General features: G+C 61.1%; 42 protein-coding genes and 1 pseudogene. 20 read left to right on the top strand and 23 right to left on the bottom strand.

The genetic code is table 11. The features are described from left to right. Together VGG64_18195 and VGG64_18200 are read left to right on the top strand one after the other, a co-directional pair. A partial coding sequence (locus VGG64_18195; protein HEY1601538.1) for a hypothetical protein occupies positions 1 to 235 on the top strand: 235 nt, incomplete at its 5' end. Between the two features lie 157 nt (positions 236 to 392). Continuing rightward, on the top strand, positions 393 to 821 hold the full coding sequence (locus tag VGG64_18200; protein HEY1601539.1) for a hypothetical protein: 429 nt from the start codon (positions 393 to 395) through the stop codon (positions 819 to 821). A gap of 22 nt (positions 822 to 843) precedes the next feature. Here the strand turns inward: VGG64_18200 and VGG64_18205 are convergent, their stop codons facing one another. From VGG64_18205 to VGG64_18220, 4 genes are all read right to left on the bottom strand, one after another. After that, positions 844 to 1521 (bottom strand): hypothetical protein, encoded by a 678-nt coding sequence (locus tag VGG64_18205; GenBank protein HEY1601540.1) that lies wholly within the window; start codon positions 1519 to 1521, stop codon positions 844 to 846. 43 nt (positions 1522 to 1564) lie between these two features. Further along, on the bottom strand, positions 1565 to 2680 hold the full coding sequence (locus tag VGG64_18210) for a TPM domain-containing protein (protein HEY1601541.1): 1116 nt from the start codon (positions 2678 to 2680) through the stop codon (positions 1565 to 1567). A gap of 382 nt (positions 2681 to 3062) precedes the next feature. Further along, positions 3063 to 4124: a glycine cleavage T C-terminal barrel domain-containing protein gene (locus VGG64_18215; GenBank protein HEY1601542.1), complete on the bottom strand. Its 1062-nt coding sequence runs from the start codon at positions 4122 to 4124 to the stop codon at positions 3063 to 3065. Between the two features lie 28 nt (positions 4125 to 4152). Then, entirely contained in the window at positions 4153 to 5373 is a 1221-nt protein-coding gene (locus tag VGG64_18220) for a lactate racemase domain-containing protein (protein ID HEY1601543.1), read from the bottom strand. Between the two features lie 325 nt (positions 5374 to 5698). Here VGG64_18220 and VGG64_18225 point away from each other — a divergent pair, with 325 nt between their 5' ends. Both VGG64_18225 and VGG64_18230 read left to right on the top strand, forming a co-directional pair. After that, positions 5699 to 8092: a redoxin domain-containing protein gene (locus tag VGG64_18225; GenBank protein HEY1601544.1), complete on the top strand. Its 2394-nt coding sequence runs from the start codon at positions 5699 to 5701 to the stop codon at positions 8090 to 8092. Between the two features lie 509 nt (positions 8093 to 8601). Next, a complete protein-coding gene (locus VGG64_18230; protein ID HEY1601545.1) occupies positions 8602 to 10125 on the top strand; it encodes a choice-of-anchor tandem repeat NxxGxxAF-containing protein in 1524 nt (507 codons plus the stop codon). A 53-nt stretch (positions 10126 to 10178) separates the two neighbouring features. On the opposite strand, the gene VGG64_18235 is transcribed toward VGG64_18230, so the two are convergent. Next, a complete protein-coding gene (locus VGG64_18235) occupies positions 10179 to 10394 on the bottom strand; it encodes a hypothetical protein (protein ID HEY1601546.1) in 216 nt (71 codons plus the stop codon). A 223-nt stretch (positions 10395 to 10617) separates the two neighbouring features. On the opposite strand from VGG64_18235, the gene pgk reads away from it, so the two are divergent. Next, a complete protein-coding gene (gene pgk, locus VGG64_18240; protein HEY1601547.1) occupies positions 10618 to 12021 on the top strand; it encodes a phosphoglycerate kinase in 1404 nt (467 codons plus the stop codon). Positions 12022 to 12043: 22 nt separating this feature from the next. On the opposite strand, the gene VGG64_18245 is transcribed toward pgk, so the two are convergent. Further along, entirely contained in the window at positions 12044 to 12391 is a 348-nt protein-coding gene (locus VGG64_18245) for an Hpt domain-containing protein (protein HEY1601548.1), read from the bottom strand. 608 nt (positions 12392 to 12999) lie between these two features. On the opposite strand from VGG64_18245, the gene VGG64_18250 reads away from it, so the two are divergent. Continuing rightward, complete coding sequence (locus VGG64_18250) at positions 13000 to 13212, top strand: hypothetical protein (protein ID HEY1601549.1); 213 nt, start codon at positions 13000 to 13002, stop codon at positions 13210 to 13212. 477 nt (positions 13213 to 13689) lie between these two features. Beyond that, complete coding sequence (locus VGG64_18255; protein HEY1601550.1) at positions 13690 to 15387, top strand: DUF1598 domain-containing protein; 1698 nt, start codon at positions 13690 to 13692, stop codon at positions 15385 to 15387. Between the two features lie 256 nt (positions 15388 to 15643). Here VGG64_18255 and VGG64_18260 read toward each other — a convergent pair whose 3' ends face one another. Next, entirely contained in the window at positions 15644 to 16669 is a 1026-nt protein-coding gene (locus VGG64_18260) for a DUF1207 domain-containing protein (GenBank protein ID HEY1601551.1), read from the bottom strand. 277 nt (positions 16670 to 16946) lie between these two features. Here VGG64_18260 and VGG64_18265 point away from each other — a divergent pair, with 277 nt between their 5' ends. The 3 genes from VGG64_18265 to VGG64_18275 all read left to right on the top strand — a co-directional run bounded on the left by VGG64_18265 (position 16947) and on the right by VGG64_18275 (position 21094). Beyond that, complete coding sequence (locus VGG64_18265) at positions 16947 to 18386, top strand: FAD-linked oxidase C-terminal domain-containing protein (GenBank protein HEY1601552.1); 1440 nt, start codon at positions 16947 to 16949, stop codon at positions 18384 to 18386. Between the two features lie 63 nt (positions 18387 to 18449). Next, positions 18450 to 19700 (top strand): FAD-binding oxidoreductase, encoded by a 1251-nt coding sequence (locus VGG64_18270; GenBank protein ID HEY1601553.1) that lies wholly within the window; start codon positions 18450 to 18452, stop codon positions 19698 to 19700. After that, on the top strand, positions 19694 to 21094 hold the full coding sequence (locus VGG64_18275) for a (Fe-S)-binding protein (GenBank protein HEY1601554.1): 1401 nt from the start codon (positions 19694 to 19696) through the stop codon (positions 21092 to 21094). The genes VGG64_18270 and VGG64_18275 overlap by 7 nt, the downstream gene beginning before the upstream one ends. Before the next feature lie 270 nt (positions 21095 to 21364). Here VGG64_18275 and VGG64_18280 read toward each other — a convergent pair whose 3' ends face one another. The 10 genes and pseudogenes from VGG64_18280 to VGG64_18325 form a co-directional block, all read right to left on the bottom strand. Further along, the gene (locus VGG64_18280) at positions 21365 to 22306 is read right to left on the bottom strand and encodes a serine/threonine-protein kinase (GenBank protein HEY1601555.1); all 942 of its coding nucleotides are present in this window, start codon (positions 22304 to 22306) and stop codon (positions 21365 to 21367) included. Between the two features lie 271 nt (positions 22307 to 22577). Then, entirely contained in the window at positions 22578 to 23531 is a 954-nt protein-coding gene (locus tag VGG64_18285; GenBank protein ID HEY1601556.1) for an ABC transporter permease, read from the bottom strand. Next, the gene (locus tag VGG64_18290; protein ID HEY1601557.1) at positions 23528 to 25102 is read right to left on the bottom strand and encodes a sugar ABC transporter ATP-binding protein; all 1575 of its coding nucleotides are present in this window, start codon (positions 25100 to 25102) and stop codon (positions 23528 to 23530) included. Before VGG64_18290 ends, VGG64_18285 begins: the two co-directional genes overlap by 4 nt. 76 nt (positions 25103 to 25178) lie before the next feature. Further along, positions 25179 to 25949: a hypothetical protein gene (locus tag VGG64_18295; GenBank protein HEY1601558.1), complete on the bottom strand. Its 771-nt coding sequence runs from the start codon at positions 25947 to 25949 to the stop codon at positions 25179 to 25181. A gap of 81 nt (positions 25950 to 26030) precedes the next feature. Next, positions 26031 to 26789: a hypothetical protein gene (locus VGG64_18300; protein ID HEY1601559.1), complete on the bottom strand. Its 759-nt coding sequence runs from the start codon at positions 26787 to 26789 to the stop codon at positions 26031 to 26033. 59 nt (positions 26790 to 26848) lie between these two features. After that, a complete protein-coding gene (locus VGG64_18305) occupies positions 26849 to 27217 on the bottom strand; it encodes a substrate-binding domain-containing protein (protein ID HEY1601560.1) in 369 nt (122 codons plus the stop codon). Positions 27218 to 27267: 50 nt separating this feature from the next. Further along, positions 27268 to 28002: pseudogene (locus VGG64_18310) on the bottom strand (substrate-binding domain-containing protein). Between the two features lie 133 nt (positions 28003 to 28135). Beyond that, a complete protein-coding gene (locus VGG64_18315) occupies positions 28136 to 29182 on the bottom strand; it encodes a ThiF family adenylyltransferase (protein HEY1601561.1) in 1047 nt (348 codons plus the stop codon). A gap of 123 nt (positions 29183 to 29305) precedes the next feature. Then, a complete protein-coding gene (locus tag VGG64_18320; protein HEY1601562.1) occupies positions 29306 to 30043 on the bottom strand; it encodes a creatininase family protein in 738 nt (245 codons plus the stop codon). 134 nt (positions 30044 to 30177) lie between these two features. Then, on the bottom strand, positions 30178 to 30561 hold the full coding sequence (locus tag VGG64_18325; protein ID HEY1601563.1) for an STAS domain-containing protein: 384 nt from the start codon (positions 30559 to 30561) through the stop codon (positions 30178 to 30180). Positions 30562 to 31331: 770 nt separating this feature from the next. On the opposite strand from VGG64_18325, the gene VGG64_18330 reads away from it, so the two are divergent. Beyond that, positions 31332 to 31835, top strand: coding sequence for a hypothetical protein (locus VGG64_18330; GenBank protein ID HEY1601564.1), 504 nt, complete (start codon positions 31332 to 31334; stop codon positions 31833 to 31835). On the opposite strand, the gene VGG64_18335 is transcribed toward VGG64_18330, so the two are convergent. Further along, a complete protein-coding gene (locus VGG64_18335) occupies positions 31808 to 32749 on the bottom strand; it encodes an SDR family oxidoreductase (GenBank protein ID HEY1601565.1) in 942 nt (313 codons plus the stop codon). The genes VGG64_18330 and VGG64_18335 overlap by 28 nt on opposite strands. A 250-nt stretch (positions 32750 to 32999) precedes the next feature. On the opposite strand from VGG64_18335, the gene VGG64_18340 reads away from it, so the two are divergent. The 8 genes from VGG64_18340 to VGG64_18375 all read left to right on the top strand — a co-directional run bounded on the left by VGG64_18340 (position 33000) and on the right by VGG64_18375 (position 44909). Next, positions 33000 to 33827, top strand: a complete 828-nt coding sequence (locus VGG64_18340) for a hypothetical protein (GenBank protein HEY1601566.1) — start codon at positions 33000 to 33002, stop codon at positions 33825 to 33827. Between the two features lie 308 nt (positions 33828 to 34135). Next, a complete protein-coding gene (locus VGG64_18345; protein ID HEY1601567.1) occupies positions 34136 to 35104 on the top strand; it encodes a PmoA family protein in 969 nt (322 codons plus the stop codon). A gap of 492 nt (positions 35105 to 35596) precedes the next feature. Continuing rightward, the gene (locus VGG64_18350; protein HEY1601568.1) at positions 35597 to 35842 is read left to right on the top strand and encodes a hypothetical protein; all 246 of its coding nucleotides are present in this window, start codon (positions 35597 to 35599) and stop codon (positions 35840 to 35842) included. Between the two features lie 185 nt (positions 35843 to 36027). Then, the gene (locus VGG64_18355) at positions 36028 to 36252 is read left to right on the top strand and encodes a carbon storage regulator (protein HEY1601569.1); all 225 of its coding nucleotides are present in this window, start codon (positions 36028 to 36030) and stop codon (positions 36250 to 36252) included. 464 nt (positions 36253 to 36716) lie between these two features. Beyond that, a complete protein-coding gene (locus tag VGG64_18360) occupies positions 36717 to 38015 on the top strand; it encodes a DUF1501 domain-containing protein (protein HEY1601570.1) in 1299 nt (432 codons plus the stop codon). A gap of 43 nt (positions 38016 to 38058) precedes the next feature. Next, on the top strand, positions 38059 to 40599 hold the full coding sequence (locus VGG64_18365) for a serine protease (GenBank protein HEY1601571.1): 2541 nt from the start codon (positions 38059 to 38061) through the stop codon (positions 40597 to 40599). 76 nt (positions 40600 to 40675) lie between these two features. Beyond that, complete coding sequence (locus tag VGG64_18370) at positions 40676 to 43120, top strand: DUF1549 and DUF1553 domain-containing protein (GenBank protein HEY1601572.1); 2445 nt, start codon at positions 40676 to 40678, stop codon at positions 43118 to 43120. Between the two features lie 40 nt (positions 43121 to 43160). After that, positions 43161 to 44909: a c-type cytochrome domain-containing protein gene (locus VGG64_18375; GenBank protein ID HEY1601573.1), complete on the top strand. Its 1749-nt coding sequence runs from the start codon at positions 43161 to 43163 to the stop codon at positions 44907 to 44909. A gap of 173 nt (positions 44910 to 45082) precedes the next feature. Here the strand turns inward: VGG64_18375 and VGG64_18380 are convergent, their stop codons facing one another. Together VGG64_18380 and VGG64_18385 are read right to left on the bottom strand one after the other, a co-directional pair. After that, on the bottom strand, positions 45083 to 45298 hold the full coding sequence (locus VGG64_18380) for a hypothetical protein (GenBank protein ID HEY1601574.1): 216 nt from the start codon (positions 45296 to 45298) through the stop codon (positions 45083 to 45085). A 389-nt stretch (positions 45299 to 45687) separates the two neighbouring features. After that, a complete protein-coding gene (locus VGG64_18385) occupies positions 45688 to 45897 on the bottom strand; it encodes a hypothetical protein (protein ID HEY1601575.1) in 210 nt (69 codons plus the stop codon). 305 nt (positions 45898 to 46202) lie between these two features. Between VGG64_18385 and VGG64_18390 the strand changes: the two genes are divergently transcribed. After that, complete coding sequence (locus VGG64_18390; GenBank protein ID HEY1601576.1) at positions 46203 to 46634, top strand: secondary thiamine-phosphate synthase enzyme YjbQ; 432 nt, start codon at positions 46203 to 46205, stop codon at positions 46632 to 46634. A 14-nt stretch (positions 46635 to 46648) separates the two neighbouring features. Here the strand turns inward: VGG64_18390 and VGG64_18395 are convergent, their stop codons facing one another. The 3 genes from VGG64_18395 to VGG64_18405 form a co-directional block, all read right to left on the bottom strand. Next, complete coding sequence (locus VGG64_18395; GenBank protein HEY1601577.1) at positions 46649 to 47716, bottom strand: DNA polymerase III subunit delta'; 1068 nt, start codon at positions 47714 to 47716, stop codon at positions 46649 to 46651. 197 nt (positions 47717 to 47913) lie between these two features. Continuing rightward, complete coding sequence (locus VGG64_18400) at positions 47914 to 48933, bottom strand: MBL fold metallo-hydrolase (protein ID HEY1601578.1); 1020 nt, start codon at positions 48931 to 48933, stop codon at positions 47914 to 47916. Positions 48934 to 49298: 365 nt separating this feature from the next. Further along, positions 49299 to 50010 (bottom strand): DUF1501 domain-containing protein (locus VGG64_18405; GenBank protein HEY1601579.1); only part of this gene is annotated, 712 nt, incomplete at its 5' end.

Here is a 50010-nt window from a genome sequence, read left to right on the forward strand (position 1 = left end):
AAATGGAGAGCAAGTCCAGCTACTTAGCCGCGAACTCGATGCCGCGGAGACCGGCGAAATCCTCGACGGCTTGCAACAGCGGTTGAACACGCTTGCACAACAACTGGACGTCGGCGTCTATCAGGTCCTAGGGCAAGTTCCGGCTGAGGCCGACGTGATCGGCCGCGGGCGAACTCTGCTCTCGGTATTGGTGTACGATCCGCGAATTGCACAATCGCCGAATGTGGGCTACTAATGGTTCTCTACAGCGCGAATATGCGGTAATCAGCTGCTCGACGCCCGTTCGCGCTAAAGCAGTTTTCCTTCGGTCCGCGGCGGTCGTCATTCTGAATCGGTGAGATTCGGGCTGCGAATACAAAGCTGCGGGGAGACTTTTTTATTGCGTTTTGATTATGAAATACGACGACGCATCCTGGCACTACGGAGGTAAGTTTCCCAAAGATCTGCCCGACGAAGCGGCGGCGACGCATACTGGGATGTTTGTCGTGTGGGCGTTTCTGTCGGGCCTGGCAGGTGATGTGCACCTTGATTTCCCAGACCTAATATCAAGTTTACAGTCGCGTCAACTGACGCCCGGTGCATTCTTCCTGCAAACTTGCGACGGCAAATTCACCGATGAGGACTTGAACGCCGAGGGCAATTCCTTCGCGCAGTCATACTTCGACTTCGAGACGGGGCAATATCTCACCGACTACGAAGCAACTCTAGGCGTCGGACTTTCGGAACTCTACTACGTGAAGGATTCCTGGGAAAACTTCGACATCCTGAAACCTGTACTCGATCGTCGGTATCAGGAATGGAAAACCGATCGCCATTCGTAACGTCGCAATTAGCGACGAGAGCTCAATCAAGCAACACCAGTGCGTCGCTAAGTTCGTTCGCACGTGGTACGGTGGGCGGGAAGTGCGCGGCCAGGCAGGCGCCGGCTGCGTCTATGGTTGCCGAGAGTGCCGCGGTGGGATGGTCTTGTTTCATTCGCTCGACGAGCCGCCGGCAAAGGTCATCGAGCGCAGGCTGGCCGACCTTTTGCAACACGGCTTCGTCGGCAACGATCGCCGCGGTGCGCTCGAACAGCGACACGTAAATCAGGATGCCGGATCGTGTCGCGGTACGGCTGATTCGCCGGTCGTGAAACACTTGTACGGCGCGGGTCCAAGTTTCGTCGCGGCGTTGCACGCCGGAAACAAACAGCCGCCGCAATCCGTCCAGGCGAGTCGCCGCGGCGGCGCCGGCAAAAAAGCCAATGACTACAGCTGCCGCTAGCGCAACGGTCTGCCCAATGCGCGAGGGCTCGTCCCAGCCGTCGGGCTCGGGGAATTCGACGTTCCAGACGGTCGCCACGCAGACGAGCGCGACAATGGCCGTCCACAGGCCTACCAGATCCTCGGCCCGATCGTAACGGCCGCTAGCGGCGGCAATCACGGGCACAATCTCGGCCGACGTTTTCGATTCGGCAGCCGCCACGGCCTCGGCCACTTGGCGACGATCGACCGCGCTGAATCGCTGGCTGGGGCGCTGCATCGGCGTGCTTTCGGATCCGGGGTACGAGACGAGAAGAGCTGTTTTACCAGGAACCGGTGGCGCCACCGCCGCCCGAGGATCCACCGCTGAAACTGCTTGGGGATGACGAGGAGGACGTGTCGACCGACCCGCCCGACGAGAATCCGCCACCGTGCGACATGCCGCCGTCGGAAAAATGGGAAGTCGTGTGCGAGAACATGCTGTTGTCTTGCTGCCAATTGTGGCGCGACATCTCGTACAGTCCCCAATTTTGCCAGCCGAAGGGGCCACCCCACCAGGAATTGTTCGTGACGTGCCGGGCACCCAGGCCACGTCGCCGCATGCCTGGTGCTCCCGACGCCACCGATACGGCCTTGCCGATGATGACCACAATGAAGACCACCGCGCCGACGAGGATCAGCATTGCGGTTGCCAAACCGTTCGAGGCACGCGGCGGCTGTACCATGTGTTGAGGCCACGGCTGGGGGAATTGTTGCTGGAAGTGTGGCAATGGCCTATTGACGTGCGGTGCCACGGTGTGTGGGGCGTTATGTGGTGGCACGATGGCGGGCGGTGTGGCGGGGGGCAATCCGCTGGCGGCAGCGGCCGGGCGAGCGCCTGACTGCTCGCGTGCCAAAGCGTCGAGTGCCTTGACCCCGGCCAGGATCCCGCCCGAGTAGTCGTTTCGTTTGAAATGCGGCACGATCTGATTCTGCATGATGCTTTGGCACTGTCGATCCTGATCGCGCCGCCAGCTGGCGCCTAATTCGATACGCGCCTTGCGATCTCCCTTGGAGACCAACAACAGGATGCCACGATTCCATTCCTGCCCGTTGACTTCGGCGGGACCAATCTGCCATTGATCAAATAGCAGATTCGCGAACGTTTCGATCCGCAGCTTGAACGGGCTGTGGTCCTTCATCGATTCGATCGTCACGACCACGATCGGTATGGATTTGTCAGCGACCAGGCGCGCCGTGATTTGCTGGATTTCTTGCTCGTCGGACTCTTTGAGCAGGTGGGCCAGATCCTGCACCAAGTCGTGCTCGGCAGGCCGCGAAATGTTAATCGCCGTATCGTCGGCCGAGGGCAACTCTTCGGCACATAGCAGATGTCGCGATGGAAAAGCAGTTACCGCGAGCAGCGCCAAGAAGGTTCCCAAGCTGAATCGCAGAGCCATGCCCAGTGCTCCTTGGACTTTGTTGCGACGCTTACGATGTGAAGTTCGAGGTGGTCACCACCTCCTGATGACGGGCGCGCACGCATTATACCATTGCGACCCTTGCCACGCCGCTTTGTCGTAAAGCAGGCCTACGGAGCGACTTGTCCGTGGCAACACAAATCTCTACGCCGGTGGACGTTCGGCCGCTCGGGGAATTCAGGAATTCTTTGCAACCACGAATCACACGAATAAAGAACGAAGCAATGAGGAAGGGAGTATTACAAAACTCTTGCTGTTTTCTTAATCGTGCTATTGGTGTGATTTGTAGATCGCGTTCCGAATTCAGTGGATTGAACGAGGATCGATCTGGCGAATGCGATCGCATGGCTTTCCGCGTTTACTAGATGGGAAGCGCGACCACTTCGGCCGATCCGACTGATGAACCGAGTTTCGCGCCCGGAGTGTTTGTCTCGCGGCGGACATAGGCGAATGCCAGTGGCGCCGTCAGTCGTGGAGAGAATGTGGCCGAGGTTACGCGACCCACCACTTTGCCACTGTCGTCGGTTAGGTCTGTACCGGCGGCAGGTAATTCTGCTCCCGCGAAACGGACGCCGACCAGCGTACGGTTGACATGCCCGAGCGCGTCGAGGCGGGCCACGGTCTCTTGACCGATGTAGCACCCCTTCACGAAGCTGATCGCGCGGGCGTCGCGGGCGATCTCTTGCGGAAGATTGGCATCGGTAATATCGGGCCCGAAATAAGGCGTGCCGGCCTCGATGCGCGCCGTCTCGACCGCTGCGGATCCACAGGGGCGTGCGCCGGCTTGCAATAACGCTTGCCATAGCTTCGGTAATTCACATCGCTCTGCGGAGAGCAAATACCCGTGTGGTTGTGTGATTTCGACGCGGCGAAGCGAGACGTCGACGCCGGCGCATTGCGTCAGCACATTGCCCAGAGGCTGCTGGGGCAAATCGCCCGCGAGAGGTTGAAGAATTGCGTCGCTGCCTGGTCCGGCCAGCAGCAGTTCAGCCCACGACTCACTGCGATCAGCCAGCTCCACTTTTTCGCGGATCAGGTAACGATCGAGATGCGCGAGCAGCTTGGCCCCGACGCCGGGCACGGTCTCGATGACCAGGTTCGCGGCGCCGCAAAATACATTCACCAGCGCCAGGACATGCCCTTGCGCGTTGCACAAAAAGGCTTCACACCCTGTGCCCGCGGTCAGCCGGCGGATTTCGTTCGTACAGAGGTTGTGCAAAAACGTTTGCCGATCGGCACCCGTCAATTCGATCTGTGTGCGATGGCTGAAATCCGCTAATCCCACGCCGCCCGTCAAGGCAGCGTATTCTTCGCGCGCGTTGCCAAAGTGTAGTGCCTCGCCCGTGGAATCGCCGGGGGCGAAAACCGCGCCGGCAGTCGACAGAGATTCTTTCCAGTTCGTTTCGTGGCAGGTGGCGTCCATCATAATTGCCTTGTGGAGAGCGGCCGTTTTATTGGCCATCGACCGTCGCGACGGCGTATTGAGCATTACTGAGCATGATGCACGACGCATGTTGATCGGCCAACCGCGCCAGTTGCGCGGCATTCGCGAGCGGCGTCATGCCCAGCTCCTCGACTACCGATTCCTCCAGCTCGCTCAGCAGATAGATGCGCGTCTGGGCCAGCGCCTCGGCCAGTGCCACCGCCGGCAGTGAATCAGCCGCACGATGGCGACGCAACGATTTGAGCGCCCCGCGGCGGTCGCTCATTTCGTTGACTTGTTTCATGGTCGGGCCGGGTGGGTGCGCGATCGAAGTACACAAGGCGATCGCGCCGTCGGCCGCCACCAAGCGTATGGCGCTGGTCAGGGCGCGGGCCATGTTGTCCCACGTTTGCTCGCTCGCCTCGCCGTCGATGGCGGCAACAACCAGCTTGGCGGCGCGGGGAACAGCGGTGCTCCAGGCGCGCTGGCAGGCGGCTTGCCCCTGGCGGAAAATTTCATTGGCATTACCGGCCAGTACCTGCAAGACCTCGCCTGCCGGCCCCGGAATGACCTGCACCGTAAACTGCACGCCTAAGAGCCAGCCGACTTCTTGAATCTTCTCGCGGCTGCGCGCTTCTTCGCGCTGGGCATGCGTTAAGACTCGCGCGAACAACTTGTCTTGCGCGGCGCGGCCAGAAAATGTGGGAAACAGACCGCCGTACATGCCGTGATAGTCGATGGCCGGCTCGCAACGCAGGCAGCCGATCGGCACCACCATGTCGGCGTCGCATAGCAGCCGGTTCAAATAAATCGGATCATCGTCGGCGCCGACGGCCAGGTAGCCCAACTGATCGCGGGCGTCGGGATTGTGTACTGCCAACGTGGCCTGATCGCGATACGCGGCCGGCAGCAAATCGCGCAGATCGCCGGCGGAATGCAGCGGCGCCACGGTCAGCAACGTAATGTCCGTGGGATTCACGTCGTGCGCTACCAGGCAATCGAACAAAGCCGCCACGATCTCGCGTCCGCGAGGCACGTCATGGTCGAGTGCCAAGACGACGTGATCCCCCGGAACCACCGCGCGGGCGAGCGGTGGAAAGTCGAGCGGCGCGGCGAGAGCCGACGCCGTCGCGGCCGTGACGTCCGTCAGCACCGGCGCATCAGCCAGGCCGCAGCGGGCGATCAATCGATCGGCCGGCAGGTTCAGTTCCAGAACGTGTCTGTCGCCATAGCGTAGCGTGGTCGTCATCTGGGTAGTTTGCGATACCTGGGAATGAAGCAATTGTGTGCTGGACCGTGAATCGTATCTTCTGTCCCCCTCGCAGGACATCCCCCGACAAAAGCCGAGCTTTACCGGCACGCGAAAGTTCCCCATAATCCCCGCCCCGTACCTCGGAAAGCGCCGCAAGGTCCGGGGAACGGGCGTAAACGAGCGTAGCGGTCGCCGTCGGCGCGCGTCGTCAGCAGGCCTGCCGACGACGAACGGCCGGCAATCGTACCGGTGACAGAACTGACCGGGCTCCCTTCGCACAAATAAAATCTGCCGAATCTCTTTTTTTCGCAAGGACGCGATCATGGTACATCGCAGACGATCTCTCGTGGCTCTTCGTAACTGGGCGTGGTTCGGCTTATCGTGCGTCGGACTGACGCTGTTGACCACAACGGGCTGCAATAAGTCGACCTCCAAGCAGATCGAACCGCCGGCCACGGCCCGTCAGTTGCTCGACCGAATGGTCGACGCCTATCAAAGCGCGAAAAGCTACGCCGATAGTGGCCAGCTTAAGCTGAGCTATCGCAAGCAAGGTGCCGAGCCGGTGTCGCAATCGGCAGACGACTCGGTGACGTTTGTCCGCCCCAACAAGGTGCGCATCCATTGTTACCAAGCCATCGTCGTATCCGACGGCAAGCAACTGCGGGCCACGATCGCCGATCTACCGGGCCAGGTACTCGATACTCCGGCACCGGCCGAGTTGAAGCGAGATGACCTGTTCGCCGACGAGATTCTCACCGGCGTGCTCACGCAAGGTTTGGCGGGCGAATCGATTCAATTGGCGCTGTTGCTGCTTCCCGAACCGTTGCAACCGATTCTGGAGGGGGCTGAAGAGCCGACATTGTTGTCGTCACACGAGATCGATGGCGACGAATGCCATCGCGTGCAAGTGACGCGGACCGATGGCAACGTGATCTTCTGGATCGACCACCAACACGTACTGCGCCGGATCGAATTTCCGACCGAAGAGCTGAAGAAGCAAATCACGCAGCACGAACAAGCGCCTATCACCGACGTCGCCTTGGTCGCCGATTTCAAAGGCGCCCGTCTGAACGATCGGATCGCCGATGTCGCCTTCGAGTTCGCGTTGCCGGACAACGCCAAACTCGTCAAGCACTTTCAGGTTCAGCCCGAGCCACTCAATAAGTTGCTGGGGAGGAAGATCGAGTCGTTTGGTTTTGTCGATCTGGAGGGAAAGCCTGTCAATCGCGATTCGTTGTCAGGCAAGGTGGTGGTCATTGATTTCTGGGCCACTTGGTGCGGGTGGTGCTTCAAGGGGCTGCCGAATTTGCAACAAGTTTACGACAAATACCGCGATAACGATCGCGTGGCGATCATCACGGTCAGCACGGACGAGGTTGATGTCAGTAACGAAGACCTGACCAAGGCTTTTGCTAAGGTCAATCTCAACATGCCGATCCTCCGCGATGTCGATCAGCAGGCGCGTTCGCTGTTCGACGTGCAGGGGTTGCCCACGATGATCGTCCTCGGACCCGACGGTACCGTGCAGACGATCGACGTTGGCTATCAACCGCAGCTGGCCGTAGAGTTGCCGCGCAAGATCGACCGGCTACTCTCCGGTGAAAACCTCTACCAACTGGCGCAGCGCGAACAAGAGGCGCGGCAGCAGTCGTTTGAATCGTCGCTCGCCAACGGAAATCAGGAAACCGGCGACGCGGTCGAGATTCCCAGGGCCAAGATCGCTGCACGCAGTGAGCCGAAGAAGCTTGCCTTGCAGCCGCTGTGGCATTCGGACGAAGCCACGCGGCCGGGAAATATTCTGGCTATCGAACAGCCCGATGGCAGTTCGCAATTCCTGGTCGCAGACGGCTGGCGGACGGTCGTGGCATTGGATGGCCAGGGAAACCTGGCCTCGCGCTATGAACTCGAAATTCCCGACGAGGCGGCGATCAGCTACTTGCGCACGGCAACCGACGTCCAGGGAAATCGCTACTTTGCGGGCACGGCAAGCGCGCAACAACAGGTATTTGTGTTCGACGGACAGTTCAAGAAGTTGCTCAGCTACCCAGAAGGGGAGCACGCTGGCATTTCCGACGTTCGCCTGGCCGACATGGACGGCGACGGACAGCCCGATCTGAACGTCGGCTATTGGGGTGTCGTTGGTGTGCAAAGCGTGACGCTCGATGGCCGTCAGCGCTGGAGCGATCGCACGCTGGAAAATGTCTTTTGCTTGACCGTGACTCCGCCCGCGGACGGCCATCGCGGGCTGCTGGCGGCCGACGGCCGCGGCGTGCTGGTACCGATTGATGACGAAGGGAAAGACGGCAATCCCATTTCGCTACCCGGGCGCTTTCTGCGATGGGTCGTAGCGGCTGACCTGAATCACGATGGCCAGGTTGAATTCTGTGCGATCGCCTCGACCAAAGTCGGTGTCGAGTCGGCCGTGGGGTTGTCGGCCACGGGAGACGTGCTGTGGACATACGACCTGCCGGTCGGTGCGCAGGCCAATGCGGCGCTTGAGATGGTCGCCGCCGGGCAACTCACGGGCGACACCGGCCAATGGGTACTGGCCGGTGCGGACGGCTCGATTCACATTCTGTCGGCCGACGGCAAGATGCTGGAACAGTTCCATATGGGCAACGCTGTCTCGGGGCTGGCCGTGGCCACGGTCGACGGTCGCGGCACGCTGGTCGTCGCCACGGACAAGGGCGTCGACGCCTGGCAGGTTGCCAAGTAGCCCGCCCTGAACCGAAGAGGTGCGGGAGGCATGATCGACCGAAAGATCGTGGGCATTGCCGCGCGACGAAATCGCTGAAGAATCTGGCCGCCGCAAGGCGGCCTTTTTTTTGCGCTAGCGCGCGAGTGTCTCGCCAGTTCACTACCGCTTCGAGTGGCCGGCGCGTTGCGCACCATTTGAATGCCGATGCTCCCGACGCTTGGAGTTGCACTGCGTGCGCGCGCTCATCTATCAAAAACGTAAGAACAAGTCTTGCAAAGCATTTTTCGGTTATTACTATGGCCAGGAAAGCGTCATATACCCAGGCGTGCAGGGGCAGTTCTCTCGACACGCCATACGGGCAGTGCTTACGGGGTCGCTACTGTAAATCTTCTTTGAACCGGACACTCTGCGCGGCGTCTTGCCGCCCGCGCATCTCTCCGTCCGGAGCCGCCTTCGTCATCCTGCGCCGTGTCGTTTTGCCAGGTCCACCCCCCAGATAACGCATCCAGGGCTACGTTATGCTTCAAATGAACCGCTACCGAGTTGCCATGCTGTTGTTGGTGAATTTGGTCGCCGCTGCGCCAGTGGCCGCGCAGCCGGTGCCGATCATTTTTCCAGGCATGCACGCGCCGGGCACGTCGGAGAACTTCGGCAATGCGTTGGCGTTTCCGCCGGTCGCCGCCGGGCATTCGATCGCCGTGGCGGCGCAAACAGGCTCCTTCAAGTCCGGCGTCTGGGAGCTCAATGGCGATACGCTCACCAAAGTCGAGCTCGCCGGCGATGCCGTGAGCGGGCTGCCGGGCGCGACCTATAACGGCATTGCGCAAGGCTTGTCGATCAATCAGTCGGGCAATGTCGCATTCACGATCGACATGATAAATGCCCCTTCGCTCTTTGCGGTGGCGTCGAACGCGGGAGGCTCTTTGCAACTCGTCGCGCGATCCGCCACGGCAGCTCCCGGCAGCAGCGGCAATTTCGCGTCGTTTGACCAGCCGATCATCACCAACAACGGCAACGTGGCATTCCGCGCCAGCCTTAGCGGCGGCTCGTCCGGATCAGGAATCTGGACAACCGGATTCGGTCCTGGAATAACGCTGGTCGGACGCGACGGTTCGGCAATTCCCGGCGGAGGAACGCTATCCAGCGTTTTCGACTCTGCCCCACCCGCTGCGGCCAGCAGTGGAGTTTCTTTCCAGGCCAACGCCAATCCCGGCACTCTCGACACCGTGTGGGCATTCAACGCGACGGGCCTGCAGCCGATCGCCAGCGAGCACGGCGCCGCGCCCGGGGTGGCGGGTGCGACGTTCTCGTTTTTTCACCCACCCACTTATAACGACGCGGGGCAGGTCGCGTTTCAAGCAAACCTGGTTGGAAATCCGACTTTCAACGCCATCTTCCGAGATCTGGGGCAGGGGCTGCAAGTGGTCGCGGGGAATGGCTTGCCGGCGCCGTCGATTGCGGGTGCCAAGTTCGGCGGACTCGATCAACCCGCCATGAACGGTTCCGGCACGATCGCCTTCACGGGTTACCTGGATTCCTTCTCGGTGCCGACCAACACAGGATTGAATGGCATCTGGACCATCAGTCCGAACGGTCAGATCAACGAGGTCGCTCGCCAGGGAAATGCCGTGCCGGACCTGCCCGGCAATACGTTCGGCGTTGGCTTTCAACAATTTGCGATCAGCAATACGGGGCAACTCGCCTGGTATGGCAGCATGAATGGTGCCAGCAACTATGCACTCTTCGCGCAAGATCCGTTGGGGCACATCCACACGCTGGTCCAGCGCGGACAAACGTTTCAGGTCCTAGGACTATCTCACACCGTGAACTCGATTTACCTTGCCGATGATGTGAACGGCACCAGTGGCCAATCGGTCAACGAAAGTTGGACCTCGAACGGCCGGCTCGTCTATCGATTGACGTTCACCGACGGCACTTCGGGCATCTTCTACAGCACTGTGCCGGAACCGGCCACGTGGGCGCTTGTCGTGGCGGCCGTGCCGCTGGCCTATCTGGCCTGTCGCGGCAGTCGGCGTGCGCGCAGGGCTTGATACGGCAGCGCACCGGCACCCGCTTCGCACCTCGCCCGCTGCTCGACGCTGGCTTAATGCCCTGCGCGGCGCAGATGGTAGGCACGCCACCCGAAAACCAGAATTCCGGCTGGGATAAGTGGCAGCGGCGTGTGGTCGAACAGCGCCGCGCCAACAAGCAGGATGGTCGTCAGCGTAATCGTTTGCAGCAGGATCTCTTCGGGCGTTTTATCGACAAACGAAAAATGCTTAAAAAATTTGTTTCGCAGGGTTTCCTGGATCTGGTCCACGTCGGATCCTCCGTCTAAGCGCAGTGGTTGACGCCGCCTGTTAGCAATTCGCTGCTGCGCAAGCATTCTTGGGCGCCACCGAGAAGAAATCTGGGACCGCCCGACCCTGCCGGCCCCTCCCGGTACGGGGCACCTGTGTGATATCTTGCGGTGCCACGCGGTCGGAAGTTGGCCGCGCGCTGCACTGGAGGTTCGTCACGCGGTAAAAGGTTTGGTTGGTTATATGGCAGTCACTTCTGCTTCATTGATTCCCTGGTGTAAGGCCCTGGTCGACCCCGACGTGCACGCCAAGCCGCTATTGCTGGCAGATTATTTGAAGGCCATTCCGCGACTGGAGTCGCTGGCGGATCTGCCCCCTGGCACAACGGTGTTGGTGCGCGGCGACGTCGATGCCAAGCCTGGGGCCAAGATCGGCGAAGGGGACATCCGTCTGCGGTCGATGGTGCCGACGCTTCAGTTTGGTATCAAACAGGGCTGGAAGCAGATCATCTTTGGCCACATTGGTCGCAAACCGGAAGGATCGCTAAAGGCCGTGGCTGCGCGGATTGGCGAGCTGGTCGGCACGCCCACGGTGCTGGTGACCGATTGGTGGGACGAGGACGCTCAAACCGTTGCGCCGGCCGCTATCGAAACCATTCGCGCGGCGGCGCCGGGCAGCATTCTGGTTCTAGATAACACGCGCCGCTACAAGGTCGAGCGCCACTTATGGGATGCCAGCGCCGACGATGTGCCGACGCGGGCCGATTCCTTGGCACGATTCGCGCATGAATTGGCCGAGCATGTGGCCCGCGTCTACGTGAACGAAGCGTTGTCGGCCGGCAGTCTCGATTCGTCAAGCACCGTCGTGCCGGCGGCCATGGATCGCGTGGCCTTGGGTCAATATGTGGCCCAAGAATTCGACGGTCCCATGCAGCGGTGCCTGGCATGCGAGTTGGTAATCTTCAGCGGGCTCAAGGCCGACAAGTTGGACGATCTGGAAGCGATGATCGCTCGCGGCACGGTCCGCTGGGTGTTCACGGCCGGTTCGCTGGCGATGGCGCTGAAGAAAGCCGAGGCCGAATCGGAAGGGGGCGACTTCTCGCTAGGAGTTGCCGAGGATCCTGCGCACAAGGACAAGCCGTACTACATTCCGCGCGAGCGGGTGGAGCAAGCCCGGCGCATGTTGTTGAGTGGACGCAGCAAAGGAATCGAATTCGTGCTGCCGATCGACTTCGTCCTGGCTGATGGCGAAGTGTCGTCGACGATCGGCCCGGGCCAACAGCAATTCGACGTCGGTCCGGCAACCAGCGAATTGTTCGAGTTGAAGATCGGCCAGTTCATCGCCGCGGTGCGCAATCAGCCCAGCCGCACTCAGCCCGCCGTGGCGTTTCATAATGGTGTCTTCGGCATGTTCGAGGACCCTCGGTTCGAAGGGGGGACGAAGCGCTTCATGCAGCAGTTGAAGCGCATGAAGGAAGCGGGCGTCGAAGTTTATATCGGCGGCGGCGAAGGGGGGACAGCGCTCGAGCGATATGGCGAACCCGATTGGGTCACGCACGTTTTCACGGCCGGCGGCACGGTGCTGAACGCCCTGGGGGCCAAGCCCGTTCCATATCTACAGGCCTTGGCAGCCGCGGCGCAGAAATAACGGCCGATCGGCGCCGCAAAACTCAGTCGGGGCGGCGCTCGTCGATGCGGGCCCGGGCGCGGCGGCAAAGATTGATCAACATATTGGTGGCCGCGGCGACTTCGCTTTCCGGTCCCCTTTCGCAAAGCATCGATTCAAGGGTGGCGGCTTCAACCGTGATCTCGTGAAAGCCGTAGCTGCCGGCGGCGCCGGTCAATTGGTGCGCGATGCGACGCAGTCCGTCGCGATCGGACGCTTGCAAATGGTCGAGCAGCGACTGCACGCGCTCGGGCAAATCATCGACGAACATCTCGACGAGCGAGACCATCTCGGGATCGCCGGCCAGCGTGGAGTAAAGAGGTCCGCGCGAGGTGTTCGTCTGGGGTGCCATTCCTAATCCGCCTTGCCTGGATGCTCCAACGACGGCGCAACGTCACACGGTGGGCGTTTGTTGCGTATTGTGCCGCTGAAACATACCTCATGCTTTTTGCTCCGCGCCGTTGATGGCGTGCGTGGCGGCACGTTCGATCACGCCGTAATGATCGCACGGACTGTGACGATTCATCCAATGGTTGGGAATCTGCGGCCACTGGTAGCAGGGTGAATACCCCTCGAACCAGCGTAAGACGCCGGCATGTCGTGCACCATCGGCAGCGTTTCGCGAGCCCGCATATTCGACACCTTCGGCAAGATGAGAAACGGGTCTGCCCAACTAACGCCACCCGCAAGGTGCCGTCGATACGACCGGACAGTAGAGGAAAGTTGCCTCTAATTCCCTAACTTGTGTGTTTGTGAAGGAACCCTCCCCATGAAGACTCGATTCGTTCTCCCCTTGTTGGCGTTCGCGGCGATTTTCGCGCTGGCGCCGGCCAAAGATGCCAAGGCCATGGCCTTTGTGCATCGCGTGTGGTATGGCCACGGCATTGCCTACAACGGCTGCTGCGGCGGCGGCGGTGGTGGTTGCGGCGGCGGTTGCGCTCCGAGCTGTTGCGCGCCATCGTGTTGCAATCCGGCCCCGAGCTGCTGCGAACCGTCGTGCTGTGCTCCAGCCCCCAGCTGCTGCCAGTCGTCTTGCGGTGCTCCGAGCTGCTGCGCCCCCAACTGCTGCGCACCGAAGTGCGGTCATCGCCATTTCAAGCACTTCTGCCACAAGATGTCGCGCTGCGGCAAACGGTCGTGCTGTGCTTCCTCGTGTTGCCAGCCCGTCTGTGAGTCGAGCTGCTGCGGCGCCCCGGCCCCCAGCTGCGGTTGCGGCGGTTAAGCCACGCCACCTATCGATGGGTCAATCGACCCGATAAAATCCATAGCCGCAGGTGAAGAGCCTGCGGCTTTTTTTTTGCGCGCTACGGTCGCGGCCCGTGCTGCGATCGTTCGGGTGCAACATGTCACGAGGGGGGGCGCGGATACCGCCCCTTTGCGGTGATTCCACCCGGTCGGCAGCGGGGGCTTGGCCCCCCGGGGGGCGCTTCCCCGTGTGCCCAGGCGAGCTCAATACCCTCCCTTCTATTTATTACGATTTCGTAATTATCCTGAATTTCCTTGACGAAATGGGCCGCCGGGCTGACGCTAACACTTATAGCCCGTAACAACTTTGGATCAGAGGCTGGAGACCCCGTCATGTTTCTTGGGCCACGAGGCGCCTGCGCGCCGTTCGGCCGGCAGGCGCTTGCTCGCCGCGGATTGTATGGAATGGCCGTCGTTCTGCTGGCAGTAACCCTGCCGGTTGGCACGACATTGGTTGCGCGGGGGGCAAGTCAGGGTGACCTGCTGCGCGAGCAACTGGACGCGGGCGAGTTTGGCCCCGCGTTAGAGCTTGCCCGGAACGAATCCGCGGTCGAGCGTGACAACTCATTGGCCGAAATCGCCAAGGCCCAATTGCAGGCCGAAGCGCGCGCCGCGGCCTACAACACGATCGCCGAAATAACCGACGGCCGCGTGCGGCGTCGTGCGCTGGATGAAATGGCGTCGATGCCGGTCGAGGCCGACGGGCGCGGCGGCGGCTCTATGGCCCAATGGGGCCCGTTGATGAACCTGATCACGAACACGATCCAGCCGGATTCGTGGGACGACAACGGCGGTCCTGGCTCGATTCAACCGTTTGCCAACGGGGTGTACGTAGACGCTGCTGGCGTGATGCGGCGCCTCAAGAAGGTCGAAGACACGGATTTCCTCGCCGAAGCGCGTCGTGCCGCGATGCACGATATGGTCAGCGACGAAGTGCGCCGTGCGTCGCCGCTGCGCAAGGTCTCATTGTCGCGACTGGAGCGCGAGATCGAAATTCATGCGGCCGCCGGACAACCGCTCGACGAAGAAATGATGGTGTTGGCCGGATTGAAGCGCGTGCAATACGTGCTCGCCTATCCGGAAACCGGTGATATCGTGATTGCTGGACCGGCCAGCGATTGGAAGCTTGATCGCGAGTTCCGTCCGGTCAGTATCGAAGACGGCCAGCCCGTGGTGCGACTCGACCATCTGCTCGTCCTATTGCGCCGCCAGCGCAACGGCGGCGGCGAATTCGCCTGCTCGATCGTGCCCACAGATGAGGGGCTGGCCAAGGCGCAAGCGTTTGCCAAGGCCCAGAGCGCCACGCCGCTGCAGCCCGGCCAACGGGGCAAATTCCTCGAAGGGTTACGCAGCCAATTGGGCCGCCAACAAGTCGTATTCGAAGGAATCGATCCGTCAAGCGACGTCGCCCAAGTGCTGCTCGCCGCCGACCACCACATGAAGCTGATCGGCATCGGTCTGGAGCCAGGCACTTTGAAGGTGCCGAGCTACCTGAGCATGATTCGCATGCAGCCGGGCGAAGCGCCGCCGGCGCTCGACGTGCTGCGGTGGTGGTTTACGCTGAAATATGACGCACTTGTGGCCAGCAAGGAACGCGATGCGTTTGAAATCCGCGGTCAAGGTGTGCAGGTCCTCAGCGAGAACGAATTGCTGACGGCCACGGGCGCCCAGGTTCATACCGGCAAGGCCGACGTCTTGAATCACCAATTTGCGCAGAACTTTACCAAGGACTTTCCCGCGCTCGCGGCCAAGTATCCGCTGTACGCCGACCTGCGAAACATCTTCGACTTGGCATTGGTCGTCGAGCTATTGCGAGCGGAGGACCTGCCCGAGCATGTCGGCTGGCACCCCACGGCGTTCTACGACGGCGCGGCGCTGCCTACCGCAATCGAGAACGTGCCGCAATGGGTCGACACCGTGATCAACCACCGGATCGTCGGCCGGGTGAATGTGGTGGCCGCTGTGAGCGGCGGCGTACACGTCAACGCCCGCACGCTTGTGAGGCGAGACAGCATCAAGACCGAGGACCGCGGTCAGCTCAACAGCGAGCGTGAACGTTCGGTGCCGGGCGACGTTTCGCGTCGCAGCTGGTGGTGGGACTAGTCGCGCCGCCAACCATTCAACTTTCGGCCGGGGGATGCCATGTCCACACCTCGCGTGGGCATGTCTGCGCCGATGGCGGACTCTTTCCCTCGTCACATTCAGACGAGGAGGGACCACGAATAACACGAATGAAGAGAGGGCAGAAAAGACGGCAATCGTAGCACGTTTCCTTCTGTGTTATTCGTGCTATTCGTGTGATTCATGGTTGTAGCTGAATCTCCGGCCGTCCAGCATGGGGCGCGCGGCACTACGGGCGTTAATAGTCGTACCAGATGCCGAACCCGAATTGCTGAACGTATTGGTTGAAGAACTGGTACTGTTCATTCTTGCCATTGAGGTATTGGAAGCCGGCACGGACGCGCGTGCCTGTCCCGCCGTTGAGCCACTGCCAGCCGACTTGCACGGTTAACGCGCCGCCGAAGGCAACCTCTTGTCGCAGATGGCCATTGATGGCGGCGAACGGCGAGCCGCGAAAGCTCGGAGCGTAGATCGGGCTGTACTCGGCGCCAAATTGCAGTTCCCAGGGCTCGCTCCCGCCATCAGCGTAAAAGGCCCAACCCACTTCGCCATAGAGCCGAATATTGTCGGTCGCATAGTAACTGGTGCCAAACACCAGTGCGTTACGGCTGTAGTTGATGCGCTGCACGGTGGGGTGCGACAGCATGAACTCGTCCCCCAAGTGCGAGCTGAGGTGATAGACCTCGAATTTGAACTGCACCGGTCCGATGCCGTAGGTCAACGGCACGCCGACACGAAAGTCGGTCGAGTGCATGTCCCAATTCTGCTGCATCAACAGCTGTGGGAACGCGGCTCCCTCGAGATCGAGCTGCCAGCCCTCTGGTCGAAACCCATTTGGCGTCCCGTAGCGTAGCAGGCCAACGCGGCCGCCGGCGGTTGCATCCCATACCCAGCCCAGCCCGGGCTGATAGTTGAATACGCTCCCCATGCGCGGTTCTTTGACGCCTGCCAGGTACGAGTGCCAGATCAGGCCCACGGGAAGTATCTGCCAACTCCAGGGGGCGTCGTAGGCGATCGCCTCGGCCATCGCAATGCCGCCAGCGGGATAGCCCACCGGCGGCGGCATCTGACCATCAGTGATCACCGCGACGGGGCTGCCGCTCGGTGCAGGTACCGCCTGTATGACCGGCTCTGAGCCGACCATCGTGCGGGGCAATTCTTCGAGTTGCATGTCGGCGCGAACAGTCCCAGCGCGCGCTGCTATGACCGCCGCAAGCGCGGCGCAGCACACGACAACGGCAGTTCGGCCGCGACCGGGTGACATGGCAAAACCTGGATTAAACTCGATGTGTGGTGGGGACTGCCGTGAGGGCATCGTCCCGCAAACGCGAACCGCAATCGCCTAGGCAGAAGGGGCCGCCAGTGTACCGGCAACGCGGCAATTGCCCCAGATGTATTTCAAGACGACCTAAACGGCAGATACCGCAGGGCTTAACAACACGGTAGCCCGTTCCTGGCGGCCCCGCCGCCGGGGACTATAATGAGCGATCCCTGGGCCGCGGCCCCGATCCCGCCTCCACTCTCGGTTCACGCTCGATTCGATGATTGCGACCCGTCTTCCCTCGTTGATCAACGATCTGCGCGCCGTGGTCGGCGTTGACGGCGTGCTAGCGGCGCATGCGGACCTGGTGGTTTACGAGTGCGATGGGTTCGTGATCGAAAAGAATTGCCCGGACGTGGCGGTCTTTCCGCGCACGACGGCGCATGTGCAAGCCATCGTCCGGCTGTGCAACGAGTACGACGTTCCGTTCTTGCCGCGCGGGGCCGGCACCAGCTTGGCCGGTGGCTGCCTGCCCGTCGGCGGCGGCGTGATGATCGTGCTCACGCGGATGAAGGAAATCCTCGAGATCAATCTCCGCGACAAGTATGCCATCGTGCAGCCCGGCGTGGTCAACGTCTGGCTGACGCAAGCCTTGAAGGGGACGGGCTACCACTACGCGCCCGACCCATCGAGCCAGGGCGCCTGCACGATTGGCGGCAACGTCGCGACCAATTCGGGCGGACCGCACACGCTCAAGTATGGCGTCACCGTAAATCACGTGCTGGGTTTGGAGACCGTGCTGGCCGACGGCACCTTGGTCGAGTTCGGCGGGCCGACGGAAGACAGCTCGGGACTGGACCTGACGGGGCTGATTGTCGGCAGCGAAGGAACGTTGTCTGTCGTCACCAAGGCCTGGGTCCGCTTGACGCGCAATCCGCAGGGATGGCGCACCATGCTCGGCATTTTCGAATCGGTCGGCGACGCCACGAATGCGATCAGTGCGATCATCGCGGCGGGGATTATCCCGGCCGCTCTGGAGCTAATGGATCAAGGGATTTTGGTCGCGGTGGAAGAGGCCTTTCATTTTGGTTTTCCGCTCGATGCGCAGGCGATACTGCTGATCGAGGTCGACGGTCTGGAAGCGGGACTCGACCAACAGCGCGATCGCATCATCGAGCTGTGCCGCGAGCACAAGGCCCGGGACGTGCGACTGGCAGCATCGGCAGCCGAACGTTTGTTGCTGTGGAAGTGCCGCAAGCAAGCCTTTGGCGCCGTGGGCCGATTGAGCCCCAGCTATTGCACGCAGGATGGCGTGGTGCCGCGCACCAAGCTGCCCCATATTCTGGAACGCATCATCGAGATCGGTCACAAGTACGACATACGGATCGTGAACGTGTTCCACGCCGGCGATGGCAATATCCACCCGATACTGCTGTTCGACGAGCGCAATGCCGAGCAAGTGCGACGCGTGCTGGACGCCAGCGGCGAGATCCTGGAAGAGTGCATCGCCTGTGGCGGCAGCGTGACGGGGGAGCATGGTATCGGCGTCGAAAAGATCGCGTTCATGCAAAAACTGTTCACCGCGGACGACCTGGACGTGATGGGTCGGGTGCGCGACGCGTTTAATCCGACGGGCCGTCTGAGCCCCGCGAAAATGCTGCCCACGGCCGGCGCCTGCGGCCTCGAGCGGCAGCACCCCGGGCGGCGGGCGGCCCTATGAAATTCAGCTGCTCGATATTTGATTCTTATTGATCCATAACCTTTGTCGCTGAGAAATTCTCGCGTGACTGTCGCTGCCGCCAATCTGCCGCTGACCGAGACGTTCGCCCCCGCGAGCCAGCAGGAACTGGCGCAATTGGTGACGCGCGCCAAGGACGCGGGAACTCCGCTTTATCCTCTGGGAGGTGGCACCGGGCTGTCGTTCGGACTTACAGCGCGCCGGCCAGGGTGGGGAATCGCGACGAGCGAGTTGACGCGCATCGTCGACTATCCTGCTCGCGATATGACGATCACGGTCGAAGCCGGCATCACGTTCGCCGCGCTAGCCAGCGAATTGGCCCGCGAGGGGCAACGACTGCCGATCGATGTGCCGCAGTCCGTCGAGGCGACTTTGGGAGGCGTGGTTGCCACGGCGGTCAGCGGACCTCGCCGTTTTGGCTATGGCAGCATGCGTGACTACGTCATCGGCATAAGCGCCGTCGACGGGCGCGGTGTGCCATTCAAGGCGGGCGGGCGCGTGGTGAAGAATGTCGCGGGATACGATTTCTGCAAACTACTGACCGGCTCGCGCGGCGCGCTGGGCGTGATCACGCAAGTCACATTGAAGCTCTTGCCGTTGGCCGTGGACACGGCGTTTGTCGTCTGCGACGTGACGGACCTGAGAATCGCCGAGGGGCTACTCGCGGCACTGGTGAATTCCGAGACGGCGCCGGTGGCGATCGAGCTACTCACGGGCCCGCTGTGGGCTGCCGACCCGGTGCTTGGTTCCGTTTCACGTTCCATCGCTGGCCGCCTCGTCGTGGGATTGGAAGGAACCGAAGCCGAGGTGACCTGGATGACGGAACAATTGTCGCGCGAGTGGCGCGCCTTGGGCGTCCAGCAACCGCGTGTGATACGCGGCGCGGAAGCCGGCACGCTCTGGTCGCGGCTGGTCGAGTTCCCGGTCGCTGACGATCCGCCGCTGGTGGTCAAAGCCAGCGTACTTCCCAGCCGCCTGACGCAATTCGTCGAGAGTGCCATCGCCCTCGATCCGGAATGCTCGATTCAGGCCCATGCCGGCAAGGGGACCGTCAAGGTGCGCTGCGCCGAGTTTGCGGCCGCCGATACACTGCGGATATTGGTGCGCGGACTGCGTCCTGCGGCCGTCAAGGCGGGCGGGAATGCCTGCGTCTATGCTTGCCCCGCCTCCACCGAGTTGACGCATCAAGCCGTTTGGGGTCCGATGGGCTCCGACGCGGCCTTGATGCGGGCTGTAAAATCGAAGCTAGACCCGCAAGGCCTGCTGAACCCTGGATTAGCTGCTTTCGAATGCTAACCGAACCAACCGACGAACTTGCCTCTACGCCCGATGCTACGCCCACACCGGCGACGCACGGCCATTCGTTGCCGCTCGCTGGCCGCGTTCCGTCTGGCAATGCGCCGCATCTTCGTCCTGGCGAGAATATCGACTACGGACTGTTTCTGGATTGCGTGCATTGCGGCCTGTGTACGGCCTCTTGCCCAACCTACTTGGAGTTAGGGAACGAAAATGACAGCCCGCGGGGGCGTATCTATTTGATGCGCGCTGTCACGGATGGACGGCTGCCGTTGTCGACCGACGTGAAACGGCATTTGGAGCTGTGCCTCGACTGCCGCGCGTGCGAAACGGCCTGTCCGTCCGGCGTGCAATACGGCAAGCTGATCGAGCCGTTTCGCGTGGCGATGGAAGAGCAGAGCGACGGGCCGAGCAAGAGTAGCGACTGGTTTCACAGGTACATTTTGTTTGGGCTGTTTACACGTCCGAACTTGATGCGCCGTTTGCTGATACCGGCCCGCATTGCACAGCGTCTGGGATTGGTCCGCGCGGCCGAGGCGTTGCGCCTCACGCATCTGCTGCCGCCGCGGCTGCGGCGTTTGGTCGAGATGCTTCCTCCGGCGCAGCGTCCGGGGCCGGCGTTGCCGAGCTTTTTGCCGGCCATCGGCAAGCGCCGCGCGCGGGTGGCCCTGTTTACCGGCTGCGTGGCCGACGTGATGTTCCGGCCTACGCATTGGGCGACGGCACGTGTGCTGCAACAGAACGGCTGCGACGTGCTGGTGCCGCAAGATCAGAAGTGTTGCGGCGCCATCCACTTTCACGCGGGCGCCAGTGTCCCGGCCCGGTCGTTGGCGGATGAAAACCTGGCCGCATTCGACTATCGCAACGTCGACGCGATCATCGTCAACGTGGCCGGTTGCGGGGCAATGCTGAAGGACTACGGCCACCACTGGCACGACGCGCGGCAGGCCGAGCGCAGTGAGTTCGCCGCCAAGGTGAAGGACGTGAGCGAGTTTCTAGATTCGTTGGGCCTGATTCCGCCAGAGGGAGAAATCCCGCTCACGGCCACCTACCACGATGCCTGCCACTTGGGCCATGCGCAGAAGATTCGCGAAGCGCCGCGGCGGTTGCTTAGCAAGATTCCCGGTCTGACATTGGTCGACTTGCCCGAGACCGAGGTCTGCTGCGGCGCGGCGGGCACATACAACCTGACCGAGCCCGAGATGTCGGCCCGGCTAAGTCGGCGCAAGCTGGACAACATTCTCAAGACCGGCAGCCGTGTGGTACTGACCGGCAATGCCGGCTGCTTGCTGCAGATCATGCGCGAGGCGCACAATCAGGGAGAGCGCTTGCTGGTCGCACACCCGATGGACCTGCTCGATCTGAGCTACCAAGGCAAACAGCCGCAATGGTAGCGGGTACTGGGTTGTGTTCTTAACGATCCAAGCGCGATCATTGGATGAGACTTCGCGCGCCATGAGTTTCAAAGAACCACTACCGCGTTTCTTTGAATCTTATTGGTGTGATTCGTGCCATTCGTGGTTGCTTGTCTGCTCGATCCGGCTTGTTGTCGAAGGGTAATACAGAAAATTTTGAACCACGAATCGCACGAATAAGAAGGGGAGTTGGGCGCAAGGCTGAATCGCGCCGACGGTTTTGCGGCATGGTGATTGTCAGCGTGGGTACTATCGCGCCGGTCCGCCGTACTCTTCCGCCAGTTGAGCGATTTCGAGCGAGGTGAGATGCTGGATGACCTCGCGCGCTGTTTGCGGGCGGCGCAGAGGCTCTTTGGCAAGCATGGCATGTACCAGCTGTGATATCTCGGTAGGCACAGCCGGCGCGAGCTCGCGCAGATCTACCGGCGCGAGTTGACGATGCATGGTGATGAGCGCCGCCGCGCTTGGCGCCTCGAACGGTTGCCGGCCGCTGAGCATTTCGTAGAGAACCGCGCCCAGGCTGAAGATGTCGCTACGGATGTCGCACCGCAGAGCGGAAAGCAGCATTTCAGGTGCCATGTAGCGAGGCGTGCCCATCACAGTGGGATCGATGGTCCGGTCCTCGTCGGCCGGACGGCGGGCAAAGCCAAGGTCGATCAGCGTCGCATGTCCACTGGTAGAAACAATAATATTCGCCGGCTTGACGTCAGCGTGCGTCCAGCCCGCGGCGTCGAACGCGTCGAGCGCTTGGGCCACCTGGCGTGCCACCCACAACGCGAACGTAATGTTCTCAGCGCCGGCGTCACGATGGGCGAGCCGGGTAGCAAGCGTTCCCCCATCGAGCCAGGGCATGACGGTGTAATAGGGTGCGACTTCGGTGTGCGCACTGAGAACGGGCACAACATGCGGACTGCTTACCGCGCGGCCGACACGTGCCTCGCGTCGCAGGCAACCGACGGCGCGTGGATCCGCCTCGTACAAGGGCTTAAGACGTTTCACGGCGTGCGCCGCAACACAGCCCGGTGCGCTGCCGACGGGCCGCGCCCGATAAACTTGCGAGAATTCCCCTGCGGACGCCAGTTCCATCAGCTCCCAGCCGTCCAAGTGCTCGGCTGTGGCGCTGTGCTCTGGATGCGCCGGATTAGCCGCACGCGCGCGAGAAGTTCGGGAGCCTTGCAGGCTGCGTGCCATCGTGAACTTAAGAGCGAATGAAAGGCGGAAGGGGGCGGCGGGAATTATCGAGCCGGAATGTCGCCTATCAAGTGCCATCGGCAACGTGCGCTGAGAAGTTTTGCCAAATGTACGAAAAAGCGACTCGTGCGCCCTGACTGGCCTCGATTCGCCTGACATGGGCTGCCCAGTTGCGCGAAGGCTAGGCACTGCTTAACAAGCGGGCAGCAGCCGACTCATCGCGGTGGATTACCATCCTTGGTTCATTCGACAGCGTTCATTGTTTACGTCGCTACCCGTCGGATCGTGCCAGGCCGCGGCGGCGCAAGAGTTCGTCGACCAAAGCACCAACGAGCAGTGCGGCGCCGATCACGGTGTATTCCAGCTCCGACGGGACGCCCCACATTTTGGTGAAGTTCGGCAGGATCCAGAGAATGGCCGTGCCAATGATGATGCCCAGCACGTTCCCTTCGCCGCCACGCAGGCTGCAACCGCCCAAGACCGCGCCGGCGATGGCATATAGCTCGAAGAAACTGCCGGTGCTGCTCGGTTGAACCGAGTTTTCTTCCATCAGAAACAGGACGCTGAACAGGGCGGCCAACGTCGAACAGATCACGTAGGCCGAGATCCGATAGCGATCCACGGCAATGCCCGAGTAACGGGCCGCCTGCTCATTGCTGCCGACGGCGAACAGGTATCTTCCGTAGACGCTCAGATGCAGCCCGACCGCGGCAATCGCGGCTAGCACCAAAAAGATCACGAGCGCCATGGGCAGGCCGAGCAGGTCTTTGCCTTTGGCTAGCCAGTGTTTCCAAGTCTCGAAGTCTGTGCCGAGGCCCTTGTTCTGGCCGCCGGCCAGCCAGCGCGCCGCGCCGCGGTAGATGAACAAGCCACATAACGTCACGACAAAGGCCTGCACACGCAGCTTTGTGACAAGCAGCCCGTTCACCAGTCCGATAAGCGCACCGAGCGCAAGCACGGCGCCAATCGCTGCCAGGGGGTGCCAATGATAGTCGACCAGCAGCATAGCCACGATCGTCGTACACAGCCCCACGACCGAGCCGATCGATAGATCGATACCGCCGGTGATGATCAAGACGCCGGCCCCAAGGCTGAGGATGCCGTACAGGCCGATGCGTTTGCCCAGGTTGAAATGATTGTAAACGCTGCGAGCGCCCGGATCGGCCAGCAGCAGCAGCGCATAAATCACCAACAGAAAAAAAAACAACCCGAGCAGCTTCTTCATACGGTCGCGTCTCCGCCTGTCGCCAGGTTCATGACAGCCTGTTGGGAAAGCTCATGTCGCGCAAGTTGACCGGCCAACTCTCCCTGATGCATGACCAGCACGCGGTCGCTCAGGCCGAGAATCTCTTCCAGGTCGCTCGAAATCATCAGGATGCCCACGCCACTATGGGTCAGCTCGTCCATCAAGGCATAGATTTCGCTCTTGGCGCCGACGTCGACGCCGCGGGTGGGTTCGTCGAGGATCAGCAGCTTGGGTTGCCGCGCCAGCCACTTAGCGAGCACTACTTTTTGCTGATTGCCGCCGCTAAGTAGACCGACGGTTTTGTCGATGCCGGCGGTGCGAATCGTTAGCTGTCGGCACATGCGCTCGGCCAGCGCCCGTTCGTCGCGACGGCGGACGATCCCGCAGCGGCTGATAAAATCGAGCGAAGCCAGGCTGATGTTGCGGCGCACCGATTCGGCCAGCAGCAAACCTTCGATACGGCGGTCCTCGGGCACAAGAAACAGTCCTGCGGCGATCGCATCGGCGGGGGTACGCACCACCAGCGGCTGTCCTGCCACGCGCATAGTGCCGGCCGTCAGGCGGCGAATGCCGAACAGCGCCTGGGCAAGCTCCGTGCGCCCGGCGCCAACCAGACCGGCCAGGCCGACAACCTCGCCGCGCTCGACGCGCAAGTCGATTCCGCGCTGCTGTCGCGGCGTGATCTTCAGGCCTGTGACTTCGAGCGCCGGTGGTGATCCCACGTGCGATACGGCCGTGGCGAGTGCCTTCTGCGGCACGTCGTTGCTCGGCTTGCCCTCGGCTTTACTTCCACGTACGAAGAATTGCTTCAAGTCGCGGCCGATCATTAGTTGCACGAGCGCCGCGTGATTGATTTCGTGGCGAGCGAGCTGGCCGGCGTTACGGCCATCGCGCAAGACAGTGACGCGGTCAGCGATTTCCTGCACCTCGGGCAGCCGGTGCGAGATATACAACACGGCTACGCCGGAGCTTTTCAGATCGCGAATCACGGCGAACAGCCGCTCACAGTCGCGCGCGGAAAGGCTGGATGTCGGCTCGTCCATGATCAAAACGCGCGATTGCAAACAGAGCGAGCGGGCGATCTCGACTAACTGCTGCTGGCCGATCGAGAGCCGGTTGACTGTCGTACGTGGGCTGGCCGAGAGACCCAATCGTTGGGTGATCGACTCGGCCTCGGCATACATGCGCCGATCGAGAATTCTTAGGGGTCCGCCGCGCGTCGGCTCGCGGCCCAGGAAAATATTTCCGGCCACGTCCAGGCTTTGCGCCAGGTTCAGCTCTTGATGGATCAGCGTAATGCCGGCTCGCTGCGCCTCTTGGACCGTGCCGAGGCGGACCGACCGACCGTCGAGAGAAATCTCGCCGGCGTCGGGTGTGTAGACTCCGCCCAGGATCTTCATCAAGGTCGACTTGCCGGCCCCGTTTTCGCCGACCACACACAGCACCTCGCCGGCCTGTAGGTCTAGCTGTACGTCGTCGAGGGCCTTGATGCCGGGAAACGACTTACTAATGTGCCGCGCTATCAGCAGCGGAGACGTCCCGACGGACATTGCCACAGACTCCGGGGAGTCGCTTTGTTGACGGTCGGGCATGGGGCTGGCGGGCGTTGGCGCGGGCATAAGCCCCTTATACTAATCCGCCTTCGGGCACTTGGCGATTGATGGCGACGAGTCGATATCCGCAAATCCGGTAGGGGAGCAACGTCATGCCGATGACGACTGCGACCAATCCTATATAGAGCGCCACGATCTCACCCTCGGTCGCGCTGCTCGCCGCGGCAACGGCGACCAGCAGTGGGGTAGAAACAAGCAGCCGCCACAGAAATCGGGTCGTCCCCAACACTGCCCATACGACGATCCAGCACGTCGCCGTGGAACAGGCGGCGATTGCCACGAGGTCCCTTTGATTGGGGACCGGAATGGGGAGCCATGTCGCCGCGATGGGCAGTAATGCGATCCCCATCGCAACGATCGTGACGACGGCGAGCATCTCGGCCAGAGAAAACTGCATGGCCCACGGCCAAGTGCCGAACGGTCCGCCGGACGTTGCAGTCTGGATTCGCATGCCGCGTCTCCGGACGAGCAACGCCAGGGCGAAAACCAGGATACCCGTCGTCAGCAACAGCATGCCACCATTCCTGTCGAGCCCGACTACCCCAAATAGAAGGCGAAACAGTACGGCTGCCAGGACAAGTTTAGCACCCTGCTGAAACAACCTTGCATGCGGCGGCATGACTAACCACAGCGAAATCAGGCACGTCTGGCTCGTCCACAGCCCGAGAACCAGAACTTTCCCCAGAGGCACCGCAATGACCGAGTTATCTAGCCACGCAAGCCACGGCGCCGTGAGAATATGGCACAGCACGAGGAAAATCGTTACCACGGTTTGTGATTTCATGGCGTGCGCGCGACGGCAAATTTGTTTCCGGTCTGCACCGTGTCTTCGAAATGATGCCGATTCAATCGTGGGGCCCGCGCGTCACTCGATCGTGGTCGCTGGGCAGTTACCGACGGTCAAGCGATATCCGCAAGTTCGCAGAACGACCAACGTGCCGACGATGATCGCAAAACTGGCGCCAAGGGTCCAACCAACAAACGGCAGTGTGGAAAAGTGCCATGACACCGCAACTATCGCCAAGCCTGCGATCGAAAGCAGGCGGCGCGTCCCCGGCGATTGGCCGAGCGCTGCCCAGGTCGCCAGCCAGCAGACGATCGTCGATGAACCAATCATCGAGAGGCAGACAATCACTTCGCTCGGCTGGATTGTACGAAAGGCTTGCACGGCAACCGCCACCAGGCAGGTCAGCAGCAGTAGTCCGGCGATGGAAAACTGTATCGGCGCGCGAGTCATTTTGCCAGACTCTGGAGAATCAACCATCTCTATCGAAATGCCGACGCGCGCCGCCCAATGGGCGGTGCCAAGTGCGACAATCGCGATGCCGACCACGACTCGATCGAGTTCAGCACTTTCCGCGACGAGGGAGAGCAGCCAGACGGCAGCCACGAATCCTGCCAACGTCACGAGCCGCCACAGCCATGGTCCCGGCCCGAGCCGTACCCACAGCGGGACAAAGCTCGATTCCGTCAAAATCAGAATCCAACACGCCATAGCCACGACCGCGGTCAGCGGGGTTGACGTGTCGGGAATCGAATAGGCAAGCGCGGGGATGCCTGAGAGCAAGGTGGCATGCAGGGCTGCCAGCACGACCAACAAGACCCGGCGCCGTCGCAAAGTCATATCATTTCCTGTTGGTCCAAAAAGACGGCCGCGTCCATCGTGGCGGACACGCCGTTCTGCTACCCCTGCTTGAGGCGCTTTAGTTCATCCCAAAACACCTCGACATTGTCGCGCGTGATTTCGCGGTGGGGAATGAACAGGATGCCCCCTTCGGGCAGCACCGATCGATCGCCGCGGGCGAGGCCGGCCATGATTCGCACGGCGTTGAAACCGAACTCGAACGGTTGTTGCACGATGGTGCCGTAGATGTGCCCGTCTTTCACGCCTTGCAGTGTTTCCTCGTTTTCGTCGAAGCCCACCATTTTTACCTTGCCAGCCAGTCCGGCCCCTTGCACGGCCGCCAGCATGGCCGGCGGATTGTACGCCCACAGGCCGACCAGGCAGAGCTTCTCGGGCGTGTCGCGATATTTAACGAGCGTGTCTTCCACATTGGCTTTGCATTTGTCTTGATGGCGTCGTCGGTCATGGTGTCGAGCAGCGTGAACTTGCCGTAGGTCGGGCCGGGCGCGTCCTTCTCTCCCGCCAGTTCGTCCAGCACACCTTGCCGGCGCTCCTTGGCGTTTTGCGCGTCCATCTTGCCCACGTAGATCACGAGGTTGCCTCCGTCGGGCAGGCACTCGCGCACAAGTTTTCCGGCAGCCATGCCGGCGGTGTAATTCTCGGTGCCGATGTAGCACAACCGCTCGCTGCCGGTAGGCAGGTCGCTGTCGTGCGTCAACAACGGCACGCGGCTGCCGATCTCGTTGAGGAAAGAGGCCTGGTTCGCCGAATCGATGGGGCTGATCGCGATTCCCTGCACTCCCTTGGCGACCAGGTCTTCGACGATCGCGCGTTGTTCCTCGGTGGTGCCGCGGGCCGGCATCTTGAAATCGACCGTCGCGTCGAATTCCTTGGCGCCTTTCTCGGTGCCACGGCGAGCGATCGTCCAGAACTCATATGAATTGTTCGTCACAAACGCGACGGTCGGCTTGCCCCCGGCCGCTGGTTTGCTCGCATTGCCGCCGCCACAGCCCGCGAGTCCAAGACACAGGGTACCAACGGCCGCCGCAATAACGACAGAGAAACATGAGAATCGCCAATGCATTTTTTGAGTCCTAATGCCGTGATGCAACAGCAGCGCATCGATACTGAAAGAAGAGAATGAAACACTCGACGTGCAAATCTTGCCGCCCGTTAGTCTTCGCCGGTGCCATGTCCACGCATGCGTTGACATGCCTTAGAACTGTCACCGCTTCGCATGCCCACGCTGCGCGTGGGCATGGCACCTAGCGCCCAGCATATCTGGGCGAATCACAAATCTCGCTGTGGTCAAAATCGCTAACTTAAACTCGCAGCGGAAAGCCGCATCAGGTCCCGATGTAACGCGCGTAAACCGTGCGGGCCGTGGCGATGTCGTCGGTGCCGCCGACGATGGCCCGACCGTCGGGGAAGACCGTCAGTTGGTAATCATCCACTGCCAAACGCAGCAAAAACGCATTGTGACTCACGCGACCCACGCCGGCCAGCTTTTGGGCTAGTGCCGCGAGCGACAGCGGTTGCCGCGTCGGTGGCGTTAACTGTACCGCGTTGCGGCCACAGAGCACGGCCGAGTGACTGCCGCGCTCGCCCCGCAACCACGGGTAGTCGGCACGGTGGCAGGTGGGACAATCGGCCGCGTCGCGAACGGCGTCGAGCCGCACCTGGCGTAGTTGGTTTTCCCACAGGTCGATAACGGTCAGCGACTTTTGAATCGCATCGCGATGGCCGGACAGGATCTTGAGCGCTTCCATGGCCTCGATCGAAGCAATCAAACCAATGATCGGTGCCAGGATGCCCGCGGTATCGCAGGTCGGGGCGACGCCGGCCTCGGGTGGTTCGGCGATCACGCAGCGCAGGCAGGCGGTCTGGCCGGGCAGAATCGTCATGGTCTGCCCTTCCGCCCCCAGGCAGCCACCATAAACCCAGGGAACGCCCAGTTTTGCCGCGGCGTCGTTGAGCAGAAAGCGGATCTCGAAATTGTCGGTGCCGTCGACAATGCAATCGATGCCCGCACAAAGCGACTCGATATTCGTGTGATCGACGTCTGCGACGATCGGTTCGATTTCGACAGTGGAGTTGATGCGGCGCAACTTGTTGGCGGCGGCGATGGCCTTGGGCAGGTCGGCCTGCAGGTCGTCTTCGTCGAACAAGACCTGGCGCTGCAAATTATTGAGCTCGAGGAAATCGCGGTCGACAATCCGCACCTTGCCCACGCCGGAACGGACCAGCGTGTTGGCGATCACCGAGCCGAGCGCGCCGCAGCCGACGACCAAGGCACGCGAAGTGAGCAGCTGCCGCTGGCCCGCTTCGCCAAACGGCGCGTAGCGCACCTGGCGAGCGTAGCGCGTCAGATCGGGCTCAAGCGGTTCGTTCATTTTTGTTGGTGACGGACTATGTATGGGCGTAGGCGCGGGTTGGCCGTTTTGTGGTATTTCGCCCCCTCAACCGGCCCTCTCCCGCGAGAGGAGAGGCTTTTTATGGATCGCGAGGCGCTTTAGTCATGGATGAAACGGCGGGGTGGGATTAGTGCGACGGCCGGACAGCATGTCGTCCAGGTAGGCTGCCACGCGCGGCACGACGCGATCGAGAAATGCCTGGCCGCAGGCTGCCGTGGCTAGCGATGGTTTCGGGTCTTCCTGATCGGCCCACATCGTTTGCCGGACGTTCTCGGGGAATGCCGCCAAGCCGATCGCAGTTTCGAACTCTTGGGCGTGTCCTGGCATGTCGTCGGGCAGGCGGTGGCCGCCGACGAGCAGCTCTTTTGCGTCATTCTCGTTCAGCAAGTCCCAGTACGACATAAAGTGCAGGTTCACGGCCGAGGCCATCCGCTGATACTGGTCGAATACGCCGCGGCAGGGTGCCACGTTGCCGCCGTGGCCATTGAGAACCAGTATGTGCGGAAAGCCGGCGCGGGCCATGCTCTCGATCATGTCGTTGACGACCGACAGAAACGTGCCCGGCCGCAGGCTGAGCGTGCCAGGATGCTTCATGTGATGCTCGCTGACGCCGGCCATCAAACCCGCGGCAACAAGCACGCGCGGCCGCAATCGCTCGGCCACCGCGCGCGAGACGTGATGCACACTCCGCCAGTCATGCTCCATCGCCATGTGCTCGAGGTGCTGCTCAACGGCCGCTAGCGGAATGATGCAGCCTTGCAACTGGCCGGACGCCATGCGTTCGCGAAACTCGCGGCGGGTTAGTTTGCCAAGCTCGATTTCTGGGGCGGAATTGCTCATGGCTTGAGTTTGTCAGAGGGTCGCAGGGCAGGCAAGCCGGGCAGGCAATCCAACCGTGGCAAGCAGAAGCATCAGGCCGCAGAGGTTTTATGCCGGCTGCAATCGTCGGCACCGCCTGTGGGACCTTGGAGCGGCTAAGCGCCGAAGAGGTCTTTGCCCTTCTCGAAGAATGATGCCACGGCGTCTGACTCGGAGTCGTAGATTTCGAACAGCGTGCCGTCGAGCCGGGTGACTTTGAACAGTTCGCGCAGCTCGTTATTCATGCACAACTTCACACGTCCACCCTGGGCGCGCACGCGACGCTCCATGCGGATCAGTCCGCCGATGGCCTCGGAGGAATAACGTGTGACGCGTTTCAACGACACGACGATATTTGTGGGCTTCTCGGTGCGCACAAACGCGATCAGATCGTCCGCCAGGTCGTTGATGGCGTTCCGGCCGACGAGTTCGGCCTCGCGCGGTTGGATGAGCGTGACGGGGCCAACTTGTTTGACCTCGAACGACTTGGATTCCGGCATGATTAGCTCGACGCGGGGCCCCTAGCGGGCCGCACACAAGACAGGATTTGCGATTTTGCCTCGGTCATTATACCTGCCCGCCGGGCGAATGGTTGCAAGGCCCATTTCTGACAATTTGGAGTGGTCAGACTGCTGAGATGGCCGTCGGTCGGCTATGGAGCAGGTTGTGCGGAATGCGTAACCCCGATCTGGATTGTCGCTGGGCCGAGCGGATTTGCCGCCGGCCGGCTAACGCGTGTCGCCGCGGATTCGCTGGCTGATTTACTGGCCGCGATGCCTTACAGGGATTTCCTAGAATTGGAGGGACGGTAAGATGGCGGGAACGATTCTTACGGGCACTTAAATCACGCATCTACGTAATCTGCCAGGAGACAATTGATGGGTACGAACCGCAGTGGAGTCCAGGCCAGGGAAAAGCGACGTCGCACCCGCCGAAACGAAATCGGCCGTGCACGCTTCGCCGCCAAGCAAGCCGCCGGAGCCGCCCCGGCCGCTGCCGCAAAGTCCAAAAGCAAATAGCGCCTCCCAGGATTCACCGGCGCAAGCCTGTAGGGCGAGCCCACGTGGTCGCTGCCCGAGAGAATCCCTGTTGCGGTTGCTGCCGTACCGTGGAGCGACCACGGCCCCGCTAAGCCTGACGTTCTGTTGTGCTAGCGTTGCCGCGCACAATGACGCGCTCCACGAAAACGATCTAAGAAAGCCGCGGATCGATCGTTATGTTTTGTGGGACGAGTGTGCGGGGCATAACGTCAGAGCACGGGAGCGCATTTATGGCCAGCAAGCAGTTGGGCATCGGTTCGTGCGTTGGATTCCTGCTGGGGTGGGCAGCGGGAGCTTGGGGATTGTCGCTCGCAACGCCGCCGAGCGTGCCAGCAGCAGAAACGCTGCTCGTGTCAATGCCGCCGCCGGAGGCCGAACCGCAAGCGGTCGCGCCCCGCGCTGAAGGAGACTGTTCGACTGCCGAAAAAGTTTCCAAGCAGCGCGCAAGGAAACGGCGAGGCGTTTACACGAAGATAGATCCCGACGCCCGCACGGTACCCATCCCGCCCGGTGGCTCCGGCTTGCGTTCGGGCGTCCGTCCGCCCGGCGTGGGGTGCCAGGGGGATATTCCTAGCACTTGGAGCCGGCAAGAATTCAACGGGCGCGAGTACTACATTATCCCCTTGGCAGGTGCAGAAGGCGCGGCGCAGACATCAAACGCCCAGGCGATTTATTCCAACCGCGAGGGCATCAACGGCAACCGCGACTATTTCTTGCCCGCTGTTTCGCGATAGTAGGCAATCGTGCGGCGCAGGCCCTCTTCGAAGTCGACCTGCGGCTCGTAGGCTAGTCCGCGGCGGGCTTCGCTGATATCGGCCAGGCTTTCCCGCACGTCTCCGACGCGCGCCGGCTGAAAGACGGGCTGTACTTTCGTGCCCAGGTACTCGTTCAACAGGCGAATCAATTCCAATAGCGTGGTGGAGCGACCGTTGGCGACGTTGAACACTTGGCCGCTTGCATTCGGGGCATCGGCCGCCAGCAGGTTGCCTTGCACCACATTGCCCACGAACGTGAAGTCGCGCGATTGGCCCCCATCGCCATAGATCATCGGTGCCCGACCGGCGAGCATCGCCGTGACGAAGAGCGGAATCACTGCCGAATAGGGACTATTCGGGTCTTGTCGCGGACCAAAAACGTTGAAGTAGCGAATCGCCACGGTTTCGATGCCAAAGCTATGGGCAAAAGCCTGGCAGTAAAACTCGCCGGCCAATTTTGCGGCGGCATAGGGAGACAAGGGAGCGGCCAAGTCGGACTCGCGCTTCGACGACGTCAACTTGTCGCCATAAGCACTGCTGCTGGCTGCGTAGACAAGGCGACGGACGCCCGCCTTCTGCGCCTCGTTCAGCATGGTCACCGTGCCGGTGACACAGGCGGCATTGGTATCCAGCGGCGCCTCGATGCTGCGCGGCACGCTGGCGAGTGCCGCCTCGTGGAAGATGCAATCCACGCCTTTTACGGCGCGGGCGACGATCGCCTCGTTCGTGACGCAGCCTTCAACGACCTCGACGCGGTCGTTCTTGGGGATATTGGCGTGATGGCCGGTGCTGAAGTTATCCAGGATCCGGACCCGGTCGCCGCGCGCCAGCAGCGCCTCGACAATGTGCGATCCGATGAAGCCGGCACCGCCGGTGACCAGAAATGTTCTCATGAGGTTGTTTACCAATCCGTAGTAATTGATCAAGCCGCCTGGCGCGTCGCGCAACCTGCCGGCCCCGGGGCAGAACAGGCCTGCGGCCGCTGCGTAATTCGTCGTCGGAAGCGTAGCTTACGGCTCAGAAAAACGCACGAGAGGCTGCCGGACCGGGCCGAAACTGGAATTTACACCGCTGCCCGCCTCGATTATTCTCTGGCCCCTTCCGCGAAATGGGCAAGTGTACACCATCGGCGAGGCTAGTAATATGCGATTCCCGATCGGACCGAAGCTAGGCGTGGCGGTCGTCCTGATGCTGGCTGCCGGCACCGCCCGCGCCGAGAATTTTCACGTCGAAAGCAAGGTGTACAAAGTCGGGGATAAGAGCAAAAAGCCGATCACGGAAATCACCACCGTCTTTTCCGATGACGTGGTGTACGACTTTCTGACCGATCCGCAGGGAGGACTCGATCCCGAGACGACGATCTTCGACGTCCGTCGCGGACGACTGATCGTGCTCGATCCCCAGCGGAAGGTAATGACCGAAGTCGCAACCAAGACCGTGCAGGAATTCCTGAACAAGGTACGTATCGAAGCGGCCGGTTCGAAAGATCCGCTGCTCAACTTCCTGTCCAATCCTGAGTTCAAGGAGAGCGAGCACGACGGCGAGCTGGAATTCGACAGCCCTTGGATGATCTATCGACTGAAGACCGAGCCGGCCAAATCGGATGAGATCTCGCGCCAGTACGGAGAATTCTCCCACTGGAGCTGCCAGATGAACCTGTTGATCAATCCCGGAACGCTGCCCCCGTTTGGCCGTATGGTCGTGAGCGAAAAGCTCGAAGAACGTAAAGTGCTGCCGACTGAAGTCTACATGACGATTGCTCCCAAGGGGCCCACGCCCAAGCTGATCCTGCGAGCAGAGCATCGCTTTGTCTGGAAGCTGCTCGATAAGGATCGCGATCTGGTCAACGAAGCGCAGCGGCAGATGAAGATCTTCCATGCCGTTTCAACAGCCGAGTACAACGACCGGCTCAAGCAAGGGGCTGCCGAGGTTAGCCAGGCGGCCAAGGGCAAGTCGCAGAAGCAAAAGTAGGTTCGGCCCGATAACGGGGCCGTCGATCGCGCCAGCGTTCATTGCCGCTGGCCCTCTGGTATGAATTAGCGCTCACCGCCGGCGACGCTGTTTCTATCATCTAGCAGAGTTCCATCGCCTGGCTGCGGGCGTCACCCGCCGGTTGTCGTTCCGCGATGGCACTGCCCCTTCGCGATCCTTGGGCAGGCAGGACGGCTGCGCCACTGGCAGCGGCATGTGCCGGTGGTTACCATGCGCGAGTGTCGGGGGCGGGGGCAGCGCCCGCCGGTCATTCACGCCCAGCGACTCTTTGACGAGGAATTCCACCCGTGCGATCTCATTTTGCCGTGGCCTGTTTTAGCGTGGCGATTTGCGGCTTCTTGGCAGGCCCGCGGCCGCTGTTAGCCGATGAAGTTGCCGTCGAGAAGCACGACGACGGCGTGCGCGTGACGCTGGGGGGCAAACCGTTTGCGGAATACCTGATTCATAACGGTCCCAAGCCGATCGTGTGGCCGATCATCGGCCCGGGCGGGCATGAAATGACCCGCAACTACCCCATGAAGCTGGTCGAAGGGGAAAAGCGCGATCATCCGCACCACCGCTCGCTGTGGTTCACCCATGGCAGCGTCAACGGCATTGATTTCTGGACGGAAGTGCCGGGAATGGGCAAAGAGGTCCACCGCGAGTATCTGAAGTGCGAGGCCAACGGTCCGGCGGGCGTGATCAGCACCATTAACGACTGGATCGGGCCCGACGGTAAGAAGCATTGCGAAGATGTCCGCACCCTCACGTTTCGCGGCAATGACGAGACGCGGAGCATCGATTTCGATATCGCGATCAAAGCCAGCGAAGGGCCGGTCCTGTTTGGTGACACCAAAGAAGGGTCAATGGGGCTGCGCGTGCCGACGGCGCTCGATGCCGCAAAGCTAACCGGCAAGCGGGGTGAGATCGTCACCAGCGAAGGAGCACGCGACGGGGCCGCATGGGGCAAGCAAGCCGCCTGGGTCGACTACCACGGCAGCATCGGGGATGACGCCGTGGGGATCGCGATCTTGAATCATCCTTCGAGCTTCCGATTTCCGACGTACTGGCACGTGCGCGATTACGGACTGTTCGCGGCCAATCCGTTCGGTCTGCACGACTTTCACAAGTCGGAGGATAAGCACGAAGGGGATTACACGCTGCCAGCGGGCGAAACGATGACGCTGCGTTATCGCTTCGTGTTCCATCGCGGCGACGAGAAGGGTGGAAAAATCGCCGAGGCGTTCCAGGCCTACTCGAAGGAACCGCGGCCGTAGCGTTAGTGGCTCGACCCTGCCATGGATTCCGTACCAGTGGCGATTTGGGTTGCCATCGCCACGTTGCGGCGTGGCCGTACTTTTGCTTTACGATCTGGATCTCTTGCCGACGCGCCCAGGCATGCCCACGTTAAAGCGTGGGCACGGCACCCTGCATTCCCAGCCAATGGCGGGTGGACTTCAGCGAAACGCCTGAGGAAATTTGTCACCGCTGCGCGCCGCCAACAAGGCGATGAAGCGCTGCATGCACAGGACGAATAGTATTCTTCCGTCCATGAATATTGCGCATTCTGCGCACTTCCCGCGCATCTAGCGGAAAGTGCATGCCCTATTCTGCCGATAGCATACTGTATCGTCAGTTATCCCATTTTCACCAATTAGCGCCGGCCGTGTTGCTCTCCCCCAACCGCCAGGTGCCGAACACGGAGACCTGACCCCACTATGTCGTATACCGCACAGCGGATCGACACTTTAGACAACTTGAGAAGGTATGTGAGTCAGACAATTTGCGACCACGAACAACTTGATCCAGACGCCTATGTGATGACTGAACTCGTGCTGACCAGATCCGGAACTCCCTGTGGCCGCTACTACTGCCTGCACGGACCAAGAGCCACGAAGTATTCCGCGATTTGGGTTAGCGATCGCAACACCGTGTTATTTTACGATTCGACGGGAGAGCGCTTCTTGAAGGCCGAGATCGAGGAATTGGAATACCTCGAACTTTCCGCCGCATAAAAGGATGATGCGCGCGGCGTAACGGAGTGTCCATTTCGACGGCCGGGTCACCACCTGGATGACCGCTGCCTGAAAAGTGGATGCGCCGAGCCACGCCGGCCAAGAATGCCCGTCGATAGTTGACTTGCGCGGACCGCTATTATACATTAGTACACTATCATACCGAACACGGAGGTTTATCCGCCATGCTGGTATTATCGCGCAGGGAAAACGAGCGCATAAAGTTGGGAGACTCGATTGTTGTCACTGTCGTGCGGGTCGGCCGTGACAAAGTGCGATTGGGGATCGAGGCCCCTTCCGACATGCTCGTTCTTCGCCATGAACTAGAGGGCGTGCCGCGTCCCGAAGCGGCCGCCAGCCGGGAATGTACGCCGCCCCTTGCCGGGGGTTTAGAACGGTCTGCGGGTTAATTTCGATCGACCGAGAAAGATCAATCACGTAAAGATCAGTGACGGCCCGCGCCGAGTGGGTTGTTGCTGTTGAGCCATAAGAATCGTTCCGGGTGGCGTATCCACCCGGAACGATTTTTTTTCGCGCCACGTTTCTTTGGGCCGCGGCGCTCGCTCTGCCGCCCGTTTTATCCGCGGTGGATCGCGGCAACTCAATGCATCAACGTATTCTCATATTTTCACATTTGGTTGAAAATCGTTGACAATCGACCACCCAAGTGGTTACCTTCTTTTGCGGTGGCTGCGCTCTGGCAATGCTGCCGCACGACCTGCCGTCCTTGTTGCCAACCAGCGATTTACACTCCTGCTGGCTGCACTCGGGCTTATCCCCATACCACTCGAAAACAATCGCACTCAGCCTACGGTTCGCGTCTCGCGGCCCGCTTTTTGCTCGGGCTCGCCTGAAACTGGAAGGAGACCACACAATGTTTCAGCTTCGCACTGGTCGTCGGCAATTCATTTCGGTCGGAGCCGCCGGCATAGGGCTCACTTTGCCGGGCTTTATGCGGGCCCAATCGGCCCGCGCCGAGCAGAAGGACTATGAGCACATTGCTGCCAAGGCACAGAGCATCATTCATATCTTTCTGCCCGGTGGTATGGCACACCAGGAGTCATTTGATCCGAAACCGTACGCGCCGATCGAATATCGGGGCGAGCTGAATGCTATCGCCACCAAGATTCCTGGGCAGCAGTTCGCCGAGACGTTGCCGCGCACGGCCGAGATGGCCGACAAGCTGACGGTGATCCGCTCGATGACCCACGGCGAGGCCGCCCATGAACGGGGCACGCATAACATGTTCACGGGCTACAAGCCCTCGCCGGCACTGGTCTTTCCCAGCATGGGGAGCGTGGTCAGCCACGAGTATGGTCCCCGCAACAATCTGCCGCCGTACGTCTGCATTCCCAATCAGCTGAACGAATATGCCGGCACTGGATATTTAAGCTCATCGTTTGCCCCGTTCAGCCTGGGGGCTGATCCCGCGTCCGCTGGCTTCCAGGTCCGCGACCTGAACATGGCCGGGGGCGTCGACAACATTCGTTTCGACCGTCGCAAGACGGCCCTGCAAACGGTCAATGATTATTTCCGAGCCAAAGAAAAGTCGGACGCCATCGACGCGATGGATACTTTCTACGAGCGGGCCTATAGCCTGGTCAGCTCAAAGGATGCTCGCGAGGCGTTCAATATCGAGGCCGAGCCAGCCGCGATTCGCGATGAGTACGGCCGCAACGAGGCAGGCCAACGCATGCTGATGGCCCGCCGCCTAGTGGTGGCCGGCGTGCGATTTGTGGCGCTGACCTATTCGGGCTGGGATATGCACACCGGCATCGCCGCCGGCATGCGGGGTGCCTTGCCGGCTTTCGACCAGGGCTTTGCCACGTTAGTTCGCGACCTCGATCGCATGGGTAAGCTCGACGAAACGTTGATCATGGTGTCGACCGAGTTTGGCCGCACACCCAAGATCAACGGCAACGCCGGCCGCGACCACTGGCCCAAGGTGTTCAGCGTGGTGCTGGCCGGTGGCGGCATCAAACGGGGTGCGATTTTTGGTTCGTCGAATGCCGTGGCCAGCGAGCCCGAGGATGACCCCATCGAGCCACCTGATTTGGCCACCACGATCTATCACCAGTTAGGCATCGTCGCCGACAAGGAACTGATGGCGCCGGGCAATCGGCCTATCGAAATCGTCGACGGCGGCCAGGTCCGCAAGGGCTTGCTCGCTTAGGGTGCTGCGCGCCGCGATATCCTGCCACCAAGGTTGAAATTCCATGCGCTATCGCATTGATTGGATGGATCGAGTTACTTGTGCGGTTCCTGCCATGCTGATCGTGGCTGGCGCCCTGGGAATGGGTGCGGCTGCCACTTCGCCAGTTCAAGCGGCGAGCCCCAGCGTGGGATCAATTTCTCCCGTGGGTGCCCAGCGCGGGACCGAGGTCGAAGTGACCTTCAACGGCGCACGATTGGCCGACGCCCAAGAGGTTCTGTGGTATTCGCCCGGCATTGAAGTGAAGGGCCTGGAGCCGGCGGACAACGCCGTGAAGGCCAAGCTGGCCATTGCGGCCGACTGCCGATTGGGCCAACACGCCATGCGTCTTCGCACGGCGAGCGGCACCAGCGAGCTGCGCACCTTTTACATCGGCGCACTGCCGGAGGTGAAGGAAGCGGAGCCGAACAGCGAATTCGCGCAGCCGCAGAAGATCGCACTCGGCACGACCATTAACGGCGTGGTCGACAACGAGGACGTTGATTTCTACCTGGTCGAGGCCAAAAAGGGGGAACGGATCTCGGCAGAAATCGAAGGTATCCGACTCGGCTACACGTTCTTCGATCCCTACGTAGCCATCCTCGATATGCAAAGGTTCGAGTTGGCCAGTTCGGACGATGCCGCGCTGGTCTGGCAAGATGGCGTCGTCGCGGCGCTGGCACCCGCGGACGGTACATATGTGGTGCAGGTCCGCGAGACAGCTTACGGCGGCTCGGGCGCCTGCAACTATCGTTTGCACGTTGGCAAGTTCCCTCGTCCGCGGGCAACGGTGCCGGCAGGCGGAAAATATGGTGAGACAATCGACGTTCGCCTGCTGGGCGACGTGGCGGGCGAGCGCGTTCAACAACTTACATTGCCGGCCGGTCCGACGGCAAAGTTCGGCCTGTTCGCTCAGGACGATCAAGGGATCTCGCCGTCGCCGAACGTTTTTCGCCTGGGAGACCTGGGGAACCTGATCGAAGCCGAGCCGAATAACGATCCTGCTACGGCAACCAAGTTCGAAGCTCCGCTAGCGCTTGGGGGCGTTATCTCGCAGCCCGGCGATGTGGATTGCTTCAAGTTCACCGCCAAAAAGGGACAGCAATACGACGTGCGCGTACTGGCCCGGGGGATTCGCTCTCCGCTCGATCCGGTGCTGAACATCAACCGCATTGGCGGCGCTGGCGTGGTCGGCAATGACGACAGCGGCGGACCAGATAGCTATGTCCGCCTGGCTGTGCCCGAGGATGACGAATACGTGATCTACGTGCAGGACCACTTGCGCAAAGGAGGCGTCGACTACGCCTACCGCGTAGAGATTGCGCCGGTCAAGGCGCGCTTAGTGATGGGCCTGCCAGAGCGTTCGCAGTTTGTGGATGTGACTGTCGATGTTCCGCAAGGAAATCGCACGGCCGTAATGGTCAGTGCGTCGCGGGTCGACTTCGGCGGCGACCTGAATGTCGAGATGAAGGACCTGCCGGCCGGAGTCACGTTCCAGACGGACAAGATGCCGGCCAATCAGACGACCGTCCCGGTATTACTGACGGCGGCGGCCGATGTGCCGACGGCCGGCCGGTTGGCGGACGTTGTGGGCCGGCCCGTCGATCCGAATCTGGCCATCGAAGGGCACGTCGAGCAGATGACATCGATGGTCCGCGGACAGAACAATATTCACGTCTGGACGCACACGGCCGACAAATTTGCCATGTCCGTAACTCAGGCGGTGCCTTTCTCGATCGAGATCGTGCAGCCCAAGGTGCCGATCGTGCGCGACGGCTCGATGGGCCTGAAGGTCAAAGCAATTCGCCAGGAAGGTTTTACAGCGCCGATCTCGGTGTACATGCTGTACAACCCGCCCGGCGTCGGTTCTCCCAGTTCGGTGGCGATTCCCGAAGGCCAATCGGAAGTCATTATCCCGCTAACGGCCAATAGCGGGGCCGAGGTGCGGACCTGGAAGATTGCGGCCATGGCCTCGGCCACGGTCGGCAACGGCTCGGTGCTGGTCTCGTCGCAATTGGCCGATCTGGAAATCTCGGAGCCGTTCGTCGGCTTTGCTTACAACGCCGCGGCGGTGGAGAAGGGGAAAGAGACCGACGTGGTGGTCGCGATCACCAAGAACAAGGACTTTGAAGGCCCTGCGACAGCCGAGCTGTTGGGTCTGCCGAATGAAGTCACGACCGTGCCCGGCCAAATCACCAAGGATAGCAAAGAGCTGTTGTTTCACGTGAAGACCACCGGCAACTCGCCGGCCGGCAAGCATAAGACATTGCTCTCGAGGATCACGATTGTGGCGCAGGGAGAGCCGATCACGCACATGATCGGGACCGGCGAACTACGGGTCGACGAACCGCTGCCGCCTAAAACGAACGAACCGACCCCCGCGGCGGCGGCCGCTCCGATGCCGGCGCCTGCGGCGGACAAGCCGCCTGAGAAACGATTGACGCGTTTGGAGCAGTTGCGGCTCGATCGGCAGAAGGCCAAAGAAGCCGCCAAACAGCCCGCGACCACTCCAGCAGCGCCGGCTGCGGCTGACGCGCCTGCGTCGGAGCCCAAACCGGCCGGTTAAGCCCCTACTTTCCAGATTCGATATTTTGATTCCGTGCCCTCCTCGGTGCAGGATGCTCAGCAGGAAACCCTCAGCGATGAACACTACCAACCATAAATTCGCGCACCTGTTGGCCGGGCTACTGGTCGGCCTGTGTTTGACGACATCGACGGCCTACGCGGACGCACCGCTCGAGAAGATCGAAGTCTTTCCGCCAAACGTCGAACTTTCCACCGCGCGCGATCGGCAGCGGATGGTCGTCGTTGGCACGCGGACAGACGGTGTGACGATTGACCTGACGGCCCAGGCTCAATTCAATCCGGCCAACCCGGCGCTATTGCGATTTGAGGGGCCGGTGGCCTGCCCCGCGGCCGATGGCGAGACGACGCTGGACGTCGCCTGTGCCGGGCAGACGGTGCAAGTGCCCGTGGTTGTCAAGCAAGCGGCGGTCGATCGCCCGGCGAGCTTCAAACTGGACATCATGCCGGTTTTCATGCGTGCGGGCTGCAACACGGGGAGCTGCCATGGGGCGGCCCGCGGTAAGGACGGATTCCGGCTATCGCTGTTCGGCTTTGATCCTGACGGAGATCACTTTCGTCTGACGCGCGAGCTAAGTTACCGCCGCATCAATTTGGCGATTCCGCAGGAAAGCCTATTGATCGAAAAAGCCGTCGGAGCGGTGCCGCACACAGGTGGCAAACGCTTCGAACCGACGAGCGAGTATTGCCAAACGCTGTTGCGCTGGCTGGACGCCGGCGCACCGTTGGATGCGGGCGAAGTGCCGCAGGTGACCGAGGTCGAAGTATTCCCGCGCCGGGCAGTGCTGGAAGGGGAAGGGGCCACGCAGCAATTCATTGCACGGGCCAAGTACTCGGACGGCACGGATCGTGACGTCACGAACCTGGCCGTGTTCCTGACGAACAATGACAACTCGGCGGCCATCAACGTCGATGGGTTGGTGACCGCGGCAAATCGGGGCGAGGCTTTTGTGATGGCCCGCTTTGCCACCCACACCGTGGGGAGCCAGGTGCTGGTGCTGCCCAAGGATCTGCAATATTCGCCCCCAGTCACGCAGCCGGTGAACTACGTCGACGAGTTGGTGAATGCCAAGCTGCAAAAGCTGCGGATCCTGCCCAGCGAGTTGTGTACGGACGAGGTATTTTTGCGGCGGGCCACGATCGACATTGCCGGCATGGTGCCGACCGAGGCCGAATATCAAGAATTCGTGGCTGACCAGGATCCACAGAAGCGTGCGCGCCTAGTCGATCGCCTGCTGGCCCGCAAGGAATTCTCCGAGATCTGGGGGATGAAATGGGCCGAGCTGCTGATGGTCAAGAGCACGGTCGACGTCAGCTACAAGTCGATGTTCTTGTACTCGAATTGGCTGACCGAGCGGATTTCCAGCAACATGCCGCTGAATTTGATGGTGCAAGAACTACTCGGGGCGAGCGGCGGCACATTCACCAACGCCGCCACGAACTACTATCAAATCGAACGCGAGACCCTGAAGACGGCCGAGAACGTGGCGCAAGTTTTCATGGGCATTCGCACGCAGTGCGCCCAATGCCACAACCATCCGTTCGATCGTTGGACGATGGACGATTACTACAGCTTTGCGGCGTTTTTCTCGCAAATCGGCCGTAAGACAGGCGAGGATTATCGCGAGACGATCATCTTCAACACGAGCGCCGGCGAGGTGGCCCATCCCGTGGGTGGCCGCGTCATGCCGCCAAAGTTTCTGGGGGGCGCCGTGCCGAACGTGGCCGGGCAAGATCGCCGTGTGGTGCTGGCCAAATGGCTGGCCTCGCCCGAGAATCCGTACTTTGCAACGAGCGTCGCCAACCGCGTGTGGGCTCACTTCTTTGGCGTCGGCATTATCGAACCGGTAGACGATGTGCGGGTGAGTAATCCGGCCACCAATCCGGAACTGTACCAGGCGCTGGGAGAGAAATTCACGCAATACAACTACGACTTCAAGCAGTTGGTGCGCGATATCTGCAACTCGCAAACGTACCAGCGCGCCAGCGAGCGGACCGAGAGTAACGCTTCCGACGAATTGAATTTCGCGCATTCGCGGATCCGGCGCATTCGGTCCGAGAATGCCCTCGATTGTGTCAGCCAGATCACCGAGACGAAGGACAAGTTCCCCGGCCTGCCGCTGGGCGCTCGCGCCGTACAGATTGCCGACGGCAACGGCTCGACATATTTTCTCACCACGTTCGGCCGCTCGAATCGGGCCACGGTGGGCGTGTGCGAGGTCAAGACGGACCCCACGCTGTCCCAATCCCTGCATTTGTTGAATGGCGAAACGGTGGAATCCAAGGTCCGCGATGGCGGCGCGATCAAACGCATGCTCGAGGCCGGCCGGACGCCCGAACAGATCATCGAATCGATCTATATCCGCTGTTTGTGCCGCAAACCGACGACGGACGAGCGCGACAAGCTGATTGCCGTAATCGCGGCCGAGCCGGTCCCACAAAAAGGGCTGGAAGACGTCTTTTGGGCGGTGCTCAACTCACGTGAGTTTTTGTTCAACCACTAAAGTCCGACTGCGTGCCATGCGTCAATACTCGAAAATCTCCATGCGTTTCGTTTCCAAGTCGTTGATCGCTGCGCTGGTAATCGTTGGTGGCGCACGGTTCGCCGTCGCTGACGAGGCCAAGCCTGCGGACGGTGCGGAAGCAAAAATCAACTACGAGGAGCAGGTGCAGGCCATTTTTCGGCAGCACTGCTTCACCTGTCACGGTCCTGACACGGCCAAGAGCGACCTGCGGCTGGACAACTACGCCGCGATGATGCGCGGCGGCGCCAGCGGCGCCGTGTTGGAACCGGGCGATGCTGATAGTTCGCGTTTGTGGAAGCTTGTAGCGCACGAAGAAACGCCCGAGATGCCCCCCAAGCAGGACAAGCTGCCCGAGGCCACATTGGCAACGCTCAAGCAGTGGATCACGCAGGGGGCGTTGGAGAAGTCGGGCTCGACCGCCAAGATTAAAGCCAAGCCCAAGATCGAAATGAAAGCCACAGCCGGGGCAGGCAAGCCCGAGGGGCCGCCTCCCATGCCCGAGGGACTGTCGCGGCAACCGGTGGTCTACACGCCGCGGGCCGGCACGCTGACAGCGCTCGCAGCCAGTCCTTGGGCGCCGCTTTTGGCTGTGGCCGGTCAGAAGCAGATCGTGCTTTACAACTCGGACACCGCACAGCTGTTGGGAGTATTGCCGTTTGCCGAAGGGACGCCGCAAGTCCTCCGGTTCAGCCGCTCGGGAACGGTGCTATTGGCCGGCGGCGGACACGGCGGCCAGTCGGGACGCGTGGCTCTGTACGATGTGCGGACCGGACAACGCATCACGGAAGTGGGCGAGGAACTCGATTGCGTGCTGGCAGCCGACATCAACGACGACCACACGCAAGTGGCCCTGGGCGGCCCCAGTCGCGTGGTCCGTATCTATGCCGTGGCCGACGGCGCGCTGGTGAGCGAAATCCGCAAGCACACGGACTGGATCACCGCGATCGAATACAGCCCCGATGGGGTATTGCTGACCACGGCCGATCGCAATGGCGGCATGTTCGTGTGGGAAGCCGAGACGGCGCGCGAGTATCAGAACCTGAAAGGGCACACGCTGGGGATCACGGGCGTCAGTTGGCGGATCGATGGCAACGTGCTGGCCAGCGTCAGCGAAGACGGCACAATCAAGCTGTGGGAGATGGAGAACGGCACCCAAGTGAAGAACTGGGCCGCGCATCCGGGCGGCGGGACGGCGGTTCATTTTGCCATGGACGGACGTTTGGTCTCGTGCGGCCGGGATCGGGTGACCAAGATCTGGGATCAAAACGGCGCCCAGCAGCGCGCCCTGGAGGCTTTCGGCGATATCGCGCTGCGAACCGCGTTCACGCACGATGGTGCCCGCGTGGTTGCCGGCGATTGGACCGGAGACATTCGCCTCTGGGCCGCCGCGGATGGCAACCTGGCAGGCCGTTTGGCCAGCAATCCGCCCACGCTAGCCATGGTGGCCACATCGGAAGCCGCGCGTGCAGCAGCCGCCAAAGCAGCCGTCGAACAGGCCAATGCCGAAGTGGCCGCCGCTCAGAAAGCCGCCGAGGACAAGAACGCCGCGGCTACCGCCGCTGGCGAAAAGCTGAAAGCGGCGCAGGCCGAGGTCGAGAAGCTGGCTGCCGAGAAAGCCGCGGCCGACAAGCAATTGGCCGATAAGGCTGCCGCCGCCAAGGGGGCCGCGGAAGCAGCGGCTGCGGCCGCGAGCGCCGCGCAAAAGGCCGCCGAAGAGAGCGCCGCCTTCGAGCAAACGCAGACAGCCCGAGCAAGCGCGGCGAAATAGCGCTTGCTCGGGCTGTTTATTACTGCGTCATCAGGAGTGCCGCGGGCACTTCTCAATCGCGCCACGCGGACCCAAAGCTGGTCGATTCGGCAGGGGCGTCGTCCATGATCCCCGCCTCAAGCCACAACACCTGGCTGGCAACGCGGACTTAACCGTGTTGCCAGCGCGCCGTTTTACTCGCGCGGGCGAACCGCACCGGTAAGACCGGAATAGTCAGCGCGGTCTTCTGGGTGCCACAACGGCAAACCCATCGCAATGCGACGAGCCAGCACGTCGAGCTTCTCCGAAGAACCAGCCGGTGCTTCGGTCGGCGAAAATTGCTCGGTCTCAACGGGAGCGAAATCCTCGTCGTGGCCAAACTCTACGATCGCTTCGAATACATTCCGCATCTCTCTCAACCTACCTTCCGACGAAAAAACTAACTGACGAATGGAAAATACCAATACCAATGAAACTTATCAGGGCGGCGAACAACGGATCCGACTCTCCCGCGATAATTGCAAGAGGCGAATCCAAAAGCGAGGGATACAGCACCCGAACATTTTGCGCGCTACCGAGTCCAGCTTTTCATCCTGCTGGCGGGCGACGCTGTGAGTCGAACGGCGAACTCCAAAAAACGGATGCAGGCGGGCAGATGGCTTAAGCACGTTATTATTCGTGGCCATTATGCGCGAGTCAAGCGCCGAGTCAAAAAATTAGATTAGGGGCTGGAAAAACAATGTATTTTACCCACGTAGATCAACAAAAATTGATGCCAGCGAGTGATATCTGCTGGCAATTACATCTGGGTATTCTGTCCTGATCCATCATGTGGCACTTTGCAGTCGGTGTCGTGTGGTTTGCGATCGTATTCGGCGTCACAGACCGAGGGGCATGTCTCGACGATGCCGCATTGATTGCAAACGATGTGTACCAGATCGGCACTGCTGATCTTCAAGTCATGCTGTTGGCAGAGGGAATAAAGCTCGCGCAGATGAACGCACGGCATGATGAAGCCTCGCTAGCATGCTAAGGTTCACATCCGAAATGCTGCGGAACGCCCTCGCATGATACCGCAATGCTGCGATCGTGGCGAAGAAATTGTTGGCCGGCGCCAGGCGAGTGAACACTTTTTCAGTGCCGAGCGAACGTGCGGCACGACACAGTATGCTGTCGAGTCGGTAATGTTGCGGGCGCCCTTGGCATGGCGGCGGCGTACCGAGCACGCGCGTGGCTGAGGGCGCGTTCGCGTTGGTTCATGTCGCAGTTGCGTTCTGATTTGCGGGGCAAAAAAAACGTCGGAGGTCCATTGCCGTGAAGTGGTTTCAGCGCACGATACGACTGGCCCCGCTGTCGCGCGGTTTTCACCTGGTCACACGGCAGGTTGTGACCGCGCTACCGGAAATCGCGCAGCTGCAAATCGGCTTGCTGCACGTCTTCATCCAGCACACTTCGGCATCGCTATCGATCAATGAGAATGCCGACCCGGACGTGCCGCGCGATTTGGAGCGCGTCTTCGATACGCTCGCGCCGGAGGATTTTCCCTACGACCATACCGCCGAAGGGCCCGACGACATGCCGGCGCACGTCAAAGCGGCACTGCTGGGTAGCTCGGTCAGTGTGCCCGTGAACAGTGGCAGATTGTGTTTGGGGACCTGGCAGGGAATCTACCTGTGCGAGCATCGCGATCAGGCCATGGCGCGGAACCTGGTGCTGACGTTGTACGGCACCAGCGAGATGGAATGAAAACCGTCGCCCGCTCAGCCCCGGGTTGCCGGCGCGGCATGCAGCAGCTGGGCCACATCGTCCAACCAGCATTCCAACAAGGCCGATTGGTTGGCATTGCGATCGATATGCGTGAGAGCCTCCAGGCAACGATCGACGAGTGCCGCGACGTCCACCTGCTCAAATCGCCCGCTCGAGGTGGCGCGTGATAACGCGTCGGCAAGTTGCCGATCGACAGGTTCGGCGCCGGCCTGAACGCGCAGCAGGTCGCGATACGTTTCCAGGGCGAACCCGATCACCAACCGCATCCGCGCGCGGCGTGCCGAGGCTTCCTTGCCGGCCTCGTCGATGAATGCCGATAGCGTTTTGGCGAAGCTGACGTTATCGAAGTTGGTATCCAGCAGGTGAACTAGCAGCGTGTCGCGAAACTTCCACAGCGCGGGATCGGCCAGCGACTGCGCTTGCTCGAGGCTGCCGCCGCTACGCATGCCCAGGTCTTCTGCCTGCGCTCGATCGGTGACGATTCCCCGCGCCAGCAACAGATCAGCCACTACGGCAGCCGATAGCGGCCGGAACCGCAGCAGTTGCGCACGCGACCGGATCGTGGGCAACTGACGATCGGCGCTCGTGCCGATCAGGATCAAAACTGATTGCGGAGGTGGCTCTTCCAGCGTCTTCAACAGACTGTTGGCCCCCTCCTCGTTGAGATGATCGGCGTCGTCGATGATGGCCACGCGCCGTCCGCCCATGAACGGCTTCAAAGAAATATCGTGACAAAGGCCTTCTTGCATCCGCTTTTCTTTGGAGCCGATGAAGGCCTCGACCGGGATGAAGCTCTTGTCGGCCGGCCGCGATACGCGCAACAGATCAGGATGCGTGCCGGCCAAGACCTGCTGGCAGCCGGCACAGGTGCCGCACGGATCGAGCGCCGCGGCCGGATGCGTCTGACAGAGAAAGGCTTGCGCCAATCGTATGGCGAACGAGCGTTTGCCTATTCCAGCGGGCCCGACGAATAAAAACGTACTGGCCAACCGCCCCTGGGCCAGCATGGCGCGGAACTTCTCCACGACCTCGTCATGCCCTTCGATTCCTTGCCACGCCATTTCCGGTGTCCGTCCGTTCGGAAGAGATTCACCACGGAGACGCGGAGGCACGGAAAAGAATGCAAACGGCAGAATGATGAATGATGAATTCTAATCGGCCCGGTCAACCTCGTCACGATTTATCATTTTGCATTCATCATTCATCACTTCTCTTTCCTCTGTGCCTCCGCGTCTCCGTGGTGAACTGTTTTGCTCAATCACGCCACGCGGTAACGTAACGCCGGGCTGTCTTGGGTTTGTACTTCGTCGAGATTGGTCACGCGCAACCGGCCGTGCTGATAGAGGTATTCTACGTGCGCGCCGACTTCTTCCAGCGCCAACAGCGTGTTGAAGCCGATCGCGCGCGGATACATGATTTGGGTTACGTCGCTAATGGTGGCTGGCTGGGGCGCGTCGGCGATGGCTGTGGTGACGCGATCTAGCTTGCGTTCGTGGCTGACGCGGATCTCGTCGATACGGGTGTAGACATCGCGAATCGGCGTTTCATGGCCACCGAGCGCGATTTCAAAGCCTGGTAGGCGGCGCACTTTTTCCAGGGCTTCGAGATAGTGTCCCAACCCCGTGTAGGCCGTGATGCTTTCCGGGGCCTGATGCGGCGTAATGTGATTAAGGATGTGATCGGCGCTAATCAACACGTCGCCGATGGCGATGCAGACCTGGCCCGGGCAATGCCCGGGAGTATGGATGAAGCGCAGGCCGTCGAATTCCATGCCGTCGGCCAGAGTCATGTCGACCCGCACGCTGCGCACGTGTTTCTTGGAAAAGCCGTACATCTCCATCAGCATCGGTTCGAGATCGGCCGCCACGCCGGCCCGCTGCAGATACGTTTTGAGTGCTCGGGTGGCGACGATGACTCGTTCTTCGTAGGCAGTTAGCACCCAGCGATCCAGTGCGTGAATGCCGACCTCGGCGCCGGTCAACTCCAGCAGGTGAGAAAGTCCGCCGAAATGATCGATATGGCCGTGCGTCAGCAGGATGCGGCGGATGTCTTTCACACCGACTGGCTCGTGAAATTCGGTCCGTACCGTTTCCAACCCGGCCAGCACATGGCTATTGCAGTTGCCGTAACCGCTGCCAGTATCGATGAGCGTCAGCGGCCCGGCATCGAAGACCAGGTAGACGTAGGCAATAAAGTTGGGAAAGGCTTCGCAGGGAATGCGATAGATGCGGGTGCCCGAACTGGAGACAAACCGCTCGATAGCCGGAAGTTCGCTCATGCACTCCACACGCCGTTTGAACCCGAACAGCCACGCGGCGGGCAAGAGGGGCCTAACGCCGGCGGACTGGCGTGCTTTCTACCACCTGACCCGCCGCTGGGCAACGGCCCGGAGACTGCGGCTAGTTTTACGGGCCGCAAGACGCGGCAAACGGAAGAGACTAACCGCGAATCACACGAATTACACGAATGGGAAAAGACTGGAAAAGAATCGATCCATGCAAATCTTCAATGTACGGCTCGTATTTCTTCGTTCGTGCAATTCGTGTGATGCGTGGTTTATTTCTGCTTGCACGCCACCGCTGCGCGAGGCTTTGCCGCGGTAATCGGACCGAAATCGCCGGGCCGCGATGATCGGCGACCTGACTACCCAAACAATTGTGCCACTGGCTCGCCGCCGTCGACGAATTTGATGGGGCGGCCGATTGAGCTCATGTTCTCGGTCGCCGGATTGATGCCCAGGCTTTTGCAGAACGTCTGGAACAAGTCCTGCACCGAGACGGGGTGATCGGTCACAGCTGCGCCTCCGGCGTCGGTGTGACCGATCACTTGCCCGCCGCGGATGCCACCCCCAGCCAAAGCGACATTGAACGCTCGCGGAAAATGGTCTCGCCCTCCCCTGGGATTGATCTTGGGGGTGCGGCCGAATTCACCCATCCAGATCACCAGGGTCTTGTCGAGCATGCCGCGCTGTTTGAGATCGGCGATGAGCGCGGCGACGGGCTGGTCGATCTGACCGCACAGGTTGCCGGTGCGCTCGAAGACATTATCGTGCGTGTCCCAATTTCCGTGACTCACCTCGACAAAGGTCACGCCCCCGGCGACCAGACGGCGCGCCAATAGGCAGGCCGATCCAAAATCGGTACGACCATAGCGATCGCGCTCGGCGTCAGGCTCCTGATCGAGTTGAAAGGCCGCCATGCGGTCGCTAGTGACCATGCGGGCTGCCTTGGCGTACAACTTTTGATGGTCGGCAACTTCTTGTTCGGCGCCACTTGTCGCGTAGCTCGACTCTAGTTTCGCGAGCAGGCCCAGTCGGCGTTGGAAGCGGGGCGCCGCGGTGGTTAGCTTGGTATTG

Source organism: Pirellulales bacterium, from assembly GCA_036490175.1.
GTDB lineage: Bacteria > Planctomycetota > Planctomycetia > Pirellulales > JACPPG01 > JACPPG01.

Bases quoted from the DNA above. Each gene is read 5' to 3' on its own strand.
- VGG64_18200 (HEY1601539.1), top strand. From the start codon at position 393: ATGAAATACGACGACGCATCCTGGCACTACGGAGGTAAGTTTCCCAAA.
- VGG64_18205 (HEY1601540.1), bottom strand. From the start codon at position 1,521: ATGCAGCGCCCCAGCCAGCGATTCAGCGCGGTCGATCGTCGCCAAGTG.
- VGG64_18210 (HEY1601541.1), bottom strand. From the start codon at position 2,680: ATGGCTCTGCGATTCAGCTTGGGAACCTTCTTGGCGCTGCTCGCGGTA.
- VGG64_18215 (HEY1601542.1), bottom strand. From the start codon at position 4,124: ATGGACGCCACCTGCCACGAAACGAACTGGAAAGAATCTCTGTCGACT.
- VGG64_18220 (HEY1601543.1), bottom strand. From the start codon at position 5,373: ATGACGACCACGCTACGCTATGGCGACAGACACGTTCTGGAACTGAAC.
- VGG64_18225 (HEY1601544.1), top strand. From the start codon at position 5,699: ATGGTACATCGCAGACGATCTCTCGTGGCTCTTCGTAACTGGGCGTGG.
- VGG64_18230 (HEY1601545.1), top strand. From the start codon at position 8,602: ATGAACCGCTACCGAGTTGCCATGCTGTTGTTGGTGAATTTGGTCGCC.
- pgk (HEY1601547.1), top strand. From the start codon at position 10,618: ATGGCAGTCACTTCTGCTTCATTGATTCCCTGGTGTAAGGCCCTGGTC.
- VGG64_18245 (HEY1601548.1), bottom strand. From the start codon at position 12,391: ATGGCACCCCAGACGAACACCTCGCGCGGACCTCTTTACTCCACGCTG.
- VGG64_18255 (HEY1601550.1), top strand. From the start codon at position 13,690: ATGGCCGTCGTTCTGCTGGCAGTAACCCTGCCGGTTGGCACGACATTG.
- VGG64_18260 (HEY1601551.1), bottom strand. From the start codon at position 16,669: ATGTCACCCGGTCGCGGCCGAACTGCCGTTGTCGTGTGCTGCGCCGCG.
- VGG64_18265 (HEY1601552.1), top strand. From the start codon at position 16,947: ATGATTGCGACCCGTCTTCCCTCGTTGATCAACGATCTGCGCGCCGTG.
- VGG64_18275 (HEY1601554.1), top strand. From the start codon at position 19,694: ATGCTAACCGAACCAACCGACGAACTTGCCTCTACGCCCGATGCTACG.
- VGG64_18280 (HEY1601555.1), bottom strand. From the start codon at position 22,306: ATGGCACGCAGCCTGCAAGGCTCCCGAACTTCTCGCGCGCGTGCGGCT.
- VGG64_18285 (HEY1601556.1), bottom strand. From the start codon at position 23,531: ATGAAGAAGCTGCTCGGGTTGTTTTTTTTTCTGTTGGTGATTTATGCG.
- VGG64_18290 (HEY1601557.1), bottom strand. From the start codon at position 25,102: ATGTCCGTCGGGACGTCTCCGCTGCTGATAGCGCGGCACATTAGTAAG.
- VGG64_18295 (HEY1601558.1), bottom strand. From the start codon at position 25,949: ATGAAATCACAAACCGTGGTAACGATTTTCCTCGTGCTGTGCCATATT.
- VGG64_18300 (HEY1601559.1), bottom strand. From the start codon at position 26,789: ATGACTTTGCGACGGCGCCGGGTCTTGTTGGTCGTGCTGGCAGCCCTG.
- VGG64_18315 (HEY1601561.1), bottom strand. From the start codon at position 29,182: ATGAACGAACCGCTTGAGCCCGATCTGACGCGCTACGCTCGCCAGGTG.
- VGG64_18320 (HEY1601562.1), bottom strand. From the start codon at position 30,043: ATGAGCAATTCCGCCCCAGAAATCGAGCTTGGCAAACTAACCCGCCGC.
- VGG64_18325 (HEY1601563.1), bottom strand. From the start codon at position 30,561: ATGCCGGAATCCAAGTCGTTCGAGGTCAAACAAGTTGGCCCCGTCACG.
- VGG64_18330 (HEY1601564.1), top strand. From the start codon at position 31,332: ATGGCCAGCAAGCAGTTGGGCATCGGTTCGTGCGTTGGATTCCTGCTG.
- VGG64_18335 (HEY1601565.1), bottom strand. From the start codon at position 32,749: ATGAGAACATTTCTGGTCACCGGCGGTGCCGGCTTCATCGGATCGCAC.
- VGG64_18340 (HEY1601566.1), top strand. From the start codon at position 33,000: ATGCGATTCCCGATCGGACCGAAGCTAGGCGTGGCGGTCGTCCTGATG.
- VGG64_18355 (HEY1601569.1), top strand. From the start codon at position 36,028: ATGCTGGTATTATCGCGCAGGGAAAACGAGCGCATAAAGTTGGGAGAC.
- VGG64_18360 (HEY1601570.1), top strand. From the start codon at position 36,717: ATGTTTCAGCTTCGCACTGGTCGTCGGCAATTCATTTCGGTCGGAGCC.
- VGG64_18365 (HEY1601571.1), top strand. From the start codon at position 38,059: ATGCGCTATCGCATTGATTGGATGGATCGAGTTACTTGTGCGGTTCCT.
- VGG64_18370 (HEY1601572.1), top strand. From the start codon at position 40,676: ATGAACACTACCAACCATAAATTCGCGCACCTGTTGGCCGGGCTACTG.
- VGG64_18375 (HEY1601573.1), top strand. From the start codon at position 43,161: ATGCGTTTCGTTTCCAAGTCGTTGATCGCTGCGCTGGTAATCGTTGGT.
- VGG64_18380 (HEY1601574.1), bottom strand. From the start codon at position 45,298: ATGCGGAATGTATTCGAAGCGATCGTAGAGTTTGGCCACGACGAGGAT.
- VGG64_18385 (HEY1601575.1), bottom strand. From the start codon at position 45,897: ATGCCGTGCGTTCATCTGCGCGAGCTTTATTCCCTCTGCCAACAGCAT.
- VGG64_18395 (HEY1601577.1), bottom strand. From the start codon at position 47,716: ATGGCGTGGCAAGGAATCGAAGGGCATGACGAGGTCGTGGAGAAGTTC.
- VGG64_18400 (HEY1601578.1), bottom strand. From the start codon at position 48,933: ATGAGCGAACTTCCGGCTATCGAGCGGTTTGTCTCCAGTTCGGGCACC.